Raw genomic sequence first — 45,947 nt, 5'->3', positions numbered from 1 at the left:
TCTACAAGGCCACGGGCGACCGCGCGGGGCTGGAGGCGCTGGCTCCGGATGCGGCCCGGCTCAGCCAGATGCACGACCAGATGCACCCCGGTCACAGGCACCGTCGCTAAAGCCGCCTCGAGTCCTTCCCTCGCTGCAAGCCCGCGGAGGCGAGGGAAGGGCTACTCGCCGTCGGTTCCCGTCGAGGCGAGCGGCGCGGCCTCGGAGGCTTCCTGCTCGGCAGGGGCCTCCTCGGGTGAGGCTGCCTCGGCAGGAGCCTCCTCGGCCGGAGCGCCCTTGCCGGCACCGCGCTTGAGCGGGACACAGAGGACGCTCGGCACCGCGTCGAGCACCTCGTGGCAGGGCACCACCGCTCCCACCGTGGTGTAGCGGATGGCTCCCGTCTTCGTGGACGTGTGCTTGAGGGCGTAGGCCTTCGCACGCGGGAGGAACCACTCCCGTACTTGCTTCAGCGGCAGCACGTGCAGCTCCGCCTGCGAGAGGAACACGTACACCATCAGATCCGCGCCGCTGTAGAGGAAGCAGCCCGGGGTGTCCTTCTCCACGTTGGATACCAGCTCGAACCAGTAGCGGCGGCGCGTCTGGCGATCGCCTTTGACTTCGATGCCGCGGACCTCGCCCGTGGGCAGCTCCCACAGCAGGTCCACGCCCCGGTGCTGGAAGCGCGGGTCCGTCTGCACGTCATGGACGCGCGAGCCCGGAGCCGTCTCCAGCATCCAGGTGCGGGCGTGCTGCACGGCTCGGTCCGCCGCGCCCTGCACGCCCCTCATGCTGAAGCTGCGCGCCATCGTCTAGCGGCGCAGCTCCACACCGGTGGCCACCAGCTGCACCTCGCGCGCCTTGCCATCCGCGCCGCGGGGAACGGTGGCGCCCTCGCTCTCGTAGTGCTTGGCGCGCTCCTCGCTCAGCTCGGCCACCTTCACCACGCCCTCCACCCGAGCCATCGAGCCCGCCGAGTCCAGCGGCACGAAGAAGCCGTAGTCCTTGAACGTCACCCGCACTCCAGGCCCCTTGGCGTCCTTGGAGGTGGCCAGCTCCATCCAGCAGCCCTTGCGCTCGCAGGCCTTGCGCACCTGGCCTTCGATCAGGACCGTCTTGCCGTCCTGCTCCTGCGGCTTCGAGAGCAGATCGGCCACGCTCACGGAGCGGGTGCCCTTGATGGCCTCTCCCCGCGTCAGCTTCCAGCCGCTCTGCGGCGCGGCGGAGGCCTCTGGCTGGGCCGGGTGGTCGCAGGGCGACTCGGAGGCTGCGGGCTGCTTGTTGGCAGGGGTGGCGGGCTCGCCAGCGAGCGCGACCAGGGGAACGGCGACCAGGGCCACAAGGACAGAGCGGAGGATCTTCATACCCCTGGCGAATAGCGCAAAACTCTTTGTTCCGGCAAGACGACGGGACCTACAGTCCACTCGCGCACAGGCTCGCGCTAGACTGGATCCCCGTGAAGTTCAACCTCCCTGCACCCAACCGGAACTTTGGCGTCGTGGACACCCTCGGCCTCGTGGGGCTCGTCGGGTTGCTCATCGCCCGGTACATCCCCGTGGCCAGGCTCATCCCCTTCTGGGGCTGCATGCTGCGCCAGACCACGGGCTGGCCTTGCCTCGGCTGTGGGCTGACCCGGGTGGCGGATCGGGTCGCGCACTTCAACATCCCCGGAGCGTTGCAGGCCAACCCCCTGGGTACCGTGGCCGCGCTGCTCTTCGCCCTGGCGGCCCTGGCGATGGTGCTGCACCTGGCGTTCGCGATGCCCATCCCTCAGGTCGAGCTCACTGAGCGCGAGTGGAGCCGGGTGCGCATCGCCCTGTCGGTCCTCGTCGCCGTCAATTACGCCTTCGTGGTGGTGCAGACGCGGTTTCCCCACTTGCTGATGTGAGCCCTGCGTGCCCGCGGCCCTCGTCCTGCTTGGCTACCTGGCGGGCTCCATTCCCTTCGGGGTGCTCGTCACGCGCTGGGCGCGCGGGGTGGATGTGCGGGCCGAGGGCAGCGGCAACATCGGCGCCACCAACGTGGCACGGGTCGCGGGCAAGAAGCTCGGAGTCCTCGTGCTGGCGCTGGATGCGCTCAAGGGCGCCCTGCCGGTCCTCCTCTCGTTGCGGCTGATGCCGGACAGCCCGAGGGTGCATGTGGCGGTGGGGCTCGCCGCGTTCCTCGGGCACTGCTTCCCGGTGTGGCTGAAGTTCCGCGGGGGAAAGGGCGTGGCCACCGCGCTCGGCGTGCTGCTCGTCCTGGTGCCGCTGGCCGCGCTCGCGGGGGCCGCCGTGTACGGGCTCGTCCTGGCGATCACTCGCGTGAGCTCGCTCGGCTCGCTGACGGCGGGAGTGGTGGCGGTGGTGACCGCGGCCTTCACCGCTCGGGCGCCCGAGTACGCGGTGCTCTCAGGGCTCCTCTTCGCCTTCATGCTCTGGACGCACCGGAGCAACATCCTTCGCCTGCTGCGCCATACCGAGCGCCGCTTCTGAGCCCGTCCCCTTCGCGGCGGGCGGCGAGCCGAAGCGATAGCCCAGCAGGGTGCAGGGGATGGGGCCGTTCCACACGTCCCGGCGGGCCGAGGGACGCGCGTGGAAGGCGCTCTCGAAGGCCGGGTTGCCGGCGAGCACGTAGACGCGCCATCCGTCCAGCGCCCGGAGGTTGTCCCCAAGCTTGAAGTAGAAGGCCTTCATGCCCTTCTGGCCGCCGGTGCCGATGCGCTCGCCGTAGGGGGGATTGGTGATGAGCAGGCCGCCGCCCTCGGGGACGGGGAAGGGCTTGGTGGCATCGCCCTCGGCGAGCTGGATCTCCTCCGAGAGCCTGGCCGCCTTCACGTTCCGCTCAGCGGCGCCCAGCGCCTCCGGATCCTTGTCGAAGCCGCGTATCGGCACGAGCACCTTGCGCTCATTCCGGCGGGCATCCGCGCGCAGGTCCTCCAGCAGCTCCTTTGCCCGAGCCCCCAGGTGCGGCCAGCGCTCCACCGCGAACGAGCGCCCAATACCTGGGGCCCGGCGGCGCGCGATGAGGGCGCCTTCGATGAGCAGCGTTCCAGAGCCGCACATCGGGTCCACGAGCGCCTCCTCGCCGGTGTAGCCCGCGGCGCGCAGCAGGGCGGCGGCCAGGGTCTCCTTGAGAGGCGCGGGGGTGGGGCGCACGCGATAGCCGCGGCGGTGCAGGGGCTCGCCGCACAGGTCCAGCGAGAGCGACAGCTTCTCTCGCGCCATGTGCGCCACCACGCTGATGTCCGGGTTGCGCGTGTTCACGTCCGGCCGGGCGCCCAGCGTTCCGCGCATCCGGTCCACGAGGGCATCCTTCACCTTGAGTGCCACGAAGCCCGAGTGGCTGTGCTCGCTGTCGCGCAGCGTGGCCTCCACCGCGAAGGTGTGGTCCGGCGTGAGGTGCTCCTCCCACGGCACGCTGGCGGCGGCCTCGTAGAGCCCCTCGGCGCCGTGGGCCTCGAACTCGCCGAGCGGGTAGAGCACGCGCATGGCGATGCGAGACCAGAGGCACACCCGGAGCGCCTCATCGAGCGTGGCCAGGAAGCGCACGCCGCCCCGATCCTGGCGGATGCGCTTGGCCCCGAGCTCCTTGAGCTCCTCGGCCAGGAGGTCCTCGGTGCCGCGGGCGGTGGTGGCGAAGAGTGCGAGGCGTTCAGCCATGGTCCCGCCCTTAACGAACCCGCGAGCGCTTGGGAACGACGAAGAGACTCATTGGCCCACCACCTCATACATCGCGAAGGTGGAGTCCTCCGCGACGCTGGCGGCCTTGGCCACCTGGAAGTCCGGGGACTGGAGGTAGGTGCGCAGACAATCCCGGTCCCGCCAGCGCGTCACCAGCAGGAACTCCGGCTGGCGCTCGAAGGAGCGCAGGACCTCCAGGCCGAGGAAGCCCTCATGCTGGTCCACGAGCCGCGAGGGCTCCTGGAAGCGGGCGATCAGGCGCTCGGCCTGCTCAGCGGGGGGGCGGAAGCGCGAGATGGCGACAATCATGGACGCAGTCTCTACATCGCGCCCGCGCCTGGCATGTCGCCCACGGGGCGGATGAGCACCTCGCGAGGCTTGGCGCCATCGGCGGGGCCTACCACTCCATCGCGCTCCATGCGCTCGATCATGCGGGCGGCGCGGTTGTAGCCGATGCGCATCTTGCGCTGGAGCATGGAGATGGACACGGCGCGCATCTCGCTCACGGTGGCCAGCGCCTGATCGTACAGCTCGTCGGACAGCTCGTCCTCCTCGCCACCGCTCTCCACGTCCTCTTCGCGCGGCTTGAGGATGGACTCGTCGAAGACGGGCTTGCCCTGGGCCTTGAGGTGGTCCACGGCGCGCTTGATCTCCGCCTCGGAGACATAGGCGCCGTGAACGCGCTGCAGGTGGGCGCTCGTGGGGGGCATGATGAGCATGTCGCCCATGCCGAGCAGGGCCTCGGCGCCGACCGTGCCGAGAATGGTCATCGAGTCTGGCTTCGAGCGCAGCATGAAGCTGATGCGCGTGGGGAAGTTGGCCTTGATGATGCCCGTGACGACGTCCGTGGAGGGACGCTGCGTGGCGACCATCAGGTGGATGCCGGCGGCGCGGGCCATCTGTGCCAGGCGCGCGACGTAGGTCTCCACCTCGCGGCTGGCGACCATCATCAGGTCCGCCAGCTCGTCGATGATGACCACGATGTAGGGCAGCTTCTTGAGCTCCTTCTTCTCCGGCTCGGCGGCCTCGGCGGGCGGGGTCTCCTCGCCCTCCTGAGCCTCCAGCGCCTCGAGGGAGTCGCCCTCGGCCCCGGCCTGAACCTCGGTAGGCTCGGGCTCGGACACCACGGCCTCGCGCATGTCCTCCACGTCGTCCTTCGGCGCGGCGACTCCGGGGCCTTCGTCGGGCGCGGAGGTGGAAGCGGAGGCAGGCTCGGCCTCGCCCTGGGCCCCACCCACGACGAGCACCTTCTTCGCCTTGGCGGGCTTCTTCTCCGCCGGCTTCTCGGCCGTGTCCGTCACCAGGGTGCCAGTGCTCTCCACCAGCTTGTTGAACCCGGCGATGTTGCGCACGCCGGCCTCGGAGAGCAGCTGGTAGCGGCGCTCCATCTCCTCCACGGCCCAGCGCAGCGCGAGCGCGGCCTTCTTCGGGTCGGTCACCACCGGCAGCAGCAGGTGGGGGATGCCCTCGTAGACGGACAGCTCGAGCATCTTCGGGTCCACCATGATGAAGCGGACCTCCTCCGGTGTGGACTTCAGGAGGATGCTCATGATCATCGAGTTGACCGCCACCGACTTGCCCGAGCCGGTGGTGCCGGCGATGAGCAGGTGCGGCGCCTTGGCCAGATCGAAGACGTACGGCATGCCCTCGATGTCCTTGCCCACGCACATGGTGAGCCGGCTCGCGCCCTTCTGGAAGGCGTCCTGCTCGGCGATCTCCTTGAGGAAGACCGTCTCGCGATCCTTGTTGGGTACCTCGATGCCCACCACGCCCTTGCCGGGGATGGGGGCGACGATGCGCACGCGCATGGCCTCCATCGCCATGGCGAGATCGTCCTGGAGCGCGGCGATCTTGCTCACCTTGATGCCGGGACCCGGGAGGAACTCGTACATGGTGACGACGGGGCCGGGGCGGATCTCCACCACCTCGCCGACGATGCCGAAGTCGGCCAGCTTGGCGCGCAGCTTCTCGGCGGTGACCAGGAAGGCGTCCTTGTCCAGCTCCGAGCGCTCCTTCTTGTCGCACTCGAGCACGTCCAGCGGCGGCAGCGAGAAGCTCTTGCGGCCTCCCACGAACTCGAACTGCTCGGTGTTCTTCTTCGGAGCGGTGGGCTTGGGCGGCGCCTTGGGCTCCACGATGAGCGGCATGCGCGCCAGCGCCGACGGAGCCGCCGGGGCGAGCGCGGACCCTCCCGCGGCCTGGGGAGCGGGGAGCGCCACGGCTGGGGTCGGCGGCACGCTGGGAGCCGCGGCGAGCGCGGACTCCTCAGCCCCCGGCCCTGCCAGCGCGGCGGCGGGCATGGGGGGCACGGAGTTGGGGGCGGCCGGAGCGGTGACGATGTTCGGAGTCTTGCGCTCGCGCTTGCGCGGAGGCTCGGACGGCGCTGCGCCCGCGGCGGAGGCAACGGCCAGGTTGGGCGTCGGCGCGAGGAAGGAGGCCCAGGCCGGATCGGCTCCCGGCGCGGGACGCTTCTCGGCCATGGGCGCGGCACCCTCGGCAGCCGTGGCCGTGGTGGCAGGAAGCTCGAGGGGCTTCTCCCTCTCCTTGAGGCGGGCCTCGCGAGCCGGCTCCTTGCCATCCTTCGCGGCCTTCTTGGCGGCCTGCAGCTTCTCCTTCTCCTGCTCCCGAGCCAGGCGTACGGCCTCCTCGGCCATGGCCTCGGCTTCGGCGGCCTCGGCCTCGGCGGCATCGCGCTCGGCCTCTTCCAACTCCTCCTCGTCCGCCTCGAGCTGGGCGAGGAATGCGGCCTCCTCCTCCTTCTCCTGGGCGAGCCGCTCCTGGCGCTCCTTGTACGCCACCTTCTGGGCCTCCCAGAACGCCAGGGCGGCCTCCTGCGCGTGACGGCCGAGCACGCACAGCCCCGCCCACGCCAGCGCGCACAGCTTCAGGAACGTGTACTGCGTGCCGACGATGAGCGCGGCGATGGATAGGGCGGTCACCAGGATGACGGTGCCCACGGTGGAGAACAGGCCCTGGAGCAGGCCCGCGAGCCCCGCGCCCACCGAGCCTCCAGGCGGATGCGCCCAGCCGGGATCTCCGCCGAACATGAGCTGCGCGAGCACGGCCGCGCTCAGCGTCAGCAGCCCCAGCGCGATGATCTGCGGCAGGCGGCGGCGCTCGCGATTGCCCACGAAGATGACCACCGACGCGTAGATGCCGCAGGCGGGAATCAGGTAGGCGCAAATGCCGAGCAGGCCGCGCAGGCCCTCGGCGATGAGGTGCCCCATGGGCCCCACCTTGTTCCGGAACCCGGGCCCAACCCGATCGTGCGCATCAAAGGTTGCCACCGCGAGCAACGAGATGAGCGAGGCGGCCAGGACGAAGACGCCCACCAGGGCTCGCCGTCCCGTACCCCCCGTCTGCATCTTCTTGGCCGTCAGCGTCTTGCGACGCGCGGCAATGTCCTGCCTCGACAGGACCGTCTTCTCCGCCCTGGCCTTCCTGGCCGTCATGACCCATCCCTCTCGAGACCCGTAGCAGGCTGTAGCGACTGCCCGGCGGAGTGTAGGGAGGGAGGGGGGCAGGTCAATTTTCCGGCCGGCCAGAAGATGACGGAGAGGGCGTCAATTTGAGGCCGTACCCCTCCGGAGCCAGTATGGTGAGCGGACCGAAGAGGGCGGGGCGCATGGACGTTCGATGTGAGCGTTGCAAGACGCAATACGAGCTGGACGACTCGCGGATCTCCGAGACCGGAGTCACCGTCCAGTGCACCACGTGCCACCATGTCTTCGTGGTGAAGAAGAAGGCGCTGGTCGTCACGGTGCCGGTGAAGCCGGGTCAGCTGCCAGCAGAGGGGACCGCGGGGCCCGTGGGAGAGACTCCGGCCGCGCCGCTGTCCTCGCCTCCACCGGCGCTGCGCCCGCCGTCTGCGCCCACCGGCGCGCCGCCTTCAGTGGCCACCGCCGAGCCTCCCGCGGAGCCTCCCTCACAGGCCCTGCCGCTCGCCACGGCGGCTGTCGGCTCGCGCGAGTGGCGCGTCCGCCAGCCCAGCGGCAACACGTTCACCTTCAAGGATCTCACCACGCTCCAGAAGTGGATCGTCGAGCGCAAGGTGTCGCGCGATGACGAGATCTCCCTGACCGGGGAGACCTGGAAGCGGCTGGGAGACATCGCTGAGCTGGCGGCCTTCTTTCAGGTGGTGGACGAGGCGCAGAAGGCCGCGGTCCTGCAGGCCCAGGTCAATCTCGGGATGGTGCCGGGCGCGGCACCTCCGGCCAGCCCCCCGGTACAGCCTCCCCCGCCCAAGCCCCAGGGGAGCCGGCTGCCCATCCTCCTGATTCTCCTGCTGGTCGTCTTGGGGCTCGGAGGAGCCGGGTATTACTTCCTGTTCGTGATGCCTCGGCCCGAGGACGTGGCCCTGCGCGCGGAGAATGCGCGGCGCGAAGAGGAGCGTCGGCAGAAGGAACAGCAGGAGCGGGAGCGCCAGGCACAGGTTCTGGCCGCGCAGTCCGCTGCCGGGGCGCAGCTCCAAGCCGATGCCGGTGGCACGACAGGCCCCTTGGAGGACGGGGGAGCACTCGCCGCCACGGGAGCGCCCGATGCCGGAGACGGCGGCGCTCTGGGAACCGCGGGCCCCGTCCTGGATGCTGGGACAGGAGCGGATGCGGGCGCGGCTCCGGACGCGGGGAGCCACATGGACGTAGGCGCGGCCCCGGACGCCGGGAGCCACACAGACGCGGGCGTGGCTCCGGACGCGGGCGCACCGGCAGTGAAACGGCCTGCTCCGGTTCACGACTTCGACTACTACGTGAACCAGGGAGACCGCCTCCGGGAGCGGGACCGCCCCGAGACCGCCTTGGACTCCTACGCCAAGGCGGCGGAGCTCGATCCCGACCGAGTAGAGCCCTACGTAGGCCGGGGGCTGGCCCTGCTGGATATGAGCGACCCCCGCCAGGCCGAGGCGGAGTTCAAACAAGCACTGAAGCTCAACCCAAATTACCCGGAAGCCATCATTGGGCTTGCCGAGACCTACCGCTCCCAGGGAAAGAAGGCAGAGGCAATCCGCTACTACGAGCGGTACCTTGAGATCCTGCCGAACGGCCCCGAGTCGTCGGTGGCTCGCAGCGCTATCGAGCGTTTGAAGGAGTGAGGAGACCTACATGGCTGATTTCGACAAGCCGTCGTCCACCGAAGAGGAGTACTTCGCCCGGGAGGAGATCGAGAAGAAGCGCAAGCTCGCTCTCCAGCAGGCCGAGGAGATGGCCACCCACCATCGCGAGGGGCTCAAGCAACTCCACTACATGAAGTGCCCCAAGTGCGGCATGGACCTGCACACGCTGACCAAGGGCCATGTGGATATCGAGACCTGCTTCAACTGCCACGGCGTGTGGCTGGACTCGGGCGAGCTGGAGCAGATCCTCGCCCAGGGCCCCGAGGGTGGCGGCAAGGTGATGGGCGCCATCCTCAACCTGTTCAAGCGCAAGTAGGCGGGGGCGCTCCATGAAGCTCACGACCGAGCAGGTCCGTCATGTGGCCACCCTGGCCCGGCTGTCGCTGACGCCCGAGGAGGAGCAGCGCTACGCCACGCAGCTCTCCGCGGTGCTGGATGCGGTGGCCCAGCTTCAGGAACTGGACGTGAGCAGCGTGGAGCCCACCTCGCATGCGACGCTCGCGGCCTCGCTGCTGCGCGAGGACGTGACGCGGCCCTCGCTGCCGCCGGAGAAGGGGCTGGCCAATGCTCCTTCGAAGATCGGGACCAGCTTCGCGGTTCCGAAGATCATCGAGTGAGGCCATGGAGCTGACCGACCTGTCGATGCTGGAGCTGGCGGCGAAGCTGGCCGCGAGGGAAGTCTCCTCCGTGGAGGCGACGCGGGCATGCCTGGCGCGCATTGCCCAGGTGGACGGGAAGGTGAAGGCCTTCCTGCGCCTGGACGAGAAGGGCGCGCTGGCGGCCGCCGAGGCGAGCGATGCGCGCCGCAAGGCCGGCAACCCCGCCAGCCCGCTGGATGGCGTGCCCATCGGGCTCAAGGACATCTTCCTCACCGAGGGCGTGGAGACGACCGCCGGCTCGAAGATCCTCCAGGGCTTCACTCCGCCCTACGACGGGACGGCGGTGGGCCTGCTCAAGCAGGCGGGGCTGCCCATCGTGGGCAAGCTGAACATGGACGAGTTCGCCATGGGCTCGTCCAACGAGGGCAGCGCGTACGGCCCCACGCACAACCCGTGGGCACTGGACCGGACGCCGGGAGGTTCCTCGGGAGGCTCGGCGGCGGCGGTGGCGGCGCGCGAGGTGTTCGGGGCGCTAGGCACGGACACGGGCGGCTCCATCCGCCAGCCCGCGGCGTTCACCAACCTCGTGGGGATCAAGCCCACCTACGGCCGCGTGTCTCGCTATGGCGTCATCGCCTACGCCTCATCGCTGGACCAGGTGGGCCCCATGGCGCGCACGGTGGCGGACACGGCGGCGCTGCTGCAGCTCATCGCCCGGCACGATCCGCTCGACTCCACCTCCGCGCTGGTGGAGGCGCCGGACTCCATGGCGGACCTCGAGGGCGGCGTGCGAGGCCTGAAGCTGGGCGTGCCGCGCGAGTACTTCATCGAAGGCATGGATCCGGAGGTGGAGGCCACGGTGCGCGAGGCCATGAAGGCCTACGAGCGCCTCGGCGCGACGCTGGTGGGCGTGTCGCTGCCGCACACGAAGTACGCGCTGGCCACGTACTACCTCCTCGCGCCGGCGGAGGCCTCCAGCAACCTCGCTCGCTACGACGGCGTGCGCTACGGCCTGCGCGCCAAGGACGCCAAGGGCCTGCGGGAGATGTACGGCCAGTCCAGAGACCGGGGCTTCGGCGCGGAGGTGAAGCGCCGCATCATGCTGGGCACCTACGCCCTGTCCGCCGGCTACTACGACGCCTACTACGTGCGCGCCCAGAAGGTCCGCACGCTCATCCGGCAGGACTTCACGAAGGCGTTCGAGCAGGTGGACGCCATCCTCTCGCCCACCTCGCCGGTGCCCGCGTTCAAGCTGGGCGAGAAGGTGGGCGATCCGCTGTCCATGTACCTCATGGACGTGTTCACGCTGCCGTGCAACCTGGCGGGGCTGCCCGGGCTGTCGCTGCCGTGCGGCTTCACGAAGTCGAGCCTGCCCATCGGCCTGCAGATCCTCGGCAAGCCCTTCGACGAGGCGCGCCTGTTGCGCATCGCCCGGGCCTTCGAGCGCGAGCACGACTTCACCCGCCGCCTTGCCCCGCTCTAGAGGAGCGCCCCAGGAACCGCCATGCCCCTGAGCGATTTCCAGCCCGTCATCGGCCTCGAGGTCCACGCGCAGCTGCTGACGAAGTCGAAGATCTTCTGCGGCTGCTCCACGGAGTTCGGCGCGGAGCCCAACTACAACACCTGCCCGGTGTGCCTGGGGATGCCCGGAGTGCTGCCGGTGCTCAACCAGCGGGTGGTGGAGTTCGCCGTCCGCACGGGCCTGGCGCTGGGCTGCACCATCAAGAAGACGAGCATCTGGAGCCGGAAGAACTACTTCTATCCGGACCTGCCCAAGGGCTATCAGATCACGCAGTACGATCAGCCCATCTGCGAGTGGGGCCAGCTCACCATCGACACGCCCGAGGGCGAGAAGGTCATCCGCGTCCGCCGCATCCACATGGAGGAGGACGCGGGTAAGAACGTGCATGACGCGGCGGTGGGCGAGAGCCTGGTGGACCTGAACCGGGCGGGAGTGCCGCTGCTGGAGATCGTCAGCGAGCCGGACCTGCGCAACGCGGACGAGGCGGTGGAGTACCTCAAGGCGCTGCGGGACGTGCTGGTGTACCTCGGGGTGAACGACGGGAACATGGAGGAGGGCTCGTTCCGCTGCGACGCCAACGTGTCGGTGATGCGCAAGGGCGCCACGCAGTACGGCACGCGCGTGGAGCTGAAGAACATCAACTCGTTCCGCTTCATCAAGCAGGCCATCGAGTATGAGATCAGCCGCCACGTGGAAGTGATTGAGTCGGGCGGGAAGATCGACCAGGAGACGCGGCTCTGGGACACGCAGCGCTCCGAGTCGCGCTCCATGCGCTCGAAGGAGGAGGCGCACGACTACCGCTACTTCCCGGAGCCGGACCTGCCGCCGCTGCACGTGCCGGATGCGCTGATTGATCAGATGGCGCAGGGGCTGCCGGAGCTGCCGCGCCCGAAGCTGCAGCGCTTCATGAGCCAGTACGGGCTGCCGGCGTATGACGCGAAGCTCTTGTGCGCCGAGCGCCCGCTGGCCGAGTTCTTCGAGGCGTGCACGCAGCACTACAAGGACTACAAGAAGCTCTCCAACTGGCTCCAGGGCGAGCTGGCGCGGCTGCTGAACGAGAGCGGTGGCACGGTGGGCATCTCCACGCTCAAGTTCACCCCGGCGCAGCTGGGCGAGCTGCTCGCGGCGGTGGAGAAGGGGACGCTGTCGAACAACGCGGCCAAGGACGTGCTGGGAGAGATGTTCCGCACGGGCAAGGCGCCTCAGGACATCATCGCGGAGAAGGGCCTGGCGCAGGTGAGCGACACAGGCGCGGTGGAGGCGGTGGTGGACGAGATCCTCGCCAAGAACGCGGGCGAGGTGGAGAAGTACCGCGCGGGCAAGAAGCAGATCTTCGGCTTCTTCGTGGGCCAGGTGATGAAGGCCATGAAGGGCAAGGGCAACCCCAACCTCGTCAACGAGCTTCTGAAGAAGAAGCTTGGAGACTGAGCGTGTCCTGGGGATAGGGAGCCAACATGATTCAGCGACTGGTAATCGAAGGCTTCCGAGGCATTGAGCAAGGAGAGCTGGAAGACTTACCTCCCCTCACCGTATTTGTCGGCCCGAACAACTCGGGCAAAAGCACGGTGCTTGAGAGTCTGCTGCTCGCCAGCCCTGGCGCTAGTGGCGAAAACATCAAAGAGATCGTGGAACGCAGGGGTGAGATTGGTCGCATGTCCGTCGAGGCGATGATCCCTCGTGGCGCGGCTTCCTTACGTCTTGTGGCCGATTCGCTGGATCGTAAGGTGAAATTCACCATCGATGAGGAAGGGAAGCTGGTTGGCCACGCAACGCCAGGAAACGATCCACTCGTGTACTCGCTAGATGATAGCGGTGGTAAAGGCTGGTCTGGTCGAGCTAAAGAGGGGGCAACCGCGCATCTTATCGACGTTGGGCGTGGCGTCGCCAATCCTTCTCAACTCGAAGAACTTTTTTCGTGGGCTGAGTTGGCGGGCCGCCGCGAGTGGCTGATAAGCCTGCTGCGGCCTCTCCTCCCAGGCCTCAAGGATATCCGGATCCTCGTCCCACGTAAGCGCCCCACTGTGTTTATCGAGGATGACAGCGGCCGATGGCCGCTCACCATGGCCGGCGACGGGTTCAAGCGGCTGTTCGTGCTGGCGACAAGAATCGCAGCTGCGAATGCTCGATTCACCCTCATTGAAGAACCCGAAACATTCCTACACGTGGGCGCATTTTCACAGGTCGCCCGCCTCATCTGGGATGCGATGAAGCCTCAGACCGCTGGCTCGAACGAGCAATGGCCGCTTGAGCCACATATCTTCATCACCACGCATAGCCTTGAATACCTTGATGCCCAGTTCTTGAACGCCACAGATGAGCAACTCGCCCGCGCCGCGCTGGTCCGTCTGTCGCTCCGGCAGGGAAAACTCAAAGCGGTCCGCATCGAAGGCGCCAAGGTGAAGGAACTGCGCACCGAGATTGGTGAGGATCTTCGACGATGAGTGCTCGCCGCATCTTTTGCGAGGGCCCGGACGATCAAGCCGCGCTGCGCGAACTCATCAGTCGCTTGTTCCAACGGAAGATCGAACAGTCGAAATTGGCGGGACGTGGGACCCGGTTCACACGTGAGGGCGCCGAGGACGTCGAACTGACCGTCGCCGGTGATCGCGAGCGGGTGCTCTCGGTCTCTCGCGATGTCGTGCTCAGCAATGGAAGCCCAAGCAATCCAGTGACGCTCTTCGGCGTCTCTTTCGATCCAGATAGCCAGGGCGAATTCGCTTGGCGTGAATGGATCATGCGCGGATTTCGAGAGTGGAATCCGGTGCCTGAGAGTGATGGATGGCGCCTGACTGGTCCCTTCGGGGATGTCCAGCTTGTGCCGCTGCCTTGGCACACCCATGCATCTCCGCATGCGGCTTTGCAGGATAACCAGAATATCGAGCGTCTGGTCGGGCACATCCTATCATCAGCCCACCCAACGCTCGCCAAGCTGATCGACAAGTGGCTCGGAGAGGCGCGCGATGCTGGCCGCACGCCCGACTGGAAGATGTCGGCCCGGTTCTGGAATGGCCTCGTCCATCCAGCAACCTCTGGTGCCGGGTTCTTCGACAAGATCTTTGGGCAGGATCCTGAACTGCGCGCCGAGGTGCGGAACGTGCTCCAGGGCACGTTGCTTTGGCGTGGGTTGGAGCGGCTCTGCGCCTGAGGGGCAGCTCAGCCTCTTGGAGGGGACTGTAGCTACATGGCCCGGTGCGTCGTCCTCCGAGCCCTGCTACGCCCCGGCTACTTGATGAGGCCGATCTCCCGCAGGCGCTGCTGGAGGAAGGCGTCCGCGGTGATGGGCGGCATGCTCGTGCCCGTGGCGGTGACCGGGAGCGTCTCCAGCACGCAGTTCGGGTACGGGTGCACGAAGAAGGGCATCGAGTAGCGCGTGGTGTCCTGCTCCGAGGACTTCGGGTTCACCACGCGGTGCGTCGTGGAGGGGATGACGTTGTTCGTCACCCGGCTGAGCATGTCGCCCGAGTCCACGACGATCTGTCCGCGCAGCGTGTCCACGGGGATCCACTCCCCATCCCGCGTGAGCAGCTCCAGCCCGGAGGCCGTGCCCTCGCAGAGCAGGGTGATGAGGTTGATGTCCTCGTGCTCGGCGGCGCGCACCCCGCCGGGGATGAAGCGCTCGCGCAGGGGCGGATAGTGGATGAGCCGCAGGATGGAGTTGCCGTCCTGCGCCATGGCGCTGAAGGTGTCACGCGCCACGCTGAAGTACTCCGCCAGCGCATGCAGCATCACCGCCGCCGCCTGATCCAGCGCGCTGAACAGGCCCACCGTGTTCTCCCGGAAGGAGGCCACCTCCTCCGGCCACACGTTGGGGCCGTACTGCGGAGAGAAGTGCGGATGGGTGGGGGGCAGATCCCTCCCCACATGCCAGAACTCCTTGAGATCTCCCACGGTGCGATTCTTCGCGTGCTCCTGGCCGTAGCCGGTGTAGCCGCGCTGCCCGGCGCCTCCGGGGATGGTGTAGCGGCGCTTCACCTGCTCGGGGAGCTGGAAGAAGCGCTCGACGTCCGAGTAGGTGCGACGGATCAGCGCGTCATCGACACCGTGGCCTTCGACCGAGACGAAGCCGAACTCCTTGAGGGCGTCGCCGAACACCTGGACGAAGCGGGCGCGTTGCTGCGGTGTGCCAGAGCGGTAGTGGGAGAGGTTGACGAGCGGGATGCGACGAGCCGAGGTGGACATGTGGCCGGCGACTCTACCCAGCCCCTCGGGAGCGTTGAACCAAACCTTCCGTGCATCGAACGCCCTCGTCCGCTACCCTGGCAGGCAAGGGGGGCCACCCCTTCAGACACCTCCGCCCATTCGAGCAGTAGCGCCAGGGACCCCGGTGGTTCTAAAACCCTACGGGAGGGGCGGTATGATGGCACCCAGTCATGAGGCCCACCCCCCCACACCAGCGAGGATGGCGCACCCCTAATGGAGGATGAGCGGAACTCCCCAGACATGAACGCGGCGGAGGAGGAGGATCCGTTGCTGGGGACGCAGCTCGGCAGCTTCCGCCTCGTGCGGAGGCTGGGGCGGGGCGGCATGGGAACCGTGTACCTCGGGGAGCATGTCTCCATTGGCAGCCGCATGGCGGTGAAGGTGCTTCACGAGCATCTGGCCGCCTACCCGGAGCTGGTTCAGCGCTTCCACGCCGAGGCGCGAGCGGTGAACCTGATCGGCCACGAGAACATCGTCAGCATCTTTGATCTCAACGCCGCGCCGCCGCGCCCCTACCTCATCATGGAGTACCTGGAGGGGGTGCCCCTGTCCTCGATGGTGGGCGGGCCGGTGCGCGCCGAGGTGTGGATCCCCATCCTGGCGCAGGCCTGCGAGGCGCTGCACGCGGCCCACCAGCGCGGCATCGTCCACCGCGATCTGAAGCCCGACAACATCTTCCTGGTGCAGCGCGCCAAGGGGGCCCCACCCTTCGTGAAGGTGCTCGACTTCGGCATCGCCAAGCTCATTGACGGGGCCGGGCCGCAGACGCAGGCGGGCATCATCGTCGGCACGCCCGAGTACATGTCTCCCGAGCAGTCCCGCAGCCAGCGGCTGGATGGCCGGGCCGACGTGTACTCGCTGGGAGTCATTGCCTATCAGCTCGCCACGGGGCAGCTCCCCTTCACCGACGAGGGGACCGCCGCCCAGCTCGTGGCGCACCAGACGGTACCGCCGCCGCCCCCGCGCTCCATCTACCCGGGGATCTCCGCGCCCGTGGAGGCGGTGATCCTCCGCGCGCTCGCCAAGTCGCTGGCGGACCGCTACGAGAACGCCCTGGCCCTCAAGGCGGCCCTGGAGGCCGCCCTGGTGGAGGAGCTGAAAGGCCCCGCCGTCGAGGTCCCACCGCCTCCCCCAGCGCCGGGCGCCGTACGTGAGACGCCCTCGCGCCGCCGGGCGCGCCCGGTGGAGTTGCCCGCCCGGGTGGTGCTCCGCCCGGGGGCCGTGCCGGAGCGGCTGGTGTGCTCGGACATTGCTCGGGGTGGGCTGTTTCTCCGGACCCAAGGCGAGCTTCCTCCGCTCTTCTCCCGAGTCCAGGTGACGCTGGAGCTGGCGCGGGGGCTGTTGACCTCCACCTGCGAGGTGGTGCGCCTGGTGACGCCCGAGCAGGCCCTGCTCTGGGGCATGGCGCCGGGCTTTGGCGTGCAGTTCGTGGAGCCGCCCGCCGACTTCAAGGCCGCCGTGGCCCAGCTCCTCAAAGGGGGCACGGGCAACACCCCGCTCGCGGTGCAGGCACCGGCCGCGGGGGATGCCGAGGCCACCCACCAGATGGAGGCCTACCGGGCCAACCTCCAGAAGGACCACTACTCGCTGCTCGCGCTCCAGCCGGACGCCAACCTGGAGACTGTCCGAGCCCGGGCGCGGATGGCGCTCGCGGAGCTGGAGGGCCTCCGGGGACGCCCGCTGTCCCCTCCCCAACGCTCCTCGCTGGAGGCGGTGCTCACCCGGGTGCGAGACGCGGGGGAGACGCTGGCGAACGTCCCCCGCCGGGCCATGTACGACGCCCTGCTCGGCAACTTCCGCGGGGTGGAGAGCTGCCTGGCGGCCGGGCTCACGGCGACGCAGATGGAGAGCCTGCGCCGGGACTTCCTTGCCAAGCGCCCCAACGCGGCGGGCACGGCGCGCGTCCACATCCTCACCGGCAACGCCTTCGAGAAGAACGGCCAGCTCGACCGGGCCGTCGAGGCCTATGAGCGGGGGCTGGTGGTGGATCCGCTCGATCTGTCGCTGCTCCAGCGCTACCGCGCGGTGCGCCGGGCCATGGTTCATCGCTCGTCCTGATCGCCCAGCAGGGTAGGCTGGAGGGGGAGCTGGTAGGTTGCCTACCCCCCTGGCGAGCGACAAAACCGGGCAGGCTGGGGCGTCTGGGGGGTGATAGATGTGGGGCGTGGCCCTGCATGCACCTTGACTCGCCCGATCATCTCTCGTAGATCGGCCGTCCTTTGCGTGTTCGGGCGGCCAGCCGTCCGAAATTCGCGGTGGCTTCCACGGGTTGACCCAACCCGACTCGACCAGAGGGTTCGACGATGTACGCAGTCATTCGCACGGGCGGTAAGCAGTACCGCGTTGCCGAGGGAGACGTCCTCCGCATCGAGAAGGTGGCGGGCGCTATCGGCACCGAGGTGACCTTCAACGACGTCCTCCTGCTGGGCGGCACGGACTCCCCGAAGGTGGGCCGGCCGACCGTCAGTGGCGCCAAGGTGGTGGGCAAGGTCCTCGCGCAGGACAAGCACCGCCGCGTCCTCCACTTCCGCAAGGAGAAGGAGGGCTGGACGCGCCGCCGCGGCCACCGCCAGCCGTATACCGAGGTCAAGGTCACCTCCATCTCCGGCTAACTCCCACTTTTCCCGGGTGCCTCGCGGCGCTCCGGTTCTCGCAGGACAGGTGTCATGGCTCATAAAAAGGGACAGGGTTCGTCTCGCAACGGTCGCGACTCGAATTCGCAGCGCCGCGGCGTGAAGGTGTTTGGCGGCGAAGAGGTTCCGGCGGGGAGCATCCTCGTGCGGCAGCTCGGCACGGTCATCCACCCCGGCACCAACGTGAAGCTGGGGCGTGACTACACGCTCTACGCCACGGTGACGGGCGTGGTGAAGTACGAGCGGCTCGGGCGGGACCGCAAGAAGGTCTCGGTCTACCCGGCCCCGGCGAGCGCCTAACCGGCGTCTCCCACGGGCCTGCCCTCGGGCGGGCCCCCTGCATTCGAGCGGGTCGCTCCCGGTCCATGCGCCTGAAGGCGGCTGGACACGAGGGCGGCCCGTTCTGCGTTTACGACCTGGGTTGACCGCGCGGTAAACCGAGGGTTTTCCCCGCGAGCGGGGAGAGGCATCACCATGAAATTCGTCGATGAAGTCCGCATCTTCGTGAAGGCCGGTGACGGAGGGAACGGCGCTGTCGCCTTCCGGCGCGAGAAGTTCATCGAGCGCGGCGGCCCCAGCGGCGGGGACGGGGGCAACGGCGGCTCGGTCATCTTCGTGGCCGATCCACAGCTCACCACGCTGTTGGACTTCCGCTACCAGCAGCACCACCGGGCTCGGAGCGGCGAGAACGGGATGGGCAGCGACTGCAACGGGCGCGCATCGGAGGACCTGATCCTCAAGGTGCCGGTGGGCACGCTGATCCGGGACGCGAACTCGGACGAGCTGCTGGCGGACCTGAGCGCGCCGGAGCAGCGCTTCGTGGCGGCGCAGGGCGGGCGAGGGGGCCTGGGCAACATGAACTTCGCCACCTCGACGCGGCAGACGCCGCGCTTCGCCCAGGACGGGACGAAGGGCGAGGAGCGCACGCTGATCCTCGAGCTGAAGCTGCTGGCGGACGTGGGGCTCTTGGGCTTTCCGAACGCGGGCAAGAGCACGTTCATCTCTCGGGTGAGCCGGGCGCGGCCGAAGATCGCGGACTACCCGTTCACCACGCTGGTGCCGAACCTGGGCATGGTCCAGTACAAGGACAACCTGTCCTTCGTGATGGCGGACATCCCCGGGCTGATCGAGGGCGCCAGCGAGGGCGTGGGGTTGGGGCACCAGTTCCTGCGCCACGTGGAGCGGTGCAAGGTGCTCATCCACCTGATCGATCTGGGCGCGGAGGGCGAGGGCCGCGAGCCGCTGAAGGACTTCGACATCCTCAACCGCGAGCTGGGGAAGTACAGCGCGGAGCTGGCGAAGAAGCCGCAGGTGGCAGCGCCCAACAAGATTGATCTGACGGAGGCGCGTGCGCGCCTGGAGGGCTTCACGGCCGCCATGCGCAAGCGAGGCATTGCCGTGTTCCCGGTGTCCACCGCCACGGGCGAGGGCCTGCAGGCGCTGATGGACGTCACCGCCGAGGTGCTCTTTACCGGCCGGACGGACAAGCTCCGCGTGGAGCCGCCTGCCAAGCCCGCGAAGAAGGCCGCTCCGGTGAAGAAGGCCACGGTGGCCAAGGCTCCCGCGAGGAAGGCGGCTGCGAAGAAGGCTCCTGTCCGGAAGGCCCCAGCGAAGAAGGCCGCCATAAAGAAGGCCGCCATAAAGAAGGCCGCCGTAAAGAAGGGCGCGACGAAGAAGGCCGCGGCGAAGAAGGTTCCCGCGAGGAAGAAGGCGGCAGCGGCCCCGAAGCCGCCCGCGCGCCGTGGAGCCAAGCCCGCGGCGAAGAAGGTGGCCCGCGCGAAGGGCCGGAGGTCGTGACGCGATGAGTGGTGGCGGCCCTCGCTACGAGCCCTTCGAGAACAAGTCTGTCGAGCCGGAGTCGTTCCTGCTCGAGGTGCGCAAGGAGAAGATCGACCGCGTGGTGGAGCAGCGGACGCGGACCTTCACGGTGGTGCTGGACCGGCTGGAGGACAGCTTCAACATGGCGGCGGTGCTGCGCACCTGCGAGGCCATGGGCGTGCAGGAGGTGCACGTCGTCGTCAACCCGGAGGCGCCATTCCTGCCAAACTCGCGGGTGGCGCAGGGCTGCGACAAGTGGCTGGACGTGAAGCTGTACAAGACGTTCGCCGAGTGCCGCGAGCACCTCAAGGGGCGCGGCTTCGCGCTGTACGCCTCGGCCATCCGCGAGGGCGCCACGAGCCTCTACTCGCTGCGCTTCGACTCCAAGATCGCGATCATCTTCGGCAACGAGCGCTTCGGAGTGAGCGAGGAGGTGCTCTCGGGCGTGGACGGGGCGTTCTGGATCCCCATGCGGGGCTTCAGCCAGAGCATCAACATCTCCGCCGCGGCCTCGGCCTGCATCAGCCGGGCGATCGCCTGGCGTGAGGAGCACCTGGGGAAGGTCGGAGACCTGACAGCCGAGGAGGCGCAGGCCCTGCGCGAGCGCTTCTATGTGCTGGCTGTCAAGCAAAGGAAGCGGATTTTCAAGGGAAAGCAGCCGTGAATCAGGCAGCCCAGGGGCTCGTCTGAAGCGATAGAAGCACTCACGGGCCTCGAGGCCCGCTCGGAGATCGCAACGCCATGCTCATCGAGACCTTGCTGGTGTCCCTCCTGTCCGCGCAGCCCACGCCTCAGGCGTCCCCGGCGCAGAAGCCCGCGGCAGCCGCCGAGTCCAAGTCCGCGCCCGCCGCCACTGCCGACACGAAGCCTGCTGCTCCCGCCGAGGCCAAGCCAGCGGCTCCCGCGCCCGCGGCCGAGGCCGGGAAGGGCGCCGAGGCGGTGAAGGGCAGCGTCGCTCCCGAGGTGAAGCCTCTGGTGGAGCGGATGCAGGCCTTCTACGAGAAGACCGATGACTTCAAGGCGGGCTTCAAGCAGGACTACAAGTACAAGACCTTCCGCCGGACCCAGACCTCTACGGGCACGGTGACGTACAAGAAGCCCGGCCTGATGCGGTGGGAGTACGAGCAGCCCTCGAAGCGCACCTTCGTGCTCGCGGGCAGCAAGGTGTACGCGTACGACCCGGAGGCGCAGAGCCTCTCGGTGGCCGCAGTAGACACCAACAAGCTGTCCGCGTCGGTGACGTTCCTGTTCGGCCAGGGGCGGCTGGCGGACGAGTTCAACATCACGAAGGGCACCTGCGCCGACTGCAAGGGCACGCTCATGGTGCTCGACCCGGCGCGGCCGGATCCTCGCTTCAAGCAGGTGCGCCTGGAGGTGGATCCGAAGACGGCCCAGGTGCTCAAGAGCACCGTGGTGGATCCGGACGGCAGCGAGAACACGATTGCCTTCCTGGACCTGAAGACGAACGTGGGCATCGCGGCGGACAGCTTCAAGATCAACCCGCCCGAGGGCACTCGCGTCGACGACTTCACCAAGCAGCAGAAGTAGCCCGGCATGCGCGGTGCGCTCTTGGTGGCGGTGGTGATGCTGGCCGGCTGCCACCGGAGCGCCGCCCCCGTGCCCGAGCAGAGCGGCTTCGCGGGCCGGACCTTCCCGCTGATCTCCTCGCCAGCCCTGCGGCTCTCGATCCAGGGCAGCCTGGGAGGAAAGCCGGTACCGGTTCTGCTCGACGTGGACCGGCAGCTCTCCCTGGTTGCCACGGGGTGCTTCGAGAAGCCACCGAAGCCCGAGGGCAAGGTGCGCGCTCCCGAGCCCAACGGCCTGAAGGAGTGGGCCATGGTGCCGCTGCCGGCGCTGCGAGTCGGGGACGTCTCGTTGCCAGGGCTCCCAGCGGGGCTCACGGGCGACAAGGTCTGCTCCGTCACGCTGGGCGAGGACGTGCTCGCCCCGTATGCGCTCACGGTGGAGCCCCTGCGCCGTGAGGTGACGTTCACCGCTTCGCGCTCTCGGGAGGCGTACACGGCGGAGCTCGCCGCTTCCGATGCGGATCCCTCGCTGGAGACGCACCTGCTGGAGCTGAGCCGCGAGCCCAAGGGGGACTGGCCGATGCTGGCAGCTCGGGTGACGCAGGGGGATGCGAAGCTCACGGGGCCGTTCGTCCTCGCGACGAGGGACCCATTCTCCCGGCTCGCGCTGGGGCCTGCGGAGGCTCAGGGGCTGCGCCCCCTGGAGACTGTCGCCGGTCTGCCCGTGCGAGTCGTTCCGGTGGACTCGGTGGAGGTGACAGAGGGAGTGGGCGTGCGTCCCCTCATCTTCGAGACGGGCGTGTGGACCTCCCCGAGCTCGCTGGGGCGTTTGGGGCCGGACGTGTGGGGCCACTTCCGTGCGACCATTGATGCACAGGCCGGGGTGCTCCTGCTCCGCCGCCCGCGAGTGCTCGCCTCAGGAGACCGCCAGCGCTGTGCCAGGGCTGGCACCGACAGCTTCGATGACGAGTCCTGCTACGCGCTGCATACGCGCCGGGAGCCGGACGGCTCGCTCTCCGTCTCCGTGACGGTGTACCGGGATCTCCCCGAGGGCGGACGGCTCCACGTCGAGCCGCTGGGCGAGGATGGGAAGCCGCTGCAGGCCGGGTGCAGCGTCGGGTTCACCTTCATGCCGACGAGCCGGGGCGCGACGACGCAGCATTCCATGCCGTGGCCCTCGCTCGCCCAGGCCATGCCGGAGTGCTCCGCTCAGCTCTCGGCCGCACACGGCTACGCGCTGGAGCTCTTCGAGGACGGGACCCTGCCGGAGTGCCCGCTGACCTGCGCCTTCGTCCAGGAGCCCATGGCACGTCACCCCGTCTGCGAGTGCCAGGACACGCCCCTGGGAGAGGGCGTGAGCGCGGCGATCCGCAAGCCGGGGACATCTCGGGCTCCTCCCCCCGAGGAGCGGCCCTTGGAGCCCGAGGATCCGAAGTAGAGCGCTCGCAGCGAGAGATCTCTCAGCGAGGCGAGGTCCAAGTGGCCATCGGCGCGGGAGCCGCGTCGCGAGCCTTGTGCTTGCGCTGCTTCGGATCCGGGCGCTCCACCACCCGGCCGACGAGATCGTAGTCGTGCGCCTCGGTCACCTCGAGGGTGACGAACTCGCCCGGGTAGGCCAGGCCATCGTTGATGTAGACCTGACCGTCGATCTCCGGCGCCTGACCCTCGTGGCGCCCCACCAGCAGGTGCTCCGTCTCGGGGCTGGGGCCTTCGACGAGCACCTCGATGCGCTGGCCCACGAGCTTCTTGTTCTGCTCGCGGTTGATGCGCTTCTGGATGGCCATGATCTCGCGCCAGCGGCGCTCGATGGTCTTCTGCGGCACCTTGTTCGGCATGTCGAACGCCGCGGTGTCCTCTTCGTCCGAGTACTGGAACACACCCAGGCGCTCGAAGCGCTGCGTCTTCACGAACTCCTTGAGCAGCTCGAAGTCCTCCTCGGTCTCGCCCGGCAGGCCGACGATCATCGACGTGCGCATCACCAGGCCCGGCACCCGGGCGCGCAGCTTCGCGAGCAGGTCCGTGAGGAACTGGGAGTTGCGGCCGCGCTTCATGGACATGAGCAGCTTGTCGCTGGCGTGCTGCAGCGGCATGTCCAAGTACTTGGCGATCTTCTTCTCGGTGGCCATCACCTCGATGAGCTCGTCCGGGAAGATGCGCGGGTAGGCGTAGTGCAGGCGGATCCACCGCACGTCCACCTTGACCAGCTCCTTGAGCAGCTCATGGAGCTTGGGCTTGCCGGGCAGATCATGCCCATAGGCCGTCAGGTCCTGCGCCACCAGGTTCAGCTCCTGCACGCCCTGGTCCGCCAGCCGCTCGGCCTCGGCGACGATGTCCGCGATGGGCCGCGAGCGCTGGGCCCCGCGCAGCTTGGGGATGATGCAGAAGGCGCAGGCGTTGTCGCAGCCCTCGGCGATCTTGAGATAGGCCGTGTACGACGGCATCGAGTTCTCGCGCGGCGTGCGCGCGTCGTGGATGTACTCCGGATCCGGGATGACCTGGCGCGGAGAGGCCTCGGCGGCGAGCAGGTCGCCGATCTGCGCATAGGCGCTGGTGCCGAGGAAGTGATCCACCTCGGGCATCTCCTGGGACAGCTCGCCGCTGTAGCGCTGCGAGAGGCAGCCAGTGACGACCAGGGTGCTGCACGTGCCGGACTTCTTGAACTCGGCCATCTCCAGGATGGAGTCCACGGACTCCTGCTTGGCGGGACCGATGAAGGCGCACGTATTGACGACGATGACCTCCGCGGCGGCGGGATCCTGGACGAGGTGGTAGCCGCGCTGCTTGAGGGTGCCGAGCATCACCTCGGAGTCCACCCGGTTCTTCGGGCAGCCGAGGGTCATCATGTAAAGGCTCTTGGTGTCTTGCCGCACTGCGTCTACCGCTTTCCGAGTTCTGTTCGCGTGAAGTGGTCTCCACTCCAGGCGAAGTTGGTAATCGTGCCGTTCGAGTAACCGATGCTCAACGCGCCGTCTTCTTCCTGAGTGACTGAGAGCGCCCGACCCAGCGCACAGGTAGCGACCGGCCACTCGAGCACACTCTGCGCCATCCGGCCCTTGGACTGCAGGAGGTAGAGCCCCAGGCGAAGCTCCTGCTCCGAATCACACTTGCCCTCGACCGAGTAGGGGTCCTTGCCGGAGACGACGGTGAGGATGGTGCGGCCACCGGGGAGGAGGAGCGTCTCGGGGACGTTCAGCCTGACCTTCTCAGGCTCCACCACATCCGTGGCGACCATGGCGCGCAGCGACTCGGGGGTGAGGGGCTTCTCGGCCTGCACCCAGACCGGGTAATGGAGCAGGCCCCAGCCCAGCCAGCCGCCACGAGCGGCCTCTAGCGCGGAGGCCTCGTCCGGGGGCTTGAGCTTGAGGCCCTTGCGGAAGTCATCCGGCAGCTTGAGGGCATCGCCAATCATGCCCCCGTCCTTGCAGTTGGAGAGGGGGGTGGCCTTCTGGCCCACGGCGTCCTGGTCCTCGTAGGTGACGCAGAGATCGAAGACGAGCGGATCGGTGGCGGGGAAGCGCGGGAAGGCGGTGACGGGGAGGGCAATCTCCAGGTTCAGCTTGCCGTCCTTGCGCTGGACGCCGGTGTTGACCTGCTCCTGGGCGAAGGAAGAAGTCCCACTCTCCGGGGGCGAGGCGCGCTTGCCATCGAAGGCGAACCGGAAGGTGTTGCCGGTGGCGGTGGTGCCTGCGCCTGGGAAGAAGAGGGTCAGGGTGACGGCGTCGCCCGCGATGAGCTGATCATCCGTGGCCTCCACCCCCACGTAGAGCGTGTCCTTGCGCCAGGCGGCCCGCGCGGTGAAGGAGGCGGAGGCGTCGGCGGAGGCGGGCGGGCGGATCGTCACGGACGGAGCGAAGTCCTTGAAGCTGCCATCCAGCTTCGGAGCCTTGGCGAGCGCGGGCACAGCCTTGCTGGAGCGCTCCTGGCCCTGGGACAGCGCGGGCACGAGCAGCAGGCACAGCGGGAGCAGCAGAGGGGCGCGCATGACTAATCCCGGAAGTTGGTGAACTGCATGTCCAGCTTCAGCCGGTCCTGCTCCTTGCGGAACAGGGCCATGGCGGCCTGCAGGTCGTCCTTGTTCTTGCCGCTGATGCGAAGCTCATCCCCCTGGATGGAGCCCTGGAGCTTGAGCTTGGACTCCTTGAGGAGCTTGACGAGCTCCTTGGCCTTGTCCACGGGGATGCCCTGCTGGAGCTTGATGGGCTGCTTCACGTTGTGAAGGCCGGTCTTCTCGACAGGGAGGAACTCGAGGGCGCGCAGGGAGATGCCGCGCTTGGACAGCTTGGCCAGGAGGACTTCCTTGGCGGCCTGGACGCGATCCTCGCTGTTGGCCTTCACCGTGAGCACGGTGTTGTCCGGGGCGAGCACGATGTCGGCCTGAGCGCCTTGGAAGTCGTAGCGGGTGCTGAGCTCCTTCTTGGTCTGGTTGACCGCGTTGTCGAGCTCGGCGATGTCGATCTTGGAGACGACGTCGAAGGAAGGCATGGGCGCCCCGGCCTCTATCACACCTTGACGACCATGGGCACCACCAGGGGGCGCTTGGCGGTGAAGAGCTTGAAGGCGCGGCGGACGGAGCGAGTCACCTCTTCTCGCACCAGGGCGTCATCCCCGCGCAGTTGTGGGGAGAGCTGGAGGAAGAGGCTCCGGGCCTCGTTGGCGATCCGAGGCAGCAGCACCTGCTCATCCAGGGACAGTCCATGTCCCGACAACTGGGGCCCGGCCATCAGCGCGAGCGAGGCTCGATCGATGACGACGGCGGCGACGACGAGGCCCGTCTCCGCCAGCTTGGTGCGTTCCTGGAGGGCCTCGGGAGTCACCACGCCGCCGCTGTAGAGGTCCTTGTGGATGCGGCCCACGGGGACGCTGCCGGTGAAGCGCCCTCGGCCCTCCTCGAAGGTGATGAGATCTCCATCCTGGGCGAGCAGGAGCTGCTCGGGCGCCATCCCAGCCTCGCGAGCGGTGGCCAGGTGGCGGTGCAGGTGGCGCAGCTCGCCGTGGATGGGGATGAAGTGCCGAGGCTTCACGATGTCCAGGACGCGCCGCTGTTGAGGCTTGCTGGCGTGCCCGGAGACATGGACGCCCGGCTCCACCTGCGCGTAGACGATGCGCGCCCCGGTCCAGTGGAGCTGATCCAGCAGAGCCCCCACGGGGCGCTCGTTGCCGGGGATGGGGCGGGAGCTGAGGATGACCATGTCCCCGGGCTCCAGCCGCACGGGGCCGTTTCGAGCAGCGAGCTGGGACAGGCCGGCGCGAGCCTCACCCTGGGCGCCGGTGGACAGCAGCACCAGGCGTTCAGGGGGGAGGGTGGCAGCGGCATCCAGGGGGATGAAGAGGGACTCGGGCACATCGAGGTAGCCCAGCTGCCGAGCCATCTCCACGTTGCGCGTCATGCTGCGGCCCTGGAGGGCCACTTTGCGCCCGAGCTGCTCGGCCAGCTTGAGCACGGTGCGGACGCGATGGAGGTTGGAGGCGAAGAGGGCGACGACGATACGGCCCTGGGCCTCGCGGAAGAGGCGGTCAAAGGTCTGCTCCACCACCCGCTCGCTGCCAGTCTCGTTGGTGAACTCCGAGTTGGTGGAGTCAGACAGGAGGCAGAGGACGCCCTGCTCGCCGGCCTCGCCCCAGCGCTCGAGGTCCGTGCGCAGGCCGTCAATCGGATCCGGGTCCAGCTTGAAATCGCCGGTGTGGATGACGGTGCCTTCAGGGGTGCGGACGATGTAGCCCACGGCATCCGGCACGGTATGGGTGACGCGGCTGGCCTCGACATTGAAGACGGAGCCCACGGTGAAGGGCGTGCGGGGTTCGATCTCGCGTAGGTCCGCGGCCACGCCCAGCTCCTCCAGACGCCCTCGAGCCATGGAGAGGGTGAAGCGAGTGCCGTAGACGGGGACGGGCACCTCGTTGAGCAGGTAGGGGAGGGCGCCCACATGGTCCTCATGCCCGTGGGTGAGGACAATGCCCTTGAGCTGGGAGGCGTTCTGCCGCAGGTGCGTGAAGTCGGGGACGATGATGTCAACACCGGGGGCGGCTTCCGAGGGGAAGAGCAGCCCGGCGTCGATGAGGAGCATCTCCCCACGGCAGGCGAGCACCATGGAGTTGAGACCGATCTCGCCCAGCCCTCCCAGGGGAATCACATGGAGCATGCCTTACTCATTATGGACGCTGGCGCGACGCCGCCCGAGTGTTTTGAGCAGGCGCCCGCCCTGTTGCCTGGGGGGGAGGGCCACACCGCTGAAGGGTGCTGGAGCGGTAGGCTCAAGACGTGGAGGGGGGCTCGGGCGGCGGGCGGGAGATCCACGCCGCGATGAAGAGGTCCAGGTCTCCGCGCAGGACGTCCTTGACACGGGGGGTTCCGGCGCCAGTGCGCGGATCCTCCACGCGAGCGCCGCGAGCCACGTAGTATCGCCGAGCCTCGTCGGTGCTGGCACCCTGTCCGGACACCACGCGAGTGGCGATGTCCTTCATCTCCTCCAACTCGCCTGCGCCGGTCAGGGTGATGACCCGGCCCGTGGAGGAGTCCTTCACCGTCACCTCGGTGCGCACGCGCTCCAGGAAGGAGCCCTCGTGCTTCTTCACCGGGCGGCCCTCCACCTCCAACTCCTCGAGATCTTCAGGCAGGCCGCCACGGTGCACGCGGACGTAGGCGCGCTGACGCTTCTCGTCCTCGATGCGCCGGTGCATGCCCGCCTCACCGGCCAGGAAGCCATAAGCACCAGGGCCCGCGATGCGGACAATCACGCGCGCGGGATGCTCCGCCTCGGCCACCAGCATGGCCTCATAGCCGCGCTTCTCCGCCCAGCCGAGGTACATGGTGGCCAGCTCCTGCACCCATGCGTCCTGAGCCTCCATCGACTCGCTGGCGCAGATGTCCACCAGGGCCTCGTTGTCCTCGGCGGTGGCACCCGAGGCGTGGAGCGCCTCGGCCATCTGCACCTCGCGGGCGACGTCCTCGACCTGCTTCGCGGCGGACGCGAGCTGCATCTCGTTCTTGGCCTCGCGCACGAGCCGTCGCGCGAAGGTGGCGGCCTGCTCCAGCCGCTCGAGCTCATTGATCTGCGCTTCCACGGTGCGGAAGGCACGCAGCGTGCTGGCGGCGCGATTCGGGTCGTCCCACAGATTGGGGGCCTGGGTCTCGGCCAGGAGCTGATTGCGCTTCTCCTCGAGCTGCGGCCGGGCCGCGGAGACCGACAGCGCGCGGGCCCGCCCCACGAGCCGGTCCATCTCATGGAGCAGGGACTTGCGATCCAGGCGTCGCTTGACGGCCGCGGCCTTCGGCGTGGGCAGGGAGAGCTGTGCGGTCGCCTCGCGAGGAGGCGCCAAGGGCTCGGCTACGGCCACCACCTTGCTACCGGTACGAGCCTCCACACGCACGGGCGTTCCAGGCCGCAGGGGCCGGCGGGCGATCTCCACCGCGAGCGCGGCGGTGAGCGTCTTCTCGATCTCTCGCTGCAGATAACGCGCGCCGAACTGAGGCGAGTAGCCGCGCTCCACGAGCAGGTCGACCACCTCCGGTGTCACCTCCACGTCCAGGGCGCGGGCGCGGATGCCCTCGCGCTCCAGGACGCGGCCCACCTCTCGCTGGGCGATCTTGCGGATCTCCACCTTCGACAGCGGCCGGAAGTGGCAGATGGCATCGAAGCGGTTGAGGAACTCCGGGCGGAAGGAGTCCGCGATGCGCCGATCCACCTCGGAGATGAGGTCCTCCTCATGGCGGTTGCCCGCGAAGCCCAGCGCGGGCTCGCGATACACCTCGGCACCCACGTTGGACGTGGCGACGATGAGCGTGTTGTTGCAGGAGACCGATTCGCCGGCGCCATTGACGAACGTCCCCTCATCGAAGAGCTGGAGGAAGCGGTCGTGCACGCTGCGCGCCGCCTTCTCGAACTCATCGAGCAGCAGCACGGTGAACACCTTGCCATCGAGCAGGCTGGTCAGCTCGCCGCGCTTCGTCTCCAGGGCGGGGGCCCAGGAGGCACCGAAGGGAACGCTCTCGTCGCCGTCGTTGGGGAAGTCCGCCATGTTGAGGCGAACGAGCCTGTCGGCGGAGCCAAAGAGGTACTCCGCCAGCAGCTTGGCGAGCTGCGTCTTGCCCACGCCCGTAGGCCCGGCGAAGAGGAATACACCCAGCGGGCGGCGTGGGTCATTGAGGCCCGCCTTGAGCAGCGCCACGGAGCGCAACACCGCGGCCACCGCATCCGTCTGTCCGAGCAGCCGCTCCCCGAAGAAGCGCTCTGTCTCCTCCAAGTCCAGCGGCATCGCATCATCCACCACGAAGCGCGGCAGCCGGGTGGTGGAGCAGAAGCGGGTGAGGACGTCCTCGGCCCCCACACGGTCACGAGCCGCGCCAGCCGCCTCGGCCGCTGTCTCCTTGAGCAGCTCGATGGCCTTGCGCGGCATGCGCTGAGCGAGGAGGAACTTGGCGGACAGGCGCAGCGCCAGATCGCACGCCGCCGGATCGATCGGCAGGTGCATCTCGCGCTCCAGCTCCTCGGCCACGCGGCCGAGGATCCACCGGGAGCGCTCCAGCGGGGGCTCTTGCAGGGGAATGAGGTGGAGGCGCTCGGCCAGGGCCTCATCCGCGCGCAGCAACTCCTGCACGCGCTTGGGCTCGGTCTCGAAGATGAAGCGGATGCCCCCAGTGCGCAGGGCGCGGATGGCCACGGGAGCCAGCGGCCCGCCCAGAGCCAGCGGCAGATCCCGGATGTAGACGATGGGGCAGGGGTGGCGGCCGAGATGGCCGAGCAGCTCCTCGAAGCTCTCGGCGGCCTGCCGCTGGGTGCTGCGCGCCAGGATGTTGGCGGCGGACACCTCGACCATTCGGGCCTGGGTCAGCTCCGCGTCCACTCGCCCCTCGGCGATACGGCGAGCCACCTCCTGGACGAGCGCGCTCTTACCCACGCCCGGATCGCCCGAGAGCAGCGGGTGCTTGCCGCCTCGGGTCAGCAGCGCCAGGACCTCCGTCACGGCCGAGTCCACGCCATGCGCGGGCGTAAGCTTCCCCTCGCGCGCGAGCGCGGTGAGATCGCGGTCGATCAGCCTCTCGTTGTCCTCGCTCTTCCTCGTCGCCATGTTGACACGCCCCCAGCGGGCGGCACTCTAACCTGCTGAACCGCAGTGGTGAGGGCAATCCAAAACGGAAGGCGGAGGACTCGAACCTCAGACCGGGAGCCGGTCCGCACCCGCTAGCAACGGGGCCTGGTGCCATCACCAGTTCACTCTTCCAGAAACGGAGCGAGGTGGAGTCGAACCACGAGCCCGTAAGGGCTCACCTGGTTTCCAGCCAGGCTGCCGGCCACCCGGCACACACACTCCAGACTTCAGAGAAGGAAGGCAGGGGACTCGAACCCCAAGCGCAGAGCGCTCGCACCGCTTTCGAGACGGGCCGCCGGCCTCCGGCGTCGACCTTCCATGAAAAGGTGCCGGCAGCAGCGGACCCGCCTGCCGGCGCGCGGGGAGGCTCTACGGGTGGGGGCCGCCTCTGGCGCACCCCCGCTCCACCGGGTGCTCCGTTCCGGGGCGGAGCGGTGGCGGGGACCACCTCTGGTGACCCCCCTTTTCCCGGGCCTCACTCCTCCAGCTCCGTGTGCCAGTACGCGACATCACGGAGGAACTTCCGCCACGAGATGGGCATGCCCTTCTCGTAGGTGAAGGTGAAATGCAGCGACTCCGGCAGCCGCTTGGGCTTCATCGGCGTGGTGCGCAGCGCCATCCCGGCCTGCGCCGGGGTCCGGTTGCCCTTCTTCTGGTTGCAGGGCACGCACGCGATGACGACGTTGTCCCAGGTCGTCTTGCCGCCCTGGGCCCGCGGAGTCACGTGATCATACGTGGCCTCCGGGCGGGACACCTTCTTGCCGCAGTACTGGCACTTGCAGCCGTCACGCACGTACACGTTGTCCCGGCTGAACTTGATGCCACGCTGCCGCTGCCGGAAGAAGCTCACGAAGCGGATGATCGACGGCATCTTCAGCTCGAGAGTGACAGATCGGACGAAGCGGTCCTCGTACTCCTCGACCACCTCGACCTTGCCCTGCCAGATGAGCATCATCGCGCGTTGCCACGGCACCCGCGCGACGGGCTCGTAGGCCTGGCTCAACACCAGCGTCTCCATGACACGGGTCCTTTCGGGGAAATGTCCGCGGCGAGCTTCGAACTCGCACGTGAGCTGGGTTTGAGCCAGCCGCCTCTCCCAATTGGGCTACGCGGACGGGGATGGGAGCTTCGGGAAGATGTACCGCGGGCGGGAGTCGAACCCGCAACCTCTGCATTCTGAGTGCAGCGCCTCTACCAAGGTTGGGCTACCGCGGCATGAAACGGTGAAGTGGTGCCGGAAGAGGGAGTCGAACCCTCACCCTCCAGACTCTCATTCTGGTGCCTCTACCCATTGGGCTACTCCGGCTTGAGTGCACGCCCTGGGGATCGAACCCAGCGAAATCGGTGTGTGGGACCGACGCCGTCTCCAGCTGGCTCGGCGTGCATGGAAAAGTTGCGGAGCAGGGAGTCGAACCCTGTCTCTCAGGCGTATGAGACCCGGTGGGGCGGCCGGCCCCTCTCCGCAATGAAACGTTGAATGGTGCTCCCGGCAGGATTCGAACCTGCGACCGTGCGCTTAGGACGCGCCCGCTCTTCATCCTCTGAGCTACGGAAGCTTCGAGTGCCCCTGGCAGGGATCGAACCTGCGGCCTCACGGGTCGGAGCCGTGCGCTCTCATCCACTGAGCTACAAGGGCAAGAAAGAAGCGGTCCCGGCAGGACTCGAACCTGCGGCCCCACGGCTCGCAACCGTGTGCTCTCATCCAACTGAGCTACGGAACCCAAGTGATACAGAAGTGGACTCGCCGGGATTCGAACCCGGGTCGCTCGGGTGCGGACCGAGCATTCTCCCGCTGAACTACGAGCCCATCACTGCGAAGCAGCCGGCGGGACTCGAACCCGCATCGTCCTGAGTGGCGCTCAGGGGCCTCACCTCTCGGTCACGGCTGCGAAACTGGTGCTGCGAGTGCCCTCGGTCGGGGTCGAACCGACGACCTCCGGTTTACGAAACCGGCGCTCCGCCAATTGAGCTACAAGGGCATGGCAGGCCGCCAAGGAGTTGAACCCTGCACGCCCGGATTTGGAGTCCAAGCTGCTCCCGGAGCGCGGCCTGCAACGGGTGAAACAAGAGTGCCGTCCCCAGGAATCGAACCTGGTCCTCCTATTTTTCAAACAGGCGCGCGAACCATCTACGCAAGGGCGGCATACGGGTGCTGCGAGCGCTCCTGCAGGGAATCGAACCCTGTTCACGCGGTAGACGGCCGCGCTGCGATCCAATCGCATCCAAGAGCAAGAGGTCGGCTGGAGGGACTCGAACCCTCTGGAGCCGGGGTCACGACCCGGCGACTCACCCTTCGTCATCAGCCAACATCAAACAAACATCAGTCGGGGTACCTGGAATCGAACCAGGACCGCTCGCGTATCAGACGAGAGTCCTACCATTGGACCATACCCCGTGAAGCCACGAGCCCTACAAGTCTGGGTGGCAGGACTTGAACCTGCGACCTCACGGATCCGAACCGTGCGCTCTACCAAGCTGAGCCACACCCAGAGAAAGAAGTCGGGATGACTGGATTCGAACCAGCGGCCTCGCGCACCCCAAGCGCGCGCTCTTATCCAAGCTGAGCTACATCCCGAGAAATTGCTGCAAGCACCTCGCACGGGAGTCGAACCCGTCTTTCCACAGTGAGAGTGTGGCGTCCTATACCGATAGACGAGCGAGGCAGAAGATTGAGAGGCCTGTGCGGGAGTTGAACCCGCCGCCAGACGGTTTTGCAGACCGCCGCCACCCCGGGTGGAACAGGCCATGTGGCTCGGCGAGAGGGATTCGAACCCTCAACCCCGCGGTTAACAGCCGCGTGCTCTGCCAGTTGAGCTATCGCCGAATGAAGCACCGGGGGCAGGATTCGAACCTGCGCCTGCGGGGTCAGAGCCCGCCATCCTGCCAACTAGACAACCCCGGTATGGGTGAAGCGGGTGACGGGATTCGAACCCGTGTTGCCGGCATGGGAGACCGGAGTCTTGCCACTAGACGACACCCGCGTGTGCTGCGAGTACCCCCGGAGGGAATCGAACCCTCACCGTCCGCTTAAGAGGCGGATGCTCGACCAATGAGCTACGGAGGCGTTTTGTCCGCCCCCGTGCAAGCGGGCGGACGAACTTCACCACTGCGATTCAGTTGTCAGAGAGCAGAGAACTGCCTGGGTACTGCGGAGAGTGGGGAAGCTGAGAGTCGAACTCAGAGGGCCGTCTTGCGGCTCCGGATTTACAGGCCAGCGCGTCTCCGTAACGCTCTACATCCCCTGAGGTGAAGCTCGGAAAGCAGAGAGGCCGGGTTCCCTTTCGGGAGCCCGGCCTCTGGTCGACTGCGCCTCGGGAGGGGAGGAGGCGTCGACGTTCAGAAGCCGGGGAGTCTGCTGCGATACCACTCGAATCCGGCAGACAACACCGGAGCGGTGACCAGGCCGGGGCACGGGAGCGAATCAATGCGACCGGCAAAGTTGTCATTGTGCTTGGGGTTCATCGCGCTCTGCATCGTCACCGTCGCCATGGTCACCGCTCCTTTCAGCGAGAAAAGACGCGGCGATAAATCCTTCCTGACAAGCACGTGGATTTTCCACGCGCCCGCGAGGTGCGGACCCGTCTGTCTCAAGCTTTATTAAGGAGAGGTGTGCGTCGTATTGCAGAGGCACGGGGAAAAAGAAAACGGCCCCGGAGCCAGAAGCTCCGAGGCCGTTGTCATGTGCCCATGATGGGCGTCACCGAGTTCAGATTCACCATCACATCGCGCCGGGTACCGTGCTTCACGAAGTCCTGGATGATGCGGGCCAGCGCGGCCCCGAGCAGTCCGATGAGTGGCAGGTGGAGGCCTCCTTCACACGTGGCCTGGCCCGGCTGATCCTCGGAGTCCGGGACGAAGCGCTCGTCCCAGCGCACCAGGCCGAAAGTGCCGTCCCCTGAGAGTGCCCCGTGGACGAGCGCCTTGCCGGCCTGGCGCGCATAGTCACTGAGCACCTGCCGGCTCTCCCGGTTATCGAAGCAGTCGACGAGCAGGTTCGCCCCGCCGCACAGCGCCGCGACATTGTCTCGGGTCAGCCGCACGCCGAAGGCCTCGGCCTTCACGCCGTGCAGGTTGAGGAGCTGAAGCTTCAGCGCCTCCGCCTTGTTCTTTCCCACCGAGGGCTTCACATAGGCCTGCGCGAGCAGGTTCTTGGATTCCACCCGGTCGAAGTCGACGAAGGCGAGCGTGGCCTCCAGGTTGCGGCACAGCACCGCCGCCGTGGAGCCGATGGCTCCCACTCCACAGAAGATGATGCGCATGGGAGCCATCTCCATCAGGCGCCGAAGGGGACCTTCGGGCGCAGGTAGATGCGGTCGGCGCCGTGCGGCCCGCGGAAGCGGTCCACGACGTAGTTCTGGAAGGCGTCATCCCGCAGGTGGCCCAGGTGCATCCCCGGAACGCCGCCGGAGCGCACGACCTCCACCGCGATACGCCGCACGTCCGCGTCCGACACGTGGCCGTCCAACTCCACCGGCACGTCCGCGGACATCCCGTCATAGGTGATGTTGAGGGTCGTCATCGCCATGCATCCTTTCACTTGGAGCAAAGCCCACCGCACGCGGCCAGTCCAGGCGCCTGGGGACGCGGGGCTCCCAGGCTTCCTGACATCGCGGGCCTGAGTGTCGAACGGAGGCCAGACGGGCGGGTATGCTCCGCGCCCATGAAAAGGACCCTTCCTGTCTTCAGAGTTGCTCTCTCCCTCCTGGCGCTCCTGGGCGCGGCCCTGGTGGGCTGCTCTAGTGACGACCAGACTCCGGCTGCTCCTTCCCATGCGAGCGTGACGGTCAAGTTCGACGTGACCGTGCCCGATTACACGTCCTGCGAGTCGAGCGTGGCGGTCATCGGCAACGATGCGGCCCTCGGCAATGGGAAGGCTCCGGGCCTCGTCCTGACGCGCGACGTGGACGGGCACTTCCGGGGCTCCACCGAGATTCCCGCGGGCAAGGTGCTCCGATACAACTTCGTCCTTGCCAACCCCGACGCGCAGGAGTCCACAGCGGTTCACGTCGACACCGTCGCGGATCGCAAGGAGGTCGAGCTCCAGCGGAGCGTTGATCGGTGGTCCGTGCCCGCCGATCCGGCCAAGAACCCCATCCTGTTCGTGGTCACCGTGCCCGCCAACACGCCTGCGAACTCGGAGATCTGGATCTCGGGCAACCAGGAGGAGCTGGGTAATTGGAACGGCGCGGGCGTGAAGCTGGCCAAGGGCCTCACCAGCAGCCTCTACAGCACGTGCGTGGACTTTGCTGCCGGCACCAACCTGGAGTTCAAGGTCACCCGTGGCTCCTGGGGCATGGTGGAGAAGGACCCCCACGGCCAAGAGGTCGCCAACCACTCCCTCGCCGTCAATGAGCCCGCCCGGGCGGACGTCACGGTAGGCAGCTGGAGCGATCTGACCCCCGCCGAGCCGTTGCCAGACACGCTCACCGGCAACATCAAGTACCACGACGTGGACGGGTCCTCCCTGGGGCTCAAGAACCGCAAGCTCATCGTGTGGCTGCCGCCCCAGTACGACACCGATGCGACTGCCCGGTTCCCGGTGCTGTACATGCATGACGGGCAGAACCTGATGAACGCCAGGACGGCCGCCTTCGGCGTGGAGTGGGGCGTGGACGAGACGGCTGAGCGGCTCGTCGAGGGCGGGAAGATGGAGCCCATCATCATCGTGGGCGTCTACAACACCGACGACCGCATCCCCGAGTACACGCAGGTCCCCGACACTCAGTACGGCGGTGGCAATGCGGATGCCTACGGGCGTCTGCTGGTGGAGGTCGTCAAGCCGCTCATCGACTCCACCTACCGCACGAAGAAGGAGGCTCAATACACCGGTGTGGCGGGCTCATCGCTGGGAGGGCTCGTGTCCATGTACTTCGGGCTGACGCACTCGGACACCTTCGCGCGGCTCGGTGTCGTCTCGCCCTCGGTGTGGTGGGCGGACCGGGACATCGTCACGCGCGTCAACAACCTCACGGGCAAGCCGCCGCTGCGCATCTGGTTGGACATTGGCACCAACGAAGACGCAACCGCGGCGGAGTCCCAGCAGACCGTCGACGACACCCGTGCGTTGCGCGACGCGCTCACGGCCAAGGGGTGGGTGCTGGATAACGACCTGAAATACTTCGAGGACCCGGGAGCCAAGCACAACGAGACGGCCTGGGCCGGGCGCACCGAGCAGATCCTCGAGTACCTGTATCCGCCCGCGCCTTGAGCAGGCGCGGTGCCAGGTACGGAATGGAGTGAGTCTTGACGGGGGCTCGCATGCTTGCCTGCGTGGCGCGTGCGGGCCTTCCGCTCCCTGCTCCTCACTGAGGTCGTCGGTGGGCAACGAGTGCGCGGCGCTGCGCTCGGAGCCTGAGCGACCGTCCAATCTCCTACCTATTGAGTGGGCTATCTCCTGCACAACCTCATGAGTTAGATTGGGTGCAGAGGGGTGGTTCATGGAACTCGAACTTCTGCATGGCTGGGACGTCACTCCCCAGGAGGCAGTGGCGCTACAGAACTCCCTGCGCGAGCGGCTGGTGCTGCGGCCTCCCGCGGGGCTGACGGTGTCCCGCGTCGCCGGCGCGGACATCTCCACGGAGCGGGGGAACGACACCGGCTTTGGTGGTTTCGCCGTCCTCGATGCGGTGTCACTGGCTCCCGTGGCCCAGGAGGGGTCGGCTGTTCCGCTTCGTTTCCCCTATGTGCCCGGGCTGCTTTCCTTCCGAGAACTGCCGGTGCTCGCCGCGGCTTGGAGGAAGCTAGAGCGGGCGCCCGACCTGATCGTCTTCGATGGGCAGGGCATTGCCCACCCGCGTCGCCTGGGCCTGGCCTGTCATGGCGGGTTGCTGTTTGGTGTGCCCTCCATTGGATGCGCCAAGTCGCTGCTGGTGGGGACCCATGGGCCCTTGGGAGAAGAGCGGGGTTCGGTATCGGAGATCCGGCACCGGGGGGAGGTGGTCGGCATGGCGGTGCGGACTCGCCGGGGGGTGAGTCCTGTCTATGTGTCCCCTGGACACAGGATGGATCTCCCGACCGCCGTACAGTGGATCCTTCGCTTGAGCCCTCGCTACCGCGAGCCGGAGACGACTCGGCGGGCGCATCGCCTCGTCAATGCGCTGCGCCGGCAGTCTCATGAGCTTCCTGCTATGGGCAGGGAGAGCCAAGTGTAGTGCCCGCAATGAAAACGCCACCACCCCGGTGGTTCCCGGAGTGGTGGCGCCTGTGTGTCTCAAGCCACCTTCAGCAGCGGCGTCCGCATCACCCGCTCGACCCAGCCGGACTGGCTGGCACCCGGCGCCGTCGGCGCGTCCAGCAGCGCCTTGAGCACCCGGGGGACCTGGTACGGGTCCGCGAACTGATCCACCGACACCTCGCTGAACGGCACCCGGAGCTGCCCCGCGCACGTGCGCACGGTGCTGCCCCGAGCGCTCGCCACGCTCACCAGCAGCGCCATCGCCGCCGCCGTGTAGCCGCACTCGCGGAAGGCCCGGGCGAACTGATCACCCGCCTCGCCCGCCTCGTCGCCCACGACGATGACGATCAGCTTCGCCTCCGCCGGCACCCTCACCCCGTCCCGGTGCAGCGCGTGCACCGCGGCAGCGTGTGTCGTGCCGCCCGAAGCCTTGATGCCCTGCAGCATGTGCTGCACGGCCATGCGGCTGGACGCCTTCGGCTTGAGCACCGTGCCCACCGTGTCGAACGAAGCGATGTGCAGCTTCTCCAGCGGGAAGCCCGCGAGGATGCGCGTGAGCGCCTCCTTGGACTGCTCGATGGCGCCCTCCATGGAGCCGGACTTGTCGATGAGGAACATCACCCTCACGTCCGCCTCCGCGGTGGCCTCGGCCACGGCCTGCCGAGCCGCGTTGTCGCTCGCCTCCGCGAGCTTCTCGCGCAGCTCCTGGCTCCGCACGTTCTTCACGATGTGCAGCGCCCGCTGGTCGGTCGCCGACTGCACGGCCTTCTCCCAGCGCGCCCGGATGCTGGGCTCCGACAGCAGGCCCAGCTCCTCCAGCGTCGGCGTCATCATCCGCAGATCCCTGTCGGACAGCGAAGGCAGCAGCGCCACCATGACGGCCGGCGTGAGCCCCACGTCCTTCGGCAGCCGGCCCACCACCTCCTTGAAGGAGAGCCGATCCGTCTCGATCCACTCGCAGATCTCCGCCTCGGAGAGCCCATCGAAGCGCTCACGCTTGACCAGCTGCAGCCCCTCGAGGCCCACCGCACGGTGGCCCCCGGAAGCCTGCTTCTGCCTCCAGCCGAGCACCTCGAAGAACGCCTGCGACTCCGGCTTGTAGCCGGCCTTGCGGGCGAGCTTCTTCAGCGTCTCCTTGTAGCCGGCCTTCACCAGACCCTCGAGCATGGGCAGGTTCTTCTCCCGGGCCTGCAGCCACTTCTGCGCCACGCGCTTCCAGCGGCCCATGGGCGGCTTCTTCGAGCCCGGATCACCGAACCCCGCCTCGCGGTTGAGGCGCGCGATCTCCGGCGTCTCGAGCAGCTCGGCCACTCGCAGCACCGCCTTGGGCGTGAGCATGCGCGTGGACTTGCGCTCGTAGTGGAGGATCATTGCCTCACCGATGGCCCGGTGGTCGTCGTCGTAGAAGGCCACGCTGCCATCGTCCTCTCGCACGGGCAGACCCGCGTGGCACTGCACCAACATCAGCGCGCAGGTGGCCACCTTCAGGTCACGCCAGTCCGTCTGCGTGAGCGCGTACGACGCGAAGTGCGCCATCAGGTCCGTGTTGAGCTTGTAGATGTCCAGGATCTGCCGGTACAGCTTCACCGCCGCCGGCACGAAGAGCCCCGGGCTCACCCGCTGGGTGTGGACCGCGACCACCGCCTTGCCGCGGGGCGCCGGCTGCCAGGTGCCCTTGACATCCAGGCCCGGCCGGTTGTGCCACAGGTGCGCGGAGCCGTTGAGCACCAGCTCGAGCAACTGCTCGGCGGGCCCGCGCTGCGCCTCCGGAATCATCGGGGTGTTCTGCTTCGTCGTCATGGTCCCCTCCGGGATCGTGCTGCGGGTGAGACAGAAGAAGCGGGCGCTGCGAGCAGTACCCGCCTCGGGTGAAGTGAGGTGAAAGGGAAAAGGTGCGCCCGAGTGGCGAAGCCACGAGACCCTGAAAAGGGAGTGCTCTACCCAGCTGAGCTACAGGGCCATGGAGCGGCCCTGGCGGGAGTCGAACCCGCGACCTCTCATTTGCTTGTAGGGCCTCGCCGGCCGGGCGCGAAATCGAAGGGAGCGCGGCTCAGGAGAAGACGGACACGTCTCCGTGGACGGGGAACAGCGCCACGTCCTTGCCACCCCGGTAGGACTGCCGCGCGGGCACCGAGATGAGCTCCCACGAGGGGAGCACCACCGCGGTGAGCGAGCGGCCGTACACACAGCCCGTGTCGATGCCCACCGCGTGCTCGGTGACAAGCGGCTTGTTGAACACGGTGTGCCCGAAGATGACCCGCTCGGGGCCCGTCCAGTGGTGCGTCCAGAACCGGTGCGTGGCTGGCGCCTTCGAGGGCCAGTAGCTCTTGGTCTCCGGAGGATGGATGCACTGGGCGTGCAGCAGGTGGTACGGGTCCTGTGCCTCGATGGCCTTCCCAGGCATCACGCCGGCATGCACCACGACGGCGTTGTACTCGGGCAGGCGGATGTAGAGCGGCAGCCGGGCGAAGTAGTCCAGGTGCTCGGGCTCGAGCACCCGCCGCGTCTCCAGGTGGTCCGGCGACAGCCGATCGTCCGAGCGGCGGCGCTGCTGGAGGTGCTTCTCCTCGTGGTTGCCCTGGATGGCCTCGTAGCGCATGGCCAGCTCCACGCACTCACGGCGCTTGGGGCCTCGGTCTACGAGATCTCCCGCGAAGATGATGCGGTCGCTGGAGGTGGCGCCCACCTTGTCGAGCAGCTCGATGGCCTCGTCGTAACAGCCATGGAGGTCGCCAATGACGATGGTGCGGGGAGACATGGAACAACACCTTGCCTTGTAAGGCCTCTTCGGCCGGGCACTCGAAATTGTTGCCGCCAGGGACGCCACCTCTCCCTATTCCTGACGCCCGCTTTTCCCGGGGGCAAGCCGCCAGGCTCCTTCAAAGGGGCTGGCCGGGTTCTGTCAGGAAGCCTGAAAATAGCGCGTCGGGCCTTCGGACGCCCTCCCACCCGTTCGTTCACCGGCAATGGGGGACCGCGTCATCGGAGGATGCCTGCGGATGCCATCGTGGTACCTTGCCGAGCCGTGGATGCGAACCCACCCCTTCAGGTGGGCAAGCCTTGAACCCCTCGGCGCTACCAGGTTCCTCCGGTGTACGATCAGCTCACGGATGATGAATTGTTCGCGGAGGTGGCTCGCCGCCGCTCCGCTGGTGAGGCCTTCGGTGGCCCGCTTGGCGCGCTCGTCGAGCGCTGGGGCCGGCCGGCCCGCTACGTCATCGGCAAGATCCAGGCCAGCTATCGCAGGGGCTCGCCCGCAGACGCGGACGAGTTCTTTCAGGACGCGGTGGGCAAGTTCATCGACCGTGGCCTGGAGCAGTTCCGCGGCATCTCCGAGCACATGCCCGGAAAGGCAGCTTCTCCGAAAACCTTCTTTCTGCGCATCGTCAAGCACGTCGCCATCGACTTCTACCGGCGGCAGCGCGAGGACCTGGCCCCTGCGCCCAGCGATCCCGATGACGTCATGGAGGAGCCTCCTTCCCAGGTCTCTCGCGCCGTGGAGACGGCCCGACGCACCGAGGAGCGCTCCGAGGCACAAGAGCTGTATTGGGCCGCGTTCGCCCGGCTCCAGAAGGAACACCCCAAAGAGGCTGGAGCGTGGGACCTGTACCACCACCAGGACGTGGAGGATCACGAGGAATGCGCCCGTCTCCTGCAGATAACCGTGGTCAACTCCTACAAGCGCGTCAGTCGCGCGCAGGCCTACCTCAAGCTCTACCTGCTCGAGTTGAAGCAGGCGGCCGCCGAGGAGGAGGAGTGAGCCCTCGAATCACACCCCTTTTCCCGCGAGGTACTCGATGAGCGACGCACTCTCCCGTTATCAGGCCCGGCGACATCAACTCTCCGGTTCATCCGCCTCCGTGGGAGGCACCCTCGAAGCGGCAGGAGATCTGCTGCGCCGCAGTTCGCGACTTGGGACCGAAGGCGTAGAGCCAGCACTGCGAGCGTTGACTCGACCTCAGCTTGAGACATGGCTCCAGAGTCTGAAACCCGCGGAGCTCAGGAGCACGCTCCTCAAAGCCGCGGAGGAAGCCGTGGAAGTAGCGCTGGGGGATGGGGGAGAGGAATCCGAGATGTGGCGCAGTTCGGCGATGGATGGATTGAGCGCCCGAGATCGCGCCGCCTCCGCCGCCCACGCCCTCGGACAGTGGGAAGCGCTCCACGGTCCCCTGGATGGCGCAGCGGCGCAACGCAGGACCGAGTTTCTTCAAGCCCTCGGGAAGCTGGATAGCGCGCTCCGCCCGAGGGCCCGCTGGTTCATCCCCTTGAACCCGCACCGCAGAGAGGAGCGCGACATGCTCGACCCGAACGAGCGAACTCAGGCCTGGTGGTTCTCCGCCCGAGCCGACTGTGATGACCTGGTGGCCACCTGGACGCAGCAGCCCCGGTCCCTCACTCCCCACCTTCAAAGCTGTGCCGAATGTCGCGCCGATCTCGCGGACACCGCGATCGTCGATCAGCCGCCGAGCCGGCACCTGACTTCCGATGAGCTCTGGCGCTTCGACATGGGCCTCATGTCCACCGATGAGCGCGCTCGCATGGAGAAGCATACGGCGAGCTGCTCCGACTGCGCCCAGGCCGTGCTGGCGCTCGAGGAGGGCGATGAGGCCATCGACGAGGCCCTGGAGATGGAGGCCGAGGGCGCTGGTGGTTCCGCGGCTCGTACGTCCCGGGCTCCCGTGCCGCGCCGGCCTGGGGCTCGCCATCCGGAGCAGCGCGAAGTGCTGGAGGAGCGGCGAGACTTTCGCGTGGTCCTCGTTCGCGAGCGCCAGCGCGTGAGGCTGGTGGTGCAGCCGCTCTCGGGCCGCACCGTCACCGCCGCCGTGTTCCTGACTCCCGGCAAGCCCTCGCTCAAGCCTTCTCAGGGGCCCGAGGGCATCTCCTTTGATCTGGGCGCCGAGGCCGGGGGCGCTCGCTCGGCTCACCTCACCGTCCAGGCGGGCAGCGAGACCCTGGAGCGCGACTTCTCCTACTGAGAGATGTTCGCCCCCGCCTGCATGGCGTCTCGGGGCGTCATCGGAGGGTACGGAGGTGGCAGCCCTCCCGGCGGCTTGGTCCGCCGGAAGCCATTGCCCAGGAACGCCAGCGCCATCTGCACGGGCGGAGGCTTTTGGCTGAGCGCCGCGCCGCACACGTCGAGGCGATCCGTGGTCCTCAGCCCCTCATAGCGCTGATAGCGGAAGCAGTTGGGATCCTCCTTGTAGTCCGGGACGCGCACCATCTCGCGCTCGTAGATGCCCCACCTCATGGTGAGCCGCTCTGGATCCAGCTGGATGTGCACGGGATCGCTTGCCCACGTGCCCTCGATGATCGTCCGCTTGCCCTCGGTTTTCACCGTCACGGCCAGGTCGCGCTGATCGAACGTCCCGCGCACCTCGGGGCCATGCTCGGTGAGCTCCTCATCGAGGATGTTGCGCCACACGCCGTCCGCTCCGCGCGTGTAGCTCCTGTCCATGTTCACGCGGCCCAGGTTGAACCAGATCTCTCCCACCTTGCCCGTGGAGGCCTGTTCATTCTTCGGCGTGGGCGCTGGCGCCGCTGCCGCCTCTTCCAGCCCATGCGGGCCGCCCTGCGGCGGGGGCGGACGCGCGGCGAGCAGATCCGTCACCGGCACGGAGCGATCCACCACCTCGAAGCGCACGCCGTCCAGCCAGGCCTGACCGGTGCCGCTCAGCAGCAGTCCTGCCATGATCGCCTGGGACTCCAGAGGCACGTCGAGCACCACATCGTACCGCTTGCACTGCGAGCTCCCCGTCAGCGAGCGGGACTGCATGTTGTCGAAGCCGAGAGGCTGCTTTGGATCCGTGCCCTCTACTCGCATCCACAGCCCGGCCCAGCCCGACACATCCTTGACGCGCACCGTGGCCGAGAAGCGCAGGCGCTTGCCTCGGAAGTCCTGCGCGCCGAAGGCCTGCATGAAGGTGCCGTAGCCCGTCGGCGTCTCCGTGCGCGAGCGCAGGAAGGCGCTGCGCGTGCCCTCGCACGGCGCGTTCGTGTCGACCCCCGCCTCGTAAAGGTTGGGCGCGCTCTGCGTCACGAACCAGCCCACCGGCAGGTTCTTGGGGTCTCCCAGCTTGCTGCTGAGGGGCTCGTCCGCTCGGGCCAGCCCCGCGCTCAGCAGCGCCAGCGCCAGGAGCGTGCGCAGAGGTTTCATCCAGGAAGTCATGGCGCGGCTCCTCACAGCGACGCGGGCCGGGAGGGCAAGGCTCCCAAGGGAAGCCCCGCGCTTCCTTCGTAGCGAGGCACCTCGCCCATTCCGAGCGGGTACTGCACCAGCAGCCCTCGCGCCGCGGCCGCCTCGGTGCAGGACTCCTGGGTGGTGAGATCCGGGCACGCCACCACCATGCTCGGCAGCTCCGTGGGCAGATCCATCGAGAGCGCCACCGGGCCCGTCTGCGCCGGCCGGGACACTGGCCCCGGACGAGACACCACGAGCACCAGCGCCGCCGCGGCCGCCGCCATGGCCGGCACCGCCACCATCGCCGCCACGCGCCCCACCCGCCAGCGGACCGGGCGGATCACGTTGTCCTCGCGAAGCGCCGTGCTGGCCACCTCGCGCAGCTGCTCCTCGAGCAGGGCCTCCTGCTGCAGCAGCCGGGCGCACGCGTCGCATACCAGCGTGTGCGCCTCCAGCTTGCGCTCAAGTTCCGGGTCCAGCGCACCCAGGATGTACTGCTCCGCGTCGGACGGAGTCAGGTGCGGTTCAATCATGGCTCTCCTCCTCGAGCGCGGTCCGCAGCTTCTTGCGCACCTCGCACAGGATCTGTCGCACGCGCTGCACGGACAGGCCGACACGCGCCGCGACTTCGGCATGGGGAAGCTCCTGGCCATCACACGCCAGGAGGAACACGTTGCGGGCGCTCGCAGAGCACCCCGCCAGGGCTTTGTGCGCCTGCGCCAGCTGCTCCTCGGACAACAGGCGCCGCTCGGCGGAGACAGAAGGATCCACCGGGTGCTGCCGTTCGGGCAGCTCCTCCACGTTGCCCGAGATGGCTTCGCGCCGGGCGCGGCGGGCATCGTCCGAGGCCAGGAAGGCCGCCTGGGTGAGGGCGAGGTTGGGCAGGCGCAGCTCCGTCAGCAGCCCACGCTGCTGTTGCTGGATGAGCCGCGCCCAGGCCTCCTGGGCCAGCTCATGGGCCCGGTCCGCTCGGAGGCCCTTGGCCAGCAGCGATACCACGACCCGGCGGTGGTGGCGCGAGATGAGCGCATCCCAGGCCCGCCGATCCCCCGCCAGGGCCCGCTGGGAGAGCTCCTCCTCCCCCGGCTGGGCCCGCTCGGCGGGCTTCTCGGCGTCCTCTCGCTGTCGGCCCATCATCGGCAAGCCCTGTACGGCCGCTCCCACCATCGCATCTTCCTGTGTTGTCGGTGGTTTGCCAGGGCTGGACTCCTCCCCGGCGCCTCCGAGAACGTCCGGCCCGCCCAGGCATATCGGACCTGATGGAAGAGGGTGTAAGGCAAGGTAGGCTCTGCGTCGGCGCTTCAGTTGACGGCGGGGCTCTCGCCCGAGGCCCAGGGGAGTGTGGACAAACGGACTACTCCTTGGGCTCGTGCGCAGACCTGTCCCTGGGCGTCCAGGATGCGGGCCGAGGCGAACAGGGTGTTCTTGCCGTAGGAGTCGATCTCCGCTTCGGCTCGGACGGTGGTGCCCGTCAGGGGCCGCTGGAAGCTCATGGAGAGCTGCAGGGTGGCGCAGCGCCGGGTGGGATCCAACAGCGCCGGGGTGCAGCCCAGGGAGAGATCGAAGAGGCTGGCGATGATGAGGCCGTTGACGGCCGATGTGCCCAGACCGCCGAGGTGCTCGGGGCGGACCTCGGGGATGGTGACAACGCACTTGCGGCCCTCGGGGAACGAGAGGCGCATGCCCATGTGGGTCAGCGTCTTGCTCTGGTTGAACTGCTCCGCGAAGCGATCGAGCTGTTCCTGGGTGGGGCGGCGCGGGGTGTCGGACATGGGCGGGGACTTTATGAGAGAGCTACGCGGGCATGCGGCCGGAGCGTTGCGAGGACGCAGGCCTCTGCGCCGGGGGGCGCCTCGTGGAGGCGCGTGCGGGCACGACCCGGAAGGACACCTCTCGCTCGGGAGAGCCGTCCTCGGGCGTCATCAGTTGTACCAGCAGGTGCCAGCCGATGCGCAGGACGATGCCCTGGTAGCTCGTGGGGACGCGCTCGGGAAGGGACAGGGTGAAGGGCACCTCCATGCGGGGATGGAAGGGGCCTGGGAGCTCGGCGATGCTCAGCACACGTGACTCCGGTTCTCCAGGGCCTTCGATGCGGCAGATGGCTCGGAGCCGCATGGACTGCGCGGTCCTGACGGCCGAGGTGTCCTCCAGGAGGCGGACGCGGCCCTCGAGCGTGCCGCCTGCCTCCACCGCGGGTGCTTCGAAGGCCACCGTGCAGATCAGATCCATGGCGGGCTCAGGCTTGACGGGGGAGGATGAGCAGCTCCCGCTCCAACCGCAGGTCCAGCCGCCCGATCAGGACGACCTCCAGCTCCAGACGGGTCGCCACCGAGTGGCGCGTCCAGCGAAAGCTGGGCGGCAGCTCCAGGGGAATGGGGACCGGGACGGACTGCTCCCAGGGCTCGCTCAGCTCTTCCGGGAGCGCCAGCCGGGAGCTCCACCGGTGGACCTCCATGACG

Annotated in this window: 43 protein-coding genes and 22 tRNA genes; 20 read left to right on the top strand and 45 right to left on the bottom strand. The window is 67.9% G+C overall.

What is annotated here, in order from left to right; all coding sequences use genetic code 11:
- Positions 1 to 161: 161 nt before the first annotated feature.
- Positions 162 to 788, bottom strand: coding sequence for a hypothetical protein (locus ACJ8AT_RS34100; RefSeq protein WP_407742133.1), 627 nt, complete (start codon positions 786 to 788; stop codon positions 162 to 164).
- Positions 789 to 791: 3 nt separating this feature from the next.
- Complete coding sequence (locus ACJ8AT_RS34095; protein ID WP_407742132.1) at positions 792 to 1,343, bottom strand: DUF4920 domain-containing protein; 552 nt, start codon at positions 1,341 to 1,343, stop codon at positions 792 to 794.
- Between the two features lie 92 nt (positions 1,344 to 1,435).
- Here ACJ8AT_RS34095 and ACJ8AT_RS34090 point away from each other — a divergent pair, with 92 nt between their 5' ends.
- Positions 1,436 to 1,867, top strand: coding sequence for a DUF2752 domain-containing protein (locus ACJ8AT_RS34090; RefSeq protein ID WP_407742131.1), 432 nt, complete (start codon positions 1,436 to 1,438; stop codon positions 1,865 to 1,867).
- A 7-nt stretch (positions 1,868 to 1,874) separates the two neighbouring features.
- On the top strand, positions 1,875 to 2,453 hold the full coding sequence (plsY, locus tag ACJ8AT_RS34085; protein ID WP_407742129.1) for a glycerol-3-phosphate 1-O-acyltransferase PlsY: 579 nt from the start codon (positions 1,875 to 1,877) through the stop codon (positions 2,451 to 2,453).
- On the opposite strand, the gene ACJ8AT_RS34080 is transcribed toward plsY, so the two are convergent.
- From ACJ8AT_RS34080 to ACJ8AT_RS34070, 3 genes are read right to left on the bottom strand one after another with little or no spacing between them, the layout of a single operon-like run.
- Entirely contained in the window at positions 2,370 to 3,620 is a 1,251-nt protein-coding gene (locus ACJ8AT_RS34080) for a class I SAM-dependent RNA methyltransferase (protein ID WP_407742128.1), read from the bottom strand. The two genes, plsY and ACJ8AT_RS34080, sit on opposite strands and share 84 nt — an antisense overlap.
- 48 nt (positions 3,621 to 3,668) lie before the next feature.
- Positions 3,669 to 3,950: an antibiotic biosynthesis monooxygenase family protein gene (locus tag ACJ8AT_RS34075; protein WP_407742127.1), complete on the bottom strand. Its 282-nt coding sequence runs from the start codon at positions 3,948 to 3,950 to the stop codon at positions 3,669 to 3,671.
- An 11-nt stretch (positions 3,951 to 3,961) separates the two neighbouring features.
- Positions 3,962 to 7,093, bottom strand: coding sequence for a DNA translocase FtsK 4TM domain-containing protein (locus ACJ8AT_RS34070; RefSeq protein WP_407742126.1), 3,132 nt, complete (start codon positions 7,091 to 7,093; stop codon positions 3,962 to 3,964).
- Positions 7,094 to 7,266: 173 nt separating this feature from the next.
- Here ACJ8AT_RS34070 and ACJ8AT_RS34065 point away from each other — a divergent pair, with 173 nt between their 5' ends.
- The 7 genes from ACJ8AT_RS34065 to ACJ8AT_RS34035 are packed head-to-tail and all read left to right on the top strand — an operon-like array spanning position 7,267 to position 14,017.
- Positions 7,267 to 8,730, top strand: a complete 1,464-nt coding sequence (locus tag ACJ8AT_RS34065) for a tetratricopeptide repeat protein (RefSeq protein ID WP_407742125.1) — start codon at positions 7,267 to 7,269, stop codon at positions 8,728 to 8,730.
- A 10-nt stretch (positions 8,731 to 8,740) separates the two neighbouring features.
- The gene (locus tag ACJ8AT_RS34060) at positions 8,741 to 9,067 is read left to right on the top strand and encodes a zf-TFIIB domain-containing protein (protein ID WP_407742124.1); all 327 of its coding nucleotides are present in this window, start codon (positions 8,741 to 8,743) and stop codon (positions 9,065 to 9,067) included.
- 13 nt (positions 9,068 to 9,080) lie between these two features.
- A complete protein-coding gene (gene gatC, locus ACJ8AT_RS34055; protein ID WP_407742123.1) occupies positions 9,081 to 9,368 on the top strand; it encodes an Asp-tRNA(Asn)/Glu-tRNA(Gln) amidotransferase subunit GatC in 288 nt (95 codons plus the stop codon).
- A 4-nt stretch (positions 9,369 to 9,372) separates the two neighbouring features.
- Positions 9,373 to 10,833, top strand: a complete 1,461-nt coding sequence (gene gatA, locus ACJ8AT_RS34050; protein ID WP_407742122.1) for an Asp-tRNA(Asn)/Glu-tRNA(Gln) amidotransferase subunit GatA — start codon at positions 9,373 to 9,375, stop codon at positions 10,831 to 10,833.
- Positions 10,834 to 10,854: 21 nt separating this feature from the next.
- Positions 10,855 to 12,300 (top strand): Asp-tRNA(Asn)/Glu-tRNA(Gln) amidotransferase subunit GatB, encoded by a 1,446-nt coding sequence (gene gatB / locus ACJ8AT_RS34045; RefSeq protein ID WP_407742121.1) that lies wholly within the window; start codon positions 10,855 to 10,857, stop codon positions 12,298 to 12,300.
- A gap of 26 nt (positions 12,301 to 12,326) precedes the next feature.
- Positions 12,327 to 13,313 (top strand): AAA family ATPase, encoded by a 987-nt coding sequence (locus ACJ8AT_RS34040; protein WP_407742120.1) that lies wholly within the window; start codon positions 12,327 to 12,329, stop codon positions 13,311 to 13,313.
- Positions 13,310 to 14,017 (top strand): hypothetical protein, encoded by a 708-nt coding sequence (locus tag ACJ8AT_RS34035; RefSeq protein WP_407742119.1) that lies wholly within the window; start codon positions 13,310 to 13,312, stop codon positions 14,015 to 14,017. The genes ACJ8AT_RS34040 and ACJ8AT_RS34035 overlap by 4 nt, the downstream gene beginning before the upstream one ends.
- A gap of 77 nt (positions 14,018 to 14,094) precedes the next feature.
- Here the strand turns inward: ACJ8AT_RS34035 and ACJ8AT_RS34030 are convergent, their stop codons facing one another.
- The gene (locus ACJ8AT_RS34030) at positions 14,095 to 15,051 is read right to left on the bottom strand and encodes an isopenicillin N synthase family dioxygenase (protein WP_407742118.1); all 957 of its coding nucleotides are present in this window, start codon (positions 15,049 to 15,051) and stop codon (positions 14,095 to 14,097) included.
- Between the two features lie 261 nt (positions 15,052 to 15,312).
- Here ACJ8AT_RS34030 and ACJ8AT_RS34025 point away from each other — a divergent pair, with 261 nt between their 5' ends.
- The 7 genes from ACJ8AT_RS34025 to ACJ8AT_RS33995 all read left to right on the top strand — a co-directional run bounded on the left by ACJ8AT_RS34025 (position 15,313) and on the right by ACJ8AT_RS33995 (position 22,487).
- A complete protein-coding gene (locus ACJ8AT_RS34025; protein WP_407742117.1) occupies positions 15,313 to 17,130 on the top strand; it encodes a protein kinase domain-containing protein in 1,818 nt (605 codons plus the stop codon).
- A 245-nt stretch (positions 17,131 to 17,375) separates the two neighbouring features.
- A complete protein-coding gene (gene rplU / locus ACJ8AT_RS34020; protein WP_407742116.1) occupies positions 17,376 to 17,684 on the top strand; it encodes a 50S ribosomal protein L21 in 309 nt (102 codons plus the stop codon).
- A 54-nt stretch (positions 17,685 to 17,738) separates the two neighbouring features.
- Positions 17,739 to 18,005 (top strand): 50S ribosomal protein L27, encoded by a 267-nt coding sequence (gene rpmA / locus ACJ8AT_RS34015; RefSeq protein WP_407742115.1) that lies wholly within the window; start codon positions 17,739 to 17,741, stop codon positions 18,003 to 18,005.
- Between the two features lie 174 nt (positions 18,006 to 18,179).
- Complete coding sequence (obgE, locus tag ACJ8AT_RS34010) at positions 18,180 to 19,502, top strand: GTPase ObgE (RefSeq protein WP_407742114.1); 1,323 nt, start codon at positions 18,180 to 18,182, stop codon at positions 19,500 to 19,502.
- 4 nt (positions 19,503 to 19,506) lie between these two features.
- Positions 19,507 to 20,187: a TrmH family RNA methyltransferase gene (locus ACJ8AT_RS34005; RefSeq protein ID WP_407742113.1), complete on the top strand. Its 681-nt coding sequence runs from the start codon at positions 19,507 to 19,509 to the stop codon at positions 20,185 to 20,187.
- Positions 20,188 to 20,264: 77 nt separating this feature from the next.
- Entirely contained in the window at positions 20,265 to 21,071 is an 807-nt protein-coding gene (locus ACJ8AT_RS34000; RefSeq protein WP_407742112.1) for a LolA family protein, read from the top strand.
- Between the two features lie 6 nt (positions 21,072 to 21,077).
- Entirely contained in the window at positions 21,078 to 22,487 is a 1,410-nt protein-coding gene (locus tag ACJ8AT_RS33995; RefSeq protein WP_407742111.1) for a hypothetical protein, read from the top strand.
- A gap of 22 nt (positions 22,488 to 22,509) precedes the next feature.
- On the opposite strand, the gene rimO is transcribed toward ACJ8AT_RS33995, so the two are convergent.
- The 31 genes from rimO to ACJ8AT_RS33840 all read right to left on the bottom strand — a co-directional run bounded on the left by rimO (position 22,510) and on the right by ACJ8AT_RS33840 (position 34,655).
- Positions 22,510 to 23,889, bottom strand: coding sequence for a 30S ribosomal protein S12 methylthiotransferase RimO (gene rimO / locus ACJ8AT_RS33990; RefSeq protein ID WP_407742134.1), 1,380 nt, complete (start codon positions 23,887 to 23,889; stop codon positions 22,510 to 22,512).
- 35 nt (positions 23,890 to 23,924) lie between these two features.
- Positions 23,925 to 25,031, bottom strand: coding sequence for a hypothetical protein (locus ACJ8AT_RS33985; protein ID WP_407742110.1), 1,107 nt, complete (start codon positions 25,029 to 25,031; stop codon positions 23,925 to 23,927).
- 2 nt (positions 25,032 to 25,033) lie between these two features.
- Positions 25,034 to 25,531 carry a YajQ family cyclic di-GMP-binding protein gene (locus ACJ8AT_RS33980; protein WP_407742109.1) on the bottom strand — a complete coding sequence of 166 codons (498 nt, stop codon included), beginning with the start codon at positions 25,529 to 25,531 and terminating at the stop codon, positions 25,034 to 25,036.
- Between the two features lie 17 nt (positions 25,532 to 25,548).
- A complete protein-coding gene (locus tag ACJ8AT_RS33975) occupies positions 25,549 to 27,189 on the bottom strand; it encodes a ribonuclease J (RefSeq protein WP_407742108.1) in 1,641 nt (546 codons plus the stop codon).
- A 112-nt stretch (positions 27,190 to 27,301) separates the two neighbouring features.
- Complete coding sequence (locus tag ACJ8AT_RS33970; RefSeq protein ID WP_407742107.1) at positions 27,302 to 30,115, bottom strand: AAA family ATPase; 2,814 nt, start codon at positions 30,113 to 30,115, stop codon at positions 27,302 to 27,304.
- 158 nt (positions 30,116 to 30,273) lie between these two features.
- A tRNA-Ser gene (locus tag ACJ8AT_RS33965) sits at positions 30,274 to 30,358 on the bottom strand.
- A gap of 253 nt (positions 30,359 to 30,611) precedes the next feature.
- On the bottom strand, positions 30,612 to 31,154 hold the full coding sequence (locus ACJ8AT_RS33960) for an HNH endonuclease (protein WP_407742106.1): 543 nt from the start codon (positions 31,152 to 31,154) through the stop codon (positions 30,612 to 30,614).
- A 22-nt stretch (positions 31,155 to 31,176) separates the two neighbouring features.
- Positions 31,177 to 31,251 (bottom strand) — tRNA-Leu (locus tag ACJ8AT_RS33955).
- Positions 31,252 to 31,275: 24 nt separating this feature from the next.
- Positions 31,276 to 31,351: transfer RNA gene (locus ACJ8AT_RS33950), tRNA-Leu, on the bottom strand.
- Positions 31,352 to 31,365: 14 nt separating this feature from the next.
- A tRNA-Leu gene (locus tag ACJ8AT_RS33945) sits at positions 31,366 to 31,442 on the bottom strand.
- 172 nt (positions 31,443 to 31,614) lie between these two features.
- Positions 31,615 to 31,692: transfer RNA gene (locus ACJ8AT_RS33940), tRNA-Arg, on the bottom strand.
- A gap of 6 nt (positions 31,693 to 31,698) precedes the next feature.
- Positions 31,699 to 31,772: transfer RNA gene (locus ACJ8AT_RS33935), tRNA-Arg, on the bottom strand.
- A gap of 10 nt (positions 31,773 to 31,782) precedes the next feature.
- A tRNA-Arg gene (locus ACJ8AT_RS33930) sits at positions 31,783 to 31,857 on the bottom strand.
- 15 nt (positions 31,858 to 31,872) lie between these two features.
- A tRNA-Ala gene (locus ACJ8AT_RS33925) sits at positions 31,873 to 31,943 on the bottom strand.
- A 10-nt stretch (positions 31,944 to 31,953) separates the two neighbouring features.
- Positions 31,954 to 32,025, bottom strand: a tRNA-Gly gene (locus tag ACJ8AT_RS33920).
- A 17-nt stretch (positions 32,026 to 32,042) separates the two neighbouring features.
- Positions 32,043 to 32,115, bottom strand: a tRNA-Thr gene (locus ACJ8AT_RS33915).
- 1 nt (position 32,116) lies between these two features.
- Positions 32,117 to 32,187: transfer RNA gene (locus ACJ8AT_RS33910), tRNA-Trp, on the bottom strand.
- A 19-nt stretch (positions 32,188 to 32,206) separates the two neighbouring features.
- Positions 32,207 to 32,279, bottom strand: a tRNA-Phe gene (locus tag ACJ8AT_RS33905).
- A 92-nt stretch (positions 32,280 to 32,371) separates the two neighbouring features.
- A tRNA-His gene (locus ACJ8AT_RS33900) sits at positions 32,372 to 32,443 on the bottom strand.
- A 17-nt stretch (positions 32,444 to 32,460) separates the two neighbouring features.
- Positions 32,461 to 32,531 (bottom strand) — tRNA-Ile (locus ACJ8AT_RS33895).
- Positions 32,532 to 32,552: 21 nt separating this feature from the next.
- Positions 32,553 to 32,626, bottom strand: a tRNA-Pro gene (locus tag ACJ8AT_RS33890).
- A 9-nt stretch (positions 32,627 to 32,635) separates the two neighbouring features.
- Positions 32,636 to 32,711: transfer RNA gene (locus tag ACJ8AT_RS33885), tRNA-Pro, on the bottom strand.
- 15 nt (positions 32,712 to 32,726) lie between these two features.
- A tRNA-Glu gene (locus tag ACJ8AT_RS33880) sits at positions 32,727 to 32,799 on the bottom strand.
- 11 nt (positions 32,800 to 32,810) lie between these two features.
- Positions 32,811 to 32,881, bottom strand: a tRNA-Cys gene (locus ACJ8AT_RS33875).
- A 3-nt stretch (positions 32,882 to 32,884) separates the two neighbouring features.
- Positions 32,885 to 32,960 (bottom strand) — tRNA-Asn (locus tag ACJ8AT_RS33870).
- Positions 32,961 to 32,966: 6 nt separating this feature from the next.
- Positions 32,967 to 33,038 (bottom strand) — tRNA-Gln (locus ACJ8AT_RS33865).
- 8 nt (positions 33,039 to 33,046) lie between these two features.
- Positions 33,047 to 33,117: transfer RNA gene (locus ACJ8AT_RS33860), tRNA-Gly, on the bottom strand.
- Between the two features lie 12 nt (positions 33,118 to 33,129).
- Positions 33,130 to 33,200: transfer RNA gene (locus ACJ8AT_RS33855), tRNA-Lys, on the bottom strand.
- A 272-nt stretch (positions 33,201 to 33,472) separates the two neighbouring features.
- Entirely contained in the window at positions 33,473 to 33,625 is a 153-nt protein-coding gene (locus ACJ8AT_RS33850; protein ID WP_407742105.1) for a hypothetical protein, read from the bottom strand.
- A 188-nt stretch (positions 33,626 to 33,813) separates the two neighbouring features.
- Positions 33,814 to 34,395, bottom strand: a complete 582-nt coding sequence (locus ACJ8AT_RS33845; protein WP_407742104.1) for a ThiF family adenylyltransferase — start codon at positions 34,393 to 34,395, stop codon at positions 33,814 to 33,816.
- A 14-nt stretch (positions 34,396 to 34,409) separates the two neighbouring features.
- A complete protein-coding gene (locus ACJ8AT_RS33840) occupies positions 34,410 to 34,655 on the bottom strand; it encodes a hypothetical protein (protein WP_407742103.1) in 246 nt (81 codons plus the stop codon).
- A 258-nt stretch (positions 34,656 to 34,913) separates the two neighbouring features.
- Between ACJ8AT_RS33840 and ACJ8AT_RS33835 the strand changes: the two genes are divergently transcribed.
- Both ACJ8AT_RS33835 and nfi read left to right on the top strand, forming a co-directional pair.
- Entirely contained in the window at positions 34,914 to 36,344 is a 1,431-nt protein-coding gene (locus ACJ8AT_RS33835) for an alpha/beta hydrolase-fold protein (protein WP_407742102.1), read from the top strand.
- A gap of 229 nt (positions 36,345 to 36,573) precedes the next feature.
- Entirely contained in the window at positions 36,574 to 37,287 is a 714-nt protein-coding gene (gene nfi, locus ACJ8AT_RS33830) for a deoxyribonuclease V (RefSeq protein WP_407742101.1), read from the top strand.
- A gap of 59 nt (positions 37,288 to 37,346) precedes the next feature.
- On the opposite strand, the gene ACJ8AT_RS33825 is transcribed toward nfi, so the two are convergent.
- Together ACJ8AT_RS33825 and ACJ8AT_RS33820 are read right to left on the bottom strand one after the other, a co-directional pair.
- Positions 37,347 to 39,110, bottom strand: a complete 1,764-nt coding sequence (locus tag ACJ8AT_RS33825; RefSeq protein ID WP_407742100.1) for a VWA domain-containing protein — start codon at positions 39,108 to 39,110, stop codon at positions 37,347 to 37,349.
- A 250-nt stretch (positions 39,111 to 39,360) separates the two neighbouring features.
- Positions 39,361 to 40,068: a metallophosphoesterase gene (locus ACJ8AT_RS33820; RefSeq protein ID WP_407742099.1), complete on the bottom strand. Its 708-nt coding sequence runs from the start codon at positions 40,066 to 40,068 to the stop codon at positions 39,361 to 39,363.
- A gap of 333 nt (positions 40,069 to 40,401) precedes the next feature.
- Between ACJ8AT_RS33820 and ACJ8AT_RS33815 the strand changes: the two genes are divergently transcribed.
- The gene (locus tag ACJ8AT_RS33815; protein ID WP_407742098.1) at positions 40,402 to 41,070 is read left to right on the top strand and encodes an RNA polymerase sigma factor; all 669 of its coding nucleotides are present in this window, start codon (positions 40,402 to 40,404) and stop codon (positions 41,068 to 41,070) included.
- Positions 41,071 to 41,605: 535 nt separating this feature from the next.
- On the top strand, positions 41,606 to 42,286 hold the full coding sequence (locus ACJ8AT_RS33810) for a hypothetical protein (RefSeq protein ID WP_407742097.1): 681 nt from the start codon (positions 41,606 to 41,608) through the stop codon (positions 42,284 to 42,286).
- On the opposite strand, the gene ACJ8AT_RS33805 is transcribed toward ACJ8AT_RS33810, so the two are convergent.
- From ACJ8AT_RS33805 to ACJ8AT_RS33780, 6 genes are all read right to left on the bottom strand, one after another.
- The gene (locus ACJ8AT_RS33805; RefSeq protein WP_407742096.1) at positions 42,280 to 43,476 is read right to left on the bottom strand and encodes an AraC family transcriptional regulator; all 1,197 of its coding nucleotides are present in this window, start codon (positions 43,474 to 43,476) and stop codon (positions 42,280 to 42,282) included. The two genes, ACJ8AT_RS33810 and ACJ8AT_RS33805, sit on opposite strands and share 7 nt — an antisense overlap.
- A gap of 11 nt (positions 43,477 to 43,487) precedes the next feature.
- Positions 43,488 to 44,021 (bottom strand): hypothetical protein, encoded by a 534-nt coding sequence (locus ACJ8AT_RS33800; RefSeq protein WP_407742095.1) that lies wholly within the window; start codon positions 44,019 to 44,021, stop codon positions 43,488 to 43,490.
- Entirely contained in the window at positions 44,014 to 44,625 is a 612-nt protein-coding gene (locus ACJ8AT_RS33795) for an RNA polymerase sigma factor (RefSeq protein ID WP_407742094.1), read from the bottom strand. Before ACJ8AT_RS33795 ends, ACJ8AT_RS33800 begins: the two co-directional genes overlap by 8 nt.
- A 164-nt stretch (positions 44,626 to 44,789) precedes the next feature.
- Entirely contained in the window at positions 44,790 to 45,260 is a 471-nt protein-coding gene (locus tag ACJ8AT_RS33790) for a PaaI family thioesterase (protein ID WP_407742093.1), read from the bottom strand.
- A gap of 22 nt (positions 45,261 to 45,282) precedes the next feature.
- The gene (locus ACJ8AT_RS33785; protein WP_407742092.1) at positions 45,283 to 45,717 is read right to left on the bottom strand and encodes a hypothetical protein; all 435 of its coding nucleotides are present in this window, start codon (positions 45,715 to 45,717) and stop codon (positions 45,283 to 45,285) included.
- 7 nt (positions 45,718 to 45,724) lie between these two features.
- A partial coding sequence (locus ACJ8AT_RS33780; RefSeq protein ID WP_407742091.1) for a hypothetical protein occupies positions 45,725 to 45,947 on the bottom strand: 223 nt, incomplete at its 5' end.

This window comes from Hyalangium sp. (genome assembly GCF_045802625.1).
Lineage (GTDB): Bacteria > Myxococcota > Myxococcia > Myxococcales > Myxococcaceae > Hyalangium.
This window is presented reverse-complemented; position numbering and strand designations above follow the sequence as displayed.

What these genes read in the sequence shown, in the direction of transcription:
- ACJ8AT_RS34030 (WP_407742118.1), bottom strand. Translation starts at nt 15,051, where the DNA reads ATGTCCACCTCGGCTCGTCGCATCCCGCTCGTCAACCTCTCCCACTAC.
- rplU (WP_407742116.1), top strand. Translation starts at nt 17,376, where the DNA reads ATGTACGCAGTCATTCGCACGGGCGGTAAGCAGTACCGCGTTGCCGAG.
- gatA (WP_407742122.1), top strand. Translation starts at nt 9,373, where the DNA reads ATGGAGCTGACCGACCTGTCGATGCTGGAGCTGGCGGCGAAGCTGGCC.
- ACJ8AT_RS33850 (WP_407742105.1), bottom strand. Translation starts at nt 33,625, where the DNA reads ATGGCGACGGTGACGATGCAGAGCGCGATGAACCCCAAGCACAATGAC.
- ACJ8AT_RS33980 (WP_407742109.1), bottom strand. Translation starts at nt 25,531, where the DNA reads ATGCCTTCCTTCGACGTCGTCTCCAAGATCGACATCGCCGAGCTCGAC.
- ACJ8AT_RS34035 (WP_407742119.1), top strand. Translation starts at nt 13,310, where the DNA reads ATGAGTGCTCGCCGCATCTTTTGCGAGGGCCCGGACGATCAAGCCGCG.
- ACJ8AT_RS33790 (WP_407742093.1), bottom strand. Translation starts at nt 45,260, where the DNA reads ATGTCCGACACCCCGCGCCGCCCCACCCAGGAACAGCTCGATCGCTTC.
- ACJ8AT_RS33845 (WP_407742104.1), bottom strand. Translation starts at nt 34,395, where the DNA reads ATGCGCATCATCTTCTGTGGAGTGGGAGCCATCGGCTCCACGGCGGCG.
- ACJ8AT_RS33795 (WP_407742094.1), bottom strand. Translation starts at nt 44,625, where the DNA reads ATGATGGGCCGACAGCGAGAGGACGCCGAGAAGCCCGCCGAGCGGGCC.
- ACJ8AT_RS33995 (WP_407742111.1), top strand. Translation starts at nt 21,078, where the DNA reads ATGCGCGGTGCGCTCTTGGTGGCGGTGGTGATGCTGGCCGGCTGCCAC.
- ACJ8AT_RS34070 (WP_407742126.1), bottom strand. Translation starts at nt 7,093, where the DNA reads ATGACGGCCAGGAAGGCCAGGGCGGAGAAGACGGTCCTGTCGAGGCAG.
- ACJ8AT_RS33785 (WP_407742092.1), bottom strand. Translation starts at nt 45,717, where the DNA reads ATGGATCTGATCTGCACGGTGGCCTTCGAAGCACCCGCGGTGGAGGCA.
- ACJ8AT_RS33800 (WP_407742095.1), bottom strand. Translation starts at nt 44,021, where the DNA reads ATGATTGAACCGCACCTGACTCCGTCCGACGCGGAGCAGTACATCCTG.
- ACJ8AT_RS33975 (WP_407742108.1), bottom strand. Translation starts at nt 27,189, where the DNA reads ATGCTCCATGTGATTCCCCTGGGAGGGCTGGGCGAGATCGGTCTCAAC.
- ACJ8AT_RS34060 (WP_407742124.1), top strand. Translation starts at nt 8,741, where the DNA reads ATGGCTGATTTCGACAAGCCGTCGTCCACCGAAGAGGAGTACTTCGCC.
- ACJ8AT_RS33820 (WP_407742099.1), bottom strand. Translation starts at nt 40,068, where the DNA reads ATGTCTCCCCGCACCATCGTCATTGGCGACCTCCATGGCTGTTACGAC.
- ACJ8AT_RS33970 (WP_407742107.1), bottom strand. Translation starts at nt 30,115, where the DNA reads ATGGCGACGAGGAAGAGCGAGGACAACGAGAGGCTGATCGACCGCGAT.
- ACJ8AT_RS34005 (WP_407742113.1), top strand. Translation starts at nt 19,507, where the DNA reads ATGAGTGGTGGCGGCCCTCGCTACGAGCCCTTCGAGAACAAGTCTGTC.
- rpmA (WP_407742115.1), top strand. Translation starts at nt 17,739, where the DNA reads ATGGCTCATAAAAAGGGACAGGGTTCGTCTCGCAACGGTCGCGACTCG.
- ACJ8AT_RS33810 (WP_407742097.1), top strand. Translation starts at nt 41,606, where the DNA reads ATGCTCGACCCGAACGAGCGAACTCAGGCCTGGTGGTTCTCCGCCCGA.
- nfi (WP_407742101.1), top strand. Translation starts at nt 36,574, where the DNA reads ATGGAACTCGAACTTCTGCATGGCTGGGACGTCACTCCCCAGGAGGCA.
- ACJ8AT_RS34075 (WP_407742127.1), bottom strand. Translation starts at nt 3,950, where the DNA reads ATGATTGTCGCCATCTCGCGCTTCCGCCCCCCCGCTGAGCAGGCCGAG.
- rimO (WP_407742134.1), bottom strand. Translation starts at nt 23,889, where the DNA reads ATGACCCTCGGCTGCCCGAAGAACCGGGTGGACTCCGAGGTGATGCTC.
- gatC (WP_407742123.1), top strand. Translation starts at nt 9,081, where the DNA reads ATGAAGCTCACGACCGAGCAGGTCCGTCATGTGGCCACCCTGGCCCGG.
- ACJ8AT_RS33985 (WP_407742110.1), bottom strand. Translation starts at nt 25,031, where the DNA reads ATGCGCGCCCCTCTGCTGCTCCCGCTGTGCCTGCTGCTCGTGCCCGCG.
- ACJ8AT_RS34040 (WP_407742120.1), top strand. Translation starts at nt 12,327, where the DNA reads ATGATTCAGCGACTGGTAATCGAAGGCTTCCGAGGCATTGAGCAAGGA.
- ACJ8AT_RS33825 (WP_407742100.1), bottom strand. Translation starts at nt 39,110, where the DNA reads ATGACGACGAAGCAGAACACCCCGATGATTCCGGAGGCGCAGCGCGGG.
- gatB (WP_407742121.1), top strand. Translation starts at nt 10,855, where the DNA reads ATGCCCCTGAGCGATTTCCAGCCCGTCATCGGCCTCGAGGTCCACGCG.
- ACJ8AT_RS34000 (WP_407742112.1), top strand. Translation starts at nt 20,265, where the DNA reads ATGCTCATCGAGACCTTGCTGGTGTCCCTCCTGTCCGCGCAGCCCACG.
- ACJ8AT_RS33840 (WP_407742103.1), bottom strand. Translation starts at nt 34,655, where the DNA reads ATGACGACCCTCAACATCACCTATGACGGGATGTCCGCGGACGTGCCG.
- ACJ8AT_RS33960 (WP_407742106.1), bottom strand. Translation starts at nt 31,154, where the DNA reads ATGGAGACGCTGGTGTTGAGCCAGGCCTACGAGCCCGTCGCGCGGGTG.
- ACJ8AT_RS33805 (WP_407742096.1), bottom strand. Translation starts at nt 43,476, where the DNA reads ATGACTTCCTGGATGAAACCTCTGCGCACGCTCCTGGCGCTGGCGCTG.
- ACJ8AT_RS34065 (WP_407742125.1), top strand. Translation starts at nt 7,267, where the DNA reads ATGGACGTTCGATGTGAGCGTTGCAAGACGCAATACGAGCTGGACGAC.
- ACJ8AT_RS34025 (WP_407742117.1), top strand. Translation starts at nt 15,313, where the DNA reads ATGAACGCGGCGGAGGAGGAGGATCCGTTGCTGGGGACGCAGCTCGGC.
- obgE (WP_407742114.1), top strand. Translation starts at nt 18,180, where the DNA reads ATGAAATTCGTCGATGAAGTCCGCATCTTCGTGAAGGCCGGTGACGGA.
- ACJ8AT_RS34080 (WP_407742128.1), bottom strand. Translation starts at nt 3,620, where the DNA reads ATGGCTGAACGCCTCGCACTCTTCGCCACCACCGCCCGCGGCACCGAG.
- ACJ8AT_RS34100 (WP_407742133.1), bottom strand. Translation starts at nt 788, where the DNA reads ATGGCGCGCAGCTTCAGCATGAGGGGCGTGCAGGGCGCGGCGGACCGA.
- ACJ8AT_RS34095 (WP_407742132.1), bottom strand. Translation starts at nt 1,343, where the DNA reads ATGAAGATCCTCCGCTCTGTCCTTGTGGCCCTGGTCGCCGTTCCCCTG.